A 56471-nucleotide genomic window follows, 5' to 3' on the forward strand; every position below is an offset into this window, starting at 1 on the left:
CTACTACGCGGGCAGTGAGGCGCAGCAGGACAAAGTGCGCCACGCGGTTGAACAGGCCCGGGCGCAATTTCACTTCATCAATACCCAGTGACCACCGGTCTGTAGTGAGCGGGCTTGCCCCGCGCCAGGTGGCAAGGGTGTCAGCCCGGCCGGGGGGTTATTTGCGGTCCAGCCACACGGTCTGCGCGTTGCAGAATTCCCGCACGCCGAAGTGTGACAGTTCACGGCCAAAGCCGCTTTTCTTGATCCCGCCAAACGCCACCCGAGGGTCGGACACGCTGAAGGCGTTGACGAAAATCCCGCCGGTTTCCAGGCGGTTGGCTATATCCCGCGCCTTCGCCGCGTCGGTGGTGAAGATGCTCGCGGTCAGGCCGAACTCGCTGTCATTCGCCAGCGCTACCGCGTGGTCGGCGTCGCGGGCGGTGATGATCGAGGCTACCGGGCCGAACAGTTCCTGTTTGAACGAGGTCATCTGGTCGGTGACGCCTGCCAGTACGGTCGGCTCATAGTAGTTGCCGGCACCGGCGGTTTTATGGCCGCCCAGTAGCAGGGTCGCGCCTTCTTCAAGAGTCGCCTGGACCTGGCCGTGCAGCTCGTCGCGCAGGTCGAAGCGGGCCATCGGGCCGATGTACGTGGCGGCGGATGTCGGGTCGCCCATCACCAGGGCACGGCTGGCCGCGAGGAATTTGGCGGTAAAGGCTTCGGCCACGCCGGCTTCGATGATCAGACGCTTGGCAGCGGCGCAGACTTGCCCGCTGTTCTGGAAGCGGCCAATCACGGCGGCTTGCACCGCGGCGTCAAGGTCGGCGTCGTTGAGCACGATGAACGGGTCGGAGCCGCCCAGTTCCAGCACACACTTTTTCAGCGCGGCACCGGCCTGGGAGCCGATGGCCATACCGGCGCGCACGCTGCCGGTGAGGGTGACGGCGGCGATGCGCGGGTCGGCGATGGCTTTGGATACGCCGTCGGTCGTCACGTTGATCACTTCGAACAGGCCTTCAGCAAAGCCGGCTTTTTTGAATGCCTGCTGCATCAGGTAGGCGCTGCCCATCACGTTCGGCGCGTGCTTGAGCACGTAGGTGTTGCCGGCGAGCATTGTCGGCACGGCGCCGCGCAGCACTTGCCAGACCGGGAAGTTCCACGGCATCACCGCGAGGATCGGGCCCAGTGGGCGGTATTCGATATGGGCGCTGCCGTTGTCCACCAGGGTCGGCTCCGGGGCGAGCATGGCCGGGCCCTGGGCGGCGTACCAGTCACTGAGCTGGGCGCATTTTTCGATTTCGGCGCGGGCCTGGGCGATGGGCTTGCCCATTTCCAGGGTGATCATCTGCGCCATCTCTTCAGCTTGTTCCCGCAGGGCGGCGGCCAGGGCAAGCAGCAGCTCGGCGCGCTGGCTGAGCGGCTGGCGGCGCCAGGTGCGGAAGGCAGCGGTGGCACGGTCGAGGGCGGCGTTCAGCTGCGACTCGCTTTCATACGGGTAGCTGCCGACCGTTTCGCCGTTGGCCGGGTTGATCGAGAGGGCGTGGGTAGTCGCGTTCATGGCACCGTCCTGCGCAAGGGATAAGTTGAGTTCAGGTTACGGGGCTGGTTCTTTTCTGGAAACTGAATAATATTGAGCAATACATTCACGATTGGAGAATGACTTGGATCTGGTGCAGCTGGAAATCTTCAAGGCCGTTGCCGAGCAAGGCAGCATCAGCGCCGCCGCGCAGTTGATTCATCGGGTGCCGTCGAACCTGACCACCCGCATCAAGCAATTGGAGCAGGACCTGGGCGTGGAACTGTTCATCCGCGAGAAAAGCCGCCTGCGCTTGTCACCGGCCGGCTGGAATTTCCTCGGTTATGCGCGGCGCATTCTCGATCTGGTGCAGGAGGCCCGCGCCACGGTGGCGGGGGAGGAGCCCCAGGGGGCGTTTGCCCTGGGCTCGCTGGAGAGTACGGCGGCGGTGCGCATCCCAGCGTTGCTCGCGGCGTATAACCAGAAACACACCAAGGTCGAGCTGGACCTGAGCACCGGACCGTCGGGCACCATGATTGAAGGCGTGCTATCGGGGCGCCTGGCGGCGGCGTTTGTCGATGGGCCGGTGTTGCACGCGACCCTCGAAGGCGTGGCGGTGTTTGAGGAGGAAATGGTGGTGATCGCGCCGCTGCATCACGCGCCCATCACCCGGGGCCAGGATGTGAATGGCGAGAATATCTACACGTTCCGCTCGAACTGCTCGTACCGGCATCATTTCGAACGTTGGTTTTCCCAGGACGGTGCGGTGCCGGGGAAGATTTTCGAGATCGAGTCGTATCACGGCATGTTGGCTTGCGTCAGCGCCGGTGCGGGCTTGGCGCTGATGCCGCGCAGCATGTTGGAAAGCATGCCGGGGTTTGCGGCGGTGAGCGTGTGGCCGTTGACGGACAAATTCCGGGTGCTGCACACCTGGCTGATCTGGCGGCGGGGCACGGTGTCGCAGAGCCTCAACAGCTTTGTGAAGCTGCTGCAAGAGCGCGTTCTAGAGCCAACATAGATCAGGTGTGGGAGCTGGCTTGCCTGCGATGCAGGCGACGCGATCGTCCTGCATGACCGAGTAGAGGCCATCGCAGGCAAGCCAGCTGCCACAGTTTGATCGGTGTCAGCCGCCAAATTGCAGGGTGCCCATGGCGAGCTTGGCCATCAGTGCCGTGGCACCCAATTGCACCAGCCACAACGCCAAGCCACCGAGGAACACCCCTAGCGCTACCTGCAACACCAGGCTCTTCTGGCGCTTGGGTTGCGGCGCGCGGGGCACATAGTCATCCAGCTCGTCGCGGTCGGCACGCAGGTCCAGGTCGTCGTTTCTCATAAGGTTCTCACAGCAAAGGGGCGGGCAAGGTTCAGTCTAGGGGCTGGATACGAAAAAGGGGAAGCCAGCGGCTTCCCCTTCTGGGCAACGGCTCCAGGCTTACAGGACCTGGACGATTGCCTTTGTGACTGCGTCGATGTTCGACTGGTTCAACGCCGCCACGCAGATGCGGCCGGTGTCGAGGGCGTAGATGCCGAACTCGGTGCGCAGGCGGGTGACTTGCTCAACGGTCAGGCCGGAGTAGGAGAACATCCCACGCTGGCGGCCGACGAAGCTGAAGTCATGGCCCGGTGCAGCCTTGGCCAGTTCCGACACCATCTGCTCACGCATCCCACGAATGCGCAGGCGCATTTCAGCCAGTTCGGCTTCCCACTGCGCGCGCAGCTCAGGACTGTTCAGCACGGCAGCTACAATCGCGGCGCCGTGGGTTGGCGGGTTGGAGTAGTTGGTGCGGATCACACGCTTGACCTGGGACAGGATGCGCGCGCTTTCTTCCTTGGATTCGCCGACGATGGACAGCGCGCCCACACGTTCGCCGTACAGGGAGAACGACTTGGAGAACGAGCTGGACACAAAGAAGGTCAGACCGGACTCGGCGAACAGGCGCACGGCCGCGGCGTCTTCGTGGATGCCATCGCCAAAGCCCTGGTAGGCCATGTCGAGGAACGGTACGAGGCGCTTGGCCTTGACCACGTCCAGCACGTTCTGCCAGTCGGCCGGGGTCAGGTCGACGCCGGTCGGGTTGTGGCAGCAGGCGTGCAGCACCACGATGGACTGCGGCGGCAGGGCGTTGAGGTCTTCGAGCAGGCCGGCACGGTTCACGTCATGGGTGGCGGCGTCGTAGTAGCGGTAGTTCTGCACCGGGAAACCGGCGGTTTCGAACAGGGCGCGGTGGTTTTCCCAGCTTGGGTCGCTGATGGCGACGACGGCGCCTGGCAGCAGTTGCTTGAGGAAGTCAGCACCGATTTTCAGCGCGCCGGTGCCGCCAACCGCTTGCACGGTGGTGACGCGGCCAGCGTTCAGCAGTGGCGACTCAGCACCAAACAGCAGGGTCTGCACGGCCTTGTCGTAGGCCGCGATGCCGTCGATTGGCAAGTAGCCACGGGCAGCGTGTTGCGCCACGCGAATGGCTTCCGCTTCGGCAACGGCACGCAAGAGTGGAATCTTCCCCTCCTCGTTGCAGTAAACGCCTACGCCAAGGTTGACCTTGGTGGTTCGAGTGTCGGCGTTGAATGCTTCGTTGAGGCCCAGGATAGGATCGCGTGGTGCCATTTCGACAGCGGAGAACAGGCTCATTTTTGCGGCAGCTCTATGGGGGAAGGGAGGGACGTGTCGCGCTCCAGCCGAATGCACTAGAGCGGTGCACAAACGGGGAGCTAGTATAGAGGCCATCACGGCTGAGAGCGACAACCGAAACGGCTTTTCGGCCAAGTTTTTCGGTTTATTTGCCGACCGTTAGTCTTATTGCAACGCAGATCGACAGCGGCATGCAGGACGATTGCCTTGAAACCCGTCACATTCGCCACCACTTCTACGGCTATCATGGTTTTTTCCTGCTGCCCGCTCTGAATATTCGCGGGTGGTGGTCTTTTTCGTTCCCGACGGGTTTACAGTCTGGGGTGACTTCAAGAGGTACGTTATGTCGGATTTCCAACTCGTCACCCGCTTCGAGCCCGCCGGCGATCAACCCGAGGCGATTCGCCAGATGGTCGAAGGCATCGAGGCCGGCCTGGCGCACCAGACGCTGCTCGGGGTGACCGGTTCGGGCAAGACCTTCAGCATCGCCAACGTGATCGCGCAGATCAATCGCCCGACCCTGGTGCTGGCACCGAACAAGACCCTGGCCGCGCAGCTCTACGGCGAGTTCAAGGCGTTCTTCCCGAACAACGCGGTGGAGTACTTCGTTTCCTACTACGACTACTACCAGCCTGAAGCCTACGTGCCGTCGTCGGACACCTTCATCGAGAAAGATGCGTCTATCAACGACCACATCGAACAGATGCGCTTGTCGGCGACCAAGGCGCTGCTGGAGCGCAAGGACGCGATCATCGTCACCACGGTGTCGTGCATCTACGGCCTGGGCAGCCCGGAAAGCTACCTGAAGATGGTGCTGCACATCGACCGGGGCGACAAACTCGACCAGCGTGAAGTGTTGCGCCGACTGACGAGCTTGCAGTACACCCGCAACGACATGGATTTCGCCCGCGCCACCTTCCGTGTGCGCGGCGATGTGATCGACGTGTACCCGGCCGAGTCCGACCTGGAAGCGATCCGCATCGAACTGTTCGACGATGAAGTCGAAAGCCTGTCGGCCTTCGACCCGTTGACCGGCGAAGTGATCCGCAAGTTGCCACGCTTCACCTTCTATCCGAAAAGCCACTACGTTACGCCGCGTGAAACCTTGCTGGACGCCGTTGAGCACATCAAGGTGGAGCTGGCCGAGCGTCTCGACTACCTGCGCGCCAACAACAAGCTGGTGGAAGCCCAGCGCCTGGAGCAACGCACGCGCTTCGACCTGGAGATGATCCTGGAGTTGGGCTACTGCAACGGCATCGAAAACTACTCGCGTTACCTCTCGGGCCGCGATTCTGGCGCGCCGCCGCCGACGCTGTATGACTACCTGCCGGACGATGCGCTGCTGGTGATCGACGAATCCCACGTCAGCGTGCCGCAGGTCGGCGCGATGTATAAGGGCGACCGTTCGCGTAAAGAAACGCTGGTGGAATACGGTTTCCGCCTGCCTTCGGCGCTGGACAACCGGCCGATGCGGTTTGACGAGTGGGAAGCCATCAGCCCGCAGACGATTTTTGTATCGGCGACGCCGGGCAACTACGAGGCTGAGCATGCCGGCCGCGTGATCGAGCAGTTGGTGCGTCCGACCGGCCTGGTCGACCCGGAAATCGAAATCCGCCCGGCGCTGACCCAGGTTGATGACTTGCTCTCGGAAATCCACAAACGCGTCGCGCTGGAAGAGCGGGTGCTGGTCACCACGCTGACCAAGCGCATGTCCGAAGACTTGACCGACTACCTTGCCGACCACGGCGTACGCGTGCGTTACCTGCACTCGGACATCGACACCGTGGAGCGCGTAGAGATCATCCGCGACCTGCGCCTGGGCACCTTTGACGTGCTGGTGGGGATCAACCTGCTGCGTGAAGGTTTGGACATGCCGGAAGTGTCGCTGGTGGCCATCCTCGACGCGGACAAGGAGGGCTTCCTGCGCTCCGAGCGTTCGCTGATCCAGACCATCGGGCGTGCCGCGCGTAACCTCAATGGCCGCGCGATTCTCTATGCCGACCGCATCACCGGCTCCATGGAGCGCGCGATTGGTGAGACCGAGCGCCGTCGCGACAAGCAGATTGCCTTTAACCTAGCCAATGGCATTACGCCCAAGGGCGTGTTCAAGGACGTTGCCGACATTATGGAAGGCGCTGTCGTACCGGGTTCGCGCAGCAAGAAGCGCAAAGGCATGGCCAAGGCGGCCGAGGAAAGCGCCAAGTACGAGAACGAACTGCGCTCGCCGAGCGAGATCACCAAGCGTATTCGCCAGTTGGAAGAGAAAATGTACCAGTTGGCGCGGGATCTGGAGTTTGAAGCGGCGGCGCAGACGCGCGATGAGATTGGCAAGTTGCGCGAGCGGTTGTTGGCGGTTTGATTTTGCGCTGACGGTACTGGCCTCTTCGCGAGCAAGCCCGCTCCCACACTTGACCGTGTTCTAACGTTGAAATGCGGTCAAGTGTGGGAGCGGGCTTGCTCGCGAAAGCGGCACCACGGTCTCAATGACTCTCCCCAGCCTTCAACCCCGCCGGCAACGCCTTGGTCAACAACACCGCGACCATACTGACCCCCAGCGCCAACCCGACAAAGTGAAACGCATCGTTGTAGGCCATGATCTGCGCCTGCTGGTGCGCGATCTCGCTGAGCTTGCCCAGCGCCGCGGTGTCGCTGCCGAACTGCTGCGCCAGTGTTGCCAGGCGCTCCGCCACCTGCGGGTTGGTCGGCACGATCGCCTCGCGCAAATAATCGAAATAGGTCTTGGTGCGCGCATCCAGCAGCGTCGCCAGCAATGCAATGCCGATGGCGCCGCCCAGGTTGCGCAGGATGTTGAACAGGCTCGACGCCGAGCCTGCGTCCTGGGGCAGGATGTAGGCGGTGGCGATCAGCGAGATGGTTACCATGATCAGCGGCTGCCCCAGGGCGCGGATGATCTGGATCTGGTTGAACTGGCTGCCGGCGAAGTCCGGGTTGAGCACCCCCGAGGAAAAACTCGCCAGTCCGAACAGGCCGAATCCTACAGTGCATAGCCATTTGGGCGACACGTACTTCATCAGCTTGGGCACCAGCGGAATCAGAAACAGCTGGGGCACGCCCATCCACATGATCACTTCGCCGATCTGTAAGGCGTTGTAGTTCTGGATCTGCGCCAGGTACAGCGGCAGCAGGTAGATCGAGCCGTACAGGCCGACGCCCATGCCGATGCTGGCAATGCTCGACAGGCCAAAGTTGCGGTTGGCGAGGATGCCCAGGTTGATCAGTGGGTTGGGTTTGGACAGTTGCACGATGACAAAGGTGATCAGGCTGAGCAGGGCGATGCTGCCGAGGCTGACGATCAGGTTCGACTCAAGCCAGTCCTTGCGGTGGCCTTCCTCCAGAAACACCTGCAAGCAGCCGAGGCCCACCGCCAGGGTGGCGATGCCCAGGTAGTCGGTGCTCTTCAGCAGGTCCCAGTTCGAGGCCTTTTTTTCCAGGCCATAGAGCAGCCCGGCGATCATCAGCAGGCCCGGTGGCACGTTGATGTAGAAGATGTATTCCCACCCCCAGTTTTCCGTGAGCCAGCCGCCGATGGTCGGGCCAATGGAGGGCGCGAAGGTGGCTGTCATGGCGAACATGGCCATGCCTTTGGCGCGGTGGTGTTCGGGTAGCTTGATCAGGGTAAGGGTGAACGCCAGCGGGATCAGCGCACCGCCGGTAAAGCCTTGCAGGGCGCGGAACACGATCATGCTTTCCAGGCTCCAGGCCATGGAGCACATCAACGAGGCGATCAGGAACCCCACCGACACCCAGACCGCCAGCCGCCGCGCCGAGAGCAACTGCACCAGCCAGGCGGTGAGGGGGATCATGATGATTTCGGCTACAAGGTAGGACGTGGAAATCCACGAGCCTTCTTCCAGGGTGGCTGACAGCGCGCCCTGGATGTCCTTGAGCGACGAGTTGGTGATCTGGATGTCGAGCACCGCCATGAACGCGCCGAGCATCACGCTCATCACCGCGATCCAGTCGCGCCGGGTCGGTTCGCCGAGCGGGCGCAGCAGTTGATCACCGGCCATCGGGCTGGTCTTTGATGTTCACTTTGACGGTCACGGACATCCCGGGACGGATCTTGCCGTGCAGCGGGTTATCCGTGGCGAAGGTCAGTTTTACCGGGATGCGCTGTACGACTTTGGTGAAGTTGCCCGTGGCATTGTCCGGCGGCAACAGGCTGAACTGCGCGCCGGAGGCGGCGAACAGGCTGTCGACCCGTGCCTCGATGGGCGTGTCGGGGTAGGCGTCGAAGGTCAGCTTGGCCTTTTGCCCGGGCTGCATGTGGCCGATCTGGGTTTCCTTGAAGTTGGCCTGGATCCAGATGTCTTGGTCGGGGACGATCGACAGCAGGTAGGCGCCGGCCTGTACGTACTGGCCGTTGCGTGCGGCGCGCTGGCCCACCAGGCCGCTGATCGGCGCGTGGATCTCGCTGCGGGTGAGGTTGAGTTCGGCCTGGGCCAGGTCAGTCCTGGCGTTGGCGATCAGCGCGTCGAGGCGCTTGATCTCGGCGTTGAGGGCGTTGACCTGCTGGCGCTGGCCCTGCAGGTCGGCCTGGGCCATGGTCACCTGGGAGCGGGCGATGTGGTTGTCGGCGGAGAGGGTGGTCACGCGTTCTTCCGAGACGTAGCCGGGCTTGCGCAGGGTTTGTGCGCGGGACAGGTCGATCTGCGAGCGGCCGAGGCTGGCCTGGCTTGACGCGACTTTGGCCGCGCCGGCGGCGATCAGGCTGGCTTGCTGGGTGAGTTTGCTTTGTGCCTGGGTGCGTTCGGCCTCGCGCATGGCCAGGGCGGCGTTGGCGCGGTCGACGGCGAGGTGGAAGTCGTCGGCTTCGAGCTGTACCAGGAGCTGGCCTTTTTGTACGTGTTCGTTATCGCCGACCTTGACCTCGACGATGCGGGCGCCGAGCTGGCTGGACACGCGGGTGATCTCACCCTGCACATAGGCGTTGTCGGTGCTTTCATAGAAGCGGCCCTTGAAGAACCACTGGGCGAAGAAGCCCAGGCCGATCAGGACTACGAGGCACACGAAGATAAACAGTCGGCGTTTCAGTGGGGCTGGCATGGGCGAGGTGTCTGTAACAAGAGGTAATGGAATATAGCCAGCCAAGCATCTGTCCAATAGCCATGACTGGCCTCCAGACCGAAGCTTGGCCTAAATGCCCTTCTGCTGGAGCCCAAGTGCCGAGGGCTGTTACCATTCGCGCCTTGTTTCAATTCCAGTTTTATCGCCAATTCGAGACCCGCCATGACCACCGTCCGCACGCGCATCGCGCCATCGCCTACTGGGGATCCCCACGTCGGCACTGCCTACATCGCCTTGTTCAACTACTGCTTTGCCAAGCAGCACGGTGGTGAATTCATCCTGCGGATCGAAGACACCGACCAACTGCGCTCGACCCGTGAGTCGGAGCAGCAGATTTTCGATGCCCTGCGCTGGTTGGGCATTACCTGGGCCGAGGGCCCGGACGTCGGTGGTCCCCACGGCCCGTATCGCCAGAGCGAGCGCAGCGATATCTACAAGCAGTACACCCAGCAACTGGTCGACATGGGCCACGCGTTCCCATGCTTCTGCACCGCCGAAGAGCTGGACCAGATGCGTGCCGAGCAACAGGCGCGTGGTGAAACCCCGCGTTACGACGGCCGCGCGCTGCTGCTGTCGAAAGAAGAAGTGGCCCAGCGCCTGGCGGCCGGCGAGCCCCATGTGATCCGCATGAAGGTGCCGAGCGAAGGCGTGTGCGTGGTGCCGGACATGCTGCGCGGTGACGTCGAGATCCCGTGGGATCGCATGGACATGCAAGTGCTGATGAAGACCGACGGCCTGCCGACGTACTTCCTGGCCAACGTGGTCGACGACCACCTGATGGGCATCACCCACGTGCTGCGCGGTGAAGAATGGCTGCCGTCGGCGCCTAAGCTGATCCTGCTCTACGAGTACTTCGGCTGGGAACAACCGCAACTGTGCTACATGCCGCTGTTGCGTAACCCGGACAAGAGCAAGCTGTCCAAGCGCAAGAACCCGACCTCGGTGACGTTCTACGAGCGCATGGGCTTCATGCCGGAAGCGATGCTCAACTACCTGGGCCGCATGGGCTGGTCGATGCCGGACGAGCGCGAGAAGTTCTCGCTGCAGGAAATGGTCGACAATTTTGACCTGTCCCGCGTGTCCTTGGGGGGGCCGATCTTCGACATCGAGAAACTGTCGTGGCTCAACGGCCAATGGTTGCGTGACCTGCCGGTGGAAGAGTTCGCCAGCCGCGTGCAGCAGTGGGCGTTGAACCCCGAGTACATGATGAAGATCGCACCGCTGGTGCAGGGCAGGGTGGAGACGTTCAGCCAGGTCGCACCGTTGGCGAGCTTCTTCTTTGCCGGTGGCGTGAACCCGGATGCCAAGTTGTTCGAATCCAAGAAGCTCTCGGGCGATCAGGTGCGCCAGTTGATGCAGTTGATCCTGTGGAAGCTGGAAAGCCTGCGCCAATGGGAGAAGGACGCGATCACCGCGACGATCCAGGCGGTGGTGGAATCCCTCGAATTGAAATTGCGCGATGCCATGCCGCTGATGTTTGCCGCGATCACCGGGCAGGCCAGTTCGGTATCGGTGCTGGATGCGATGGAAATTCTCGGCCCGGACCTCACGCGTTTCCGTCTGCGCCAAGCCCTTGATTTGCTTGGTGGTGTGTCGAAGAAAGAAAACAAAGAGTGGGAAAAGCTGTTGGGCGCTATCGCTTAATCAGCCTGCTGCAACGGCGAAACCCAGGTTTTCCGGGGTTTCGCCGGTAAGTGATTGTTATCCCGGCAAAAAACTTTGGAAATTGTTGAAAATAAATTTGACACACTTCCAAACCGCCATTAAGATTCGCCCCGTCCTCACCGATGAGGGGCTATAGCTCAGCTGGGAGAGCGCTTGCATGGCATGCAAGAGGTCAACGGTTCGATCCCGTTTAGCTCCACCAATTTACAGGTTCAAGGTCTGGCCACACCGTACTTGAATCGATCAGTTCTCAGCGCTGATCATGCTGTACAGAAGGTTTTGTCCCCTTCGTCTAGTGGCCTAGGACACCGCCCTTTCACGGCGGTAACAGGGGTTCGAGTCCCCTAGGGGACGCCAGTTTCAACAAGCAGTTCGCAAGATCTGCTGCGTCGCGAGACGAAAAATCCGGGGCTATAGCTCAGCTGGGAGAGCGCTTGCATGGCATGCAAGAGGTCAACGGTTCGATCCCGTTTAGCTCCACCAATTTACAGTTCCAAGGTTCCGGCCACACCGTCCTTGGATCGATCAGTCTCAGCCTGATCAGTTGTACAGAAGGTTTGTGTCCCCTTCGTCTAGTGGCCTAGGACACCGCCCTTTCACGGCGGTAACAGGGGTTCGAGTCCCCTAGGGGACGCCACGATTACCCGCTCTGCGGGATTTTTAAGGGTCATTCAATTATTGAATGGCCCTTTTGTTTGTCTGGCGTTTGGCCAATTCTCTTACTCCCTTCCTACTTCCTCTTCAGACCAATGGTCATGTCGGTCGCTTGCCAAATATTATTATGGTAATAATATTCAACCCATGAGACCGGAGGCTTTGATGAGCGATAAAAAAGCACAAACCCGCGAACGCATTTTGCAGGCGGCCAGCGCGGCGTTGATCCAGCGTGGCCCGGCCGAGCCGAGTGTCGGTGAAGTGATGGGGGCGGCGGGGCTCACCGTCGGTGGTTTTTACGCGCACTTCGAAAGCAAGGACGCGCTGATGCTGGAGGCATTCACTCAATTGCTGGCCAAGCGTCGTGCGGCCATTGACGATATGGATGCGCTGTTGACCGGTGAAGAGCGCCGAGGCCTTGTGGCGGCGTTTTACCTGTCGCGCAAACACCGCGATTCCACCGTTCAGGCCTGTCCGATCCCGGCGACCGTCGGCGAAATGAGCCGCCTGCCGGATGAATTCCGCCAGGCGCTGAACGAGCACTGTGAGCTGATGGCTGCCCAATTGGCCGCCAGCCCCGAAGACACCGACAAGGCCCTGGCCGACATGGCGTTGATGATCGGTGGCCTGGCCCTGGCGCGGGCCCTCGGCCCTGGTGAATTGTCTGACCGTGTATTGCGTGCCGCCAAGTCGGCCGTGCGCTAGAAGAGGGTTCTAAGGATGGGCACGCTGACCTGGATTCGTCGCTTCAACGGCACCCTGGGGCATCTGGCGCCGCAAACCGTGGCCAACCAGATGCGACGTGCGTTCATGACGCCGCGCGAGCTGCCGCCACGCGACTGGGAGTTGCCGTTGCTGGCGCAATCAGAGCGCCTCACCCTGCGTTTCGGCCTGTCGGCGTTGCGCTGGGGCCAAGGGCCCGCCGTGCTGTTGATGCATGGCTGGGAAGGGCGCCCCACGCAGTTCGCCAGCCTGATCAGCGCATTGGTGAATGACGGTTATTCCGTGATTGCCCTCGACGGCCCCGCCCACGGGCGTTCGCCCGGGCGTGAAGCCCATGTGCTGCTGTTCGCCCGCGCGATGTTGGAGGCGGCGGCCGAGTTGCCGCCGCTGCACGCCGTGATTGGTCACTCCATGGGCGGCGCCAGCGCGATGCTGGCGGTGCAACTGGGGCTGCGTACCGAAGCGCTGGTAAGCATTGCCGCGCCGTCGCGATTCCTTGATGTGCTTCGAGGGTTCACCCAGATGGTCGGTCTGCCGGCGCGGGCCCGTTCGGCGTTTATTCAGGAGGTCGAACACACCTTCGGCATGCCGTTGAAGCATCTGGATGTGGCCCACTACCAAATGAACATCCCCGGCCTGATCGTGCATGCCGAAGACGACACCTTCGTCCCCGTCAAAGCCTCCCAGGCGATCCACGAAGCCTGGTTCGACAGCCGCCTGTTGCGTCTGGAGCAGGGCGGCCATCAGAAAGTCCTGGCCGACCCCCGGGTGACCGATGCGGTGCTGGCGCTGTTGGCCGGCCGCCGTCTACAGGCGCGGCAAACCGCCTGATACACTGCCCGGCCGAGATCAATCGACTGGAGCAAGGCATGGGCTGGGATCTGGCAACGCCGTTTATCATCGACCTGCAGGTCGGCGCCGAAGACATCGACGGCCTGGGCCACGCCAACAATGCCGTTTACGTGTCCTGGCTGGAACGCTGCGCCTGGCGCCATTCCCAGCGCCTGGGCCTGGACCTCACCGAATACCGCAGGCTGGATCGCGCCATGGCGGTGGTGCGCCACGAGATCGATTACCTCGCCGCCGGCTACGAAGGCGACGAACTGCAACTGGCCACCTGGATCGTCGACTGGGACCAGCGCCTGAAAATGACCCGCCGCTTCCAATTGGTCCGCCCCCGCGACGGCGCGACCCTGCTGAGGGCGCACACCACCTTTGTCTGCATCGAGCTGTCCAGCGGCAAGCCCAAGCGTATGCCCGCCGAGTTTCTTGACGGTTATGGCCCCGCCCTGACAGGGGGTTAACGGTTGCCGCAGGAAACCCAGTAAACTGCGCCACGATTTTTGTTGAGTGTTTTCCATGCAAATTGCTTTGGCGCCCATGGAGGGGTTGGTCGACAACATCCTGCGGGACGTGTTGACCCGCGTGGGTGGGATCGATTGGTGCGTGACCGAATTCATCCGCGTCAACGACCGCCTGCTCACCCCGGCGTATTTCCACAAACTTGCTCCCGAACTGCTGCACGGTGCCCACACCGCGGCGGGCGTGCCGCTGCGCGTGCAGTTGCTTGGTTCCGACCCGGTGTGCCTGGCGGAAAACGCCGCGCTCGCTGCCGAGTTGGGCTCCGAGGTGATCGACCTGAACTTCGGTTGCCCGGCCAAGACGGTCAACAAGTCCCGTGGCGGCGCGGTGTTGCTCAAGGAGCCGGAGCTGCTCAACCAGATCGTCGAGCACGTACGCCGCGCCGTTCCCGCGCACATCCCGGTTACCGCGAAGATGCGCCTGGGTTTCGACAGCCCGGATGGCGCCCTGGTCTGCGCCACGGCCCTGGCCGAAGGCGGCGCCGCGCATATCGTGGTGCATGCGCGGACCAAGACCGACGGCTACAAGCCGCCGGCGCACTGGGAGTGGATTCCGCGCGTGCAGGATGTGGTCAAGGTGCCGGTGTTTGCCAACGGCGACATCTGGAGCGTTGAAGACTGGAAGCGTTGCCGCGAAGTCAGCGGCGCCGAAGACATCATGCTCGGCCGTGGCCTGGTGGCGCGGCCCGACCTGGCGCGGCAGATTGCAGCAGCGCGGGCCGGTGAAGAAGTCGTGGAGATGACCTGGGCGCAGATGCAGCCCATGCTCCAGGAGTTCTGGACCCAATCGGTGGCGCAGCTGACCGAGCGCCAGGCGCCGGGCCGTTTGAAACAATGGCTGGCAATGTTGACGCGCAACTACCCTGAAGCGGTTGAACTGTTCACCGCGATGCGCCGAGAGACCGATCTAGAGCAGGTCAGCCGGCTGTTGGGCATGCCCCATCCGGCGGCGGCATAACGCGAAGAGATCTGCAGCAAGGGCGCCATCGGCGCCCTTTTCTTATTGTGAAACGTGATCACCGGAACCGGGCAAGGCAAAATCCCACGAACTTCTGGGCATATCTCATAGGAATCTTCGCCCATGAACGCTTCGAACTTGAAATCCCCTACCTTTGCCTTCACTGCCCCGTCTACGCTCTCTGCATCAAAGGCCATAAAGTCTGTCGTGAACGCCTTCGACGTCGGCGAGCGGCGCTTTGGTGAGCACTTTGACGTAAGCACCCATGCTGCCGTCATCAAAATGATGATGGCGACGCTTGGCCCCACGCCTGCCGATATGTTCAATCAAGTGACGCCTACCGCAAACGGCTACGACGTGATGATGAAGGATGAGTTCAACGCTCGCATCACGCACGAAGAGCTGCAGCTAGTCGCGCAGGTGTCCAAATTCAGTGGCAATGATGCGCAAGCCCTCAGCGCCGCCAACTTTGCGTTGACGGTGTTTGTAAAGCGCAGGCAGCAGATCGGTGGCTACGCCAATTTTCACGCGGCGCTGACAAAGTCACTCCAGGGCGAAACCACTCTGCGGTGCTTGCAGGGTATGGGGGTGTATGGGCTTTCCCAGTATGTGCCGCCGAGCAGGATGGTTGGCGAAGGCGTAGTGGCGGTGATGGAGACCCATAATTTTGGCAGTGCGCTGGTAGTGGACGGGCTTGGGCACGCTAACGGCAAACCGCGTCAGGTAGGCAGTCGCTATGGTTACAGGCTGTTCGCCGACAAGCCTCGGGGAGGCGCACCCACACCGAAGGTGTTTGCGGGCCGAAGACCCCTGGATATTTGGGGGGGGTTCTACCAAGGGACACCGGGGAACTGCGTGACGGTGTCGGCAATCAAGGCGGCTATGATGAGGTTCGGGCAGTGCCCCGCGGATATTTTTCGGGAGGTCACTGCCACTGCCGAAGGTTATGCAGTCGTTATGCGCGATGGTTTCAGGCTGACGCTGACCCATGAGCAATTGCGCAAGGCGAGAGCCGCTTCCGGCTTTCGCGGCGACGACTGTGCAATGCTGGAGGATGCCTATTTCCTGTTCGCCGTGAGCGCCAGGCGCGCGCAGTTGGAAAACAACGACTTTCGTGGCGGGCAGAGTTTCGACGTTGCCATCGATACCCTCAATGACGGTGAATACCCCGGGCAGGCGCTGCGTCGGTTGGGGTTGTACGCCTATATCCGCGAAAGCGATGTGAACGAGTTGATTGCCGGCGCTATCGGCACCCTGTCTGACGGTGGTCACTCGATGACGGTGATTGGCGGCGTGCTCGATTATTATGGGGGCCGGCACACTCTGCAGACGTCGCAATGGAAGGGGACTTATTTGCGGGCGCTGAAGTTGGTGTGACAGCTATTCCAGCAAGCGCCTGAACGCCTCAATCGGCAACGGCCGACTGTGCAGATACCCCTGAAACACATGGCACCCCAACCGTTGCAGGAACGCCAACTGCTCCAGGGTTTCCACGCCCTCGGCAATCACTTCCAGGTTCAGGCTGCGAGCCATGGCCACGATGGCGCGGATGATTTCCGCGTCGTTCGGGTCGTGAGTCGCATCGCGCACAAACGACTGGTCGATCTTCAGTGCGTCCACCGGCAGGCGCTTGAGGTAGGTCAGCGATGAATAGCCGGTGCCGAAATCATCCATCGCGAAGCTCACGCCGAGCTTTTTCAGGCGGCGCATCTTGGCCACGGTGTCGTCCAGGTTCTGGATCACGATGCCTTCGGTAATCTCCAGTTTCAGCAGGCTGTAGGGCAGGTCGTGCTGATCGAGGCTGTGCACCACGCGTTCAACGAAGTCGTTCTGGCGAAACTGCCGGGGGCTGATATTCACGCACAGGCTGAAGCGCAACGGGTCCACCAGGCCGTCAGAGATCAATTGCTGAAATGCACCGCAGGCTTCATCGAGAATCCAGGTGCCGACTTCCAGGATCAGCCCGCTGTCCTCCAGCACCTTGATGAACTCGGCAGGGGACTGCGCGCCCAGTTGCGGGTGCTGCCAGCGCACCAGGGCTTCGGCGCCGATGATGTGGTTGCCGCGTGCATCGACCTGGGGTTGGTAGTGCACGCTGAATTCGCCGCGTGACAGGGCCAGGCGCAGGTCGGTTTCCATGCGCAGGCGTTCGCTGGCGGTTCTTTGCATGCTGTTGTGGAACATCTGCGTGGTGTTGCGCCCCGAATCCTTGGCGCGGTACAGGGCGATGTCGGCGCGCTTGAGCAGGTCGGCCGGCGTCGAGCCATGGTCGGGGATCAACGCTACGCCAATGCTCGGGGTGACCTGCAGGCGGTGGCCGTCGAGGAACATCGGCTCCGAGAGCAATTCACGCAGGGTGTCGGCCAATTCCTGCACCTGGGTACTGACCTGCGAACGCGTGCCGTCGAGGCCGCTGAGCAGTACCACAAACTCATCGCCGCCCAGGCGGGCCACGGTGTCTTCCATGCGCACGCTGGCTTCCAGGCGGGCGGTGACGATTTTCAGCACAGTGTCGCCGACCGGGTGGCCAAGGGAATCGTTGATGTGCTTGAAGTGGTCCAGGTCCAGGAACAGCAGCGCGCCTCGCAGGTTGTGGCGCTTGAGCAGGGCGATCTGCTGGCTCAGGCGGTCCATCAGTAGGGCGCGGTTGGGCAGGTTGGTCAGCGGGTCATGGTAGGCCAGGTGGCGGATCTGCGCCTGGGCATTCTTCAACAGGCTCACATCGCGGGCGGTCAGCAGCAGGCACGGCGTTTCATTCAGGGTGATCGGCTCGACCGAAACTTCCACCGCCAACACATCGCCGCGCTTGTTGTGCCAAAGCATCTCCAGGTGGTGGATGCGCCCCTTGATCTGCAATTCAGCCAGCAGCGCCGAGCGTTGGTTTTCATCAGCCCAGATGCCGATTTGATACAGCGTGAGCCCGATGGCTTCTTCCGCGCGGTAACCCGTGAGGCGGCAAAAACCATCGTTGACCTCGACATACCGACCGGTGTCGCGCTCGGTAATGGAAATGGCGTCGGGGCTGGAATGGAACGCCTTGGCGAACTTCTCTTCGCTGGCCTTGAGCGCGGCTTCCGAGCGTTGCTGCTGGGTGATGTCGCGCAAGGTGGTGACGATGCACGGTTGGTCGCCGACCTTGATCAGCCGGCTGGCGATCACGCAGGTCAGGCTTCGCCCATCCTTGTGGCGAGCGATGATGGCCACATTGTTCAATGACTGTTCGCGAATCACCCGCTCGATGCGTTGCAGGCGCTTGCTGGAGTCGTCCCACAGGCCGATCTGCTCGGCACTTTTGTCGAGCACTTCGGCCGCGCTCCAGCCAAAGGTCTGGGTAAACGCGGGGTTGATTTCGATAAATACGCCGCTGTCCAGGCCGGTGACGCAGATCGGATCGGGGCTGGCCTGGAACAGGCTGGCGAATTTCTCTTCGGAGGCGCTCAGGCGTTGCTCGCGTTCGACCTGGTCGGTGATGTCCAGCAGGGTGCCGGCCATGCGCAATGGCGCGCCCTTTTCGTCGCGGTAGAGGCGCGCGCGGCTTTCAAGGTAGCGCGAACTGCCGTCCTCCATGGGCACGCGGTAGGTCAGTTGGTAGTTGCCGGCCGGGCCTTCGCGCAGGGTGCGATAGGCATTGCGCATGTTGTCGCGTTCTTCATCGGGCATGCCTTCGAAAAACGCGTCGAAGGACTCGTGGAACGGCTCGGGTGGCAGGCCGTGCAGTTGCGCGGCGCGAGCCGAGCCGTAGAGCATGCCGGTGGGAATGTGCCAGTCCCAGGTGCCCAGTTGCGCGGAATTGAGCGCCAGGTCGAGGCGTTCCTGGCTGTCCTTGAGCGCCTGATCGGCGTTTTTGCGTTCGGTGGTGTCAAGAAAGGTGCTGATCAGATAAGCCTCACCCTCCAGTTCGACCTTTTGCGCGCTGAGGGTGCCATCGTGGATCTGGCCGTTGCTGGCGCAAAACTGCACCTCCATGGTGATCGGCTCGCCCTTGCGCTGAGTAGCCTTGACCAGCTGCGCGCGCTGCTCGGGGTGGCGCCACAGGCCCAGGTCCAGGGTGGTGCGGCCGATGGCATCGGCGACCGGCCAGCCGAAATGGATCTCGAAATACTGGTTGGCTTCACTGATCAGGCCGTCGGCCTGGCGGGTCAGCAGCACCATGTTCGGGCATAGGTGAAACAGCGTGGCGAAGCGCTTTTCGGAGTGGCCGAGGGCGGTTTCCCGTTCACGCTGCTGGGTGATCTCACGGATCACCCCGATCATCCGACGCCGCCCGGTCTTGTCCGGCGCCAGGCTGCCGTTGATTTCCAGCCAGTGATAGCTGCCGTCGGGCCACTGGATACGGTGGCGCATCGCCTGCTCGAACGGTTCGCCGGCCAGCACCGCATGAAAGGCCCGCACGACCTTGGCGCGGTCGGCCGGGGCGAGCAGGTCGAGGTAATCCAGGTCTTTGGGCAGTGGCGCGCGCGGGTCGAAGCCGAACAGCGCCTGGGTCCCCCGTGACCAACTGATCCTGCCGGTGTCGATTTCCCAGCACCATGCCCCCAGCCGGGCACCGTTGAGGGCTGCCAGCAATTGCGGGGCGCTGTCCCAGCTCTGTTCCGCCTCTTGGGGGTCCAGAGCGTAAATGCGGGGCAGGGGTGGCACGGAATCGACGGGATTGCGCATTATCAAAGGGCCTTGGCTCAATGGGCGTAAGGCGCGGTTTCACGTAAACCTGAGGCCGCACGGCTTCATGCCGGTATTCCTGGCAGATCGACCTGTGCATCCAATAGGCTCATGAAAGCCCGCGCTGCGTTCGACAACGTCCTTTCGGTGTGCACGATATAGCCTAGCTGGCGACTGAGTTGTATGCCCGGTAAAGCGATGCTCGCCACCTGATCATCCAGCATGGTGCGCGGCAAGACGCTCCAGGCCAGGCCGATGGACACCATCATCTTGATAGTTTCCAGGTAGTTAGTACTCATCGCGATGTTTGGCGTCAGGCCCTGGGCTTCGAACAAGCGCCTGACGATATGGTGTGTAAAGGTGTTGCCGCCGGGAAAAACCGCCGGATGACCGGCAATATCGGTCAGGCTGACGTGGCCGTTGCTGGTCAGGCTGTGCTCCGGCGCCACGACAAAATCCAGCGGGTCATCCCAGACCGGGGTCGCACGCACCAGGTGATGGGGGTCGGGCGCGAGGGTGATCACCGCCACCTCGGCGCGGCCGTGGAGGATTTCCTCGTAGGCCACTTCCGAATCGAGGAACTGAATATCCAGCGCCACGTTCGGGTATTTGCGGGTAAAGGTGCGCAACACGGGCGGCAGGCGGTGCAGGCCGATGTGGTGACTGGTGGCCAGGGTCAGGCGCCCGCTGACTTCACCGGTCAGGTTGGTGAGGGCGCGACGGGTGTCGTCCAGCACGTTGAGAATCTGATAAGCCCGTGGCAATAGGGCCCGCCCGGCCTCGGTCAAGCCGACTTCGCGGCCCAGGCGGTCGAACAGGCGCACCTTCAATTGTTGCTCCAGGCCGGCAATGCGTTTGCTGATGGCCGGCTGGGTCAGGTGCAGGCGCTCACCGGCGCCGGAGAAGCTTCCGGTCTCGGCGATGGCAATAAAGGCATTGAGGTTGGCCAGGTCCATGGTTGTATTCCAGTTGGTAATCCAAAGCATAAAAAATATGAATTTGAGTTATTTAATGTAGCGCCATACCATCAGCCTCACAAGCCAAAGGGTTATTGAAATGCCCAGGGCATAGAAAGACCGATGATGAGGACCGACTGATGGCCGGCAAAACGCTTTACGACAAACTTTGGGATTCCCATGAAGTGAAACGGCGCGACGATGGCTCGTCGCTGATCTATATCGACCGTCACATCATCCATGAAGTGACCTCGCCACAAGCGTTCGAAGGCCTGCGGCTGGCAGGGCGCAAGCCTTGGCGCGTCGACTCCATCATCGCCACCCCGGACCACAACGTACCGACCACCCCGGAACGCAAGGGCGGCATCGACGCGATCGTCGACACCGTGTCGCGTCTGCAGGTGCAAACCCTCGATGACTACTGCGACGAATATGGCATCACCGAATTCAAGATGAATGACGTGCGTCAAGGGATCGTCCACGTGATCGGCCCGGAGCAGGGTGCAACCTTGCCGGGTATGACTGTGGTATGCGGCGACTCCCACACCTCCACCCACGGTGCCTTCGGTGCCTTGGCCCACGGCATCGGCACGTCCGAAGTGGAGCATGTGTTCGCGACCCAGTGCCTGGTCGCCAAAAAGATGAAGAACATGCTGGTGCGCGTCGAAGGCCAATTGCCGTTCGGCGTGACCGCCAAGGACATCGTCCTCGCCGTGATCGGCAAGATCGGCACCGCCGGCGGTAACGGGCATGCCATCGAGTTCGCCGGCAGCGCGATTCGCGACTTGTCCATCGAAGGCCGCATGACTATTTGCAACATGTCCATCGAAGCCGGTGCCCGTGTGGGCATGGTGGCGGCGGACGAAAAGACCGTTGAATACGTCAAGGGCCGCCCATTCGCACCGACCGGCGCAGACTGGGACGCTGCCGTCGAAGCCTGGAAAGACCTGGTCTCCGACGCCGACGCGGTGTTCGACACCGTGGTCGAACTCGATGCAGCACAGATCAAGCCGCAAGTCAGCTGGGGCACCTCGCCGGAAATGGTCCTGGCCGTCGACCAGAACGTGCCGGACCCGGCCAAGGAAGCCGATCTGGTCAAGCGCGGTTCCATCGCGCGTGCCCTGAAGTACATGGGCTTGCAGGCCAACCAGGCGATCACCGACATCCAGTTGGACCGCGTGTTCATCGGCTCCTGCACCAACTCGCGGATCGAAGACCTGCGCGCTGCGGCGGTGATTGCCAAGGGCCGCAAAGTCGCCTCGACCATCAAGCAAGCCATCGTGGTGCCGGGTTCGGGCCTGGTAAAGGCACAAGCCGAAGCCGAAGGCCTGGACAAGATCTTCCTCGAAGCCGGTTTTGAGTGGCGCGAGCCGGGCTGCTCGATGTGCCTGGCGATGAACCCGGACCGCCTGGAGTCGGGCGAGCATTGCGCGTCCACCTCCAACCGTAACTTCGAAGGGCGCCAGGGCGCCGGTGGGCGTACCCACCTGGTCAGCCCGGCCATGGCTGCTGCGGCGGCCGTCAACGGTCGTTTCATCGACGTTCGCGAATTGATCTGAGGAATACCCGATGCGTGCTTTTACCCAACACACCGGCCTTGTCGCCCCTTTGGATCGCGCCAACGTCGACACCGACCAGATCATCCCCAAACAGTTCTTGAAGTCGATCAAGCGCACCGGTTTCGGCCCGAACCTGTTCGACGAGTGGCGCTACCTGGATGTGGGGTACGCCTACCAGGACAACTCCAAGCGCCCGCTGAACAAGGACTTCGTACTCAACGCCGAACGTTACCAGGGGGCCAGCGTGTTGCTCGCCCGCGAGAACTTCGGTTGCGGCTCCAGCCGTGAACACGCGCCGTGGGCCCTGGAAGAATATGGCTTTCGCAGCATCATTGCGCCGAGCTATGCCGACATCTTCTTCAACAACAGCTTCAAGAACGGCTTGCTGCCGATCATCTTGAGCGACGCAGAAGTCGACGAGTTGTTCAAGCAGGTGGAAGCCGAAGAGGGCTACCAGCTGACCGTCGACCTGGCCGCGCAAACCGTGACCCGTCCGGATGGCAAGGTGTATCACTTTGAGGTCGATGCGTTCCGCAAGCACTGCCTGATCAACGGCCTGGACGATATTGGCCTGACCTTGCAGGACGGCGATGCAATTGCCGCCTTTGAAGCCAAGCACCGGGCCAGCCAGCCTTGGTTGTTTCGCGATGCCTGATTTGATGTAAGCAGGACTGGCCCTTTCGCGAGCAAGCCCGCTCCCACATTCGACCGAGTTCCTTCAGTTGAAATGCGGCCAAATGTGGGAGCGGGCTTGCTCGCGAAGACGGCAGCACAAACACCATAAGTCCCAAGGAAACCCTCATGACCAGCACCGCCCACACCCAAGTCGTGCAAAAACAATTCGGCGAACAAGCCTCGGCCTACCTGAGCAGTGCCGTGCACGCCCAGGGCACCGAATTCGCGCTGCTCCAGGCCGAACTGGCCGGGCAGGGCGCCGCACGACTGCTGGATCTGGGCTGCGGTGCCGGTCATGTGAGCTTTCACGTCGCCCCTCTGGTTAAAGAGGTGGTGGCCTACGACCTTTCCCAGCAGATGCTCGATGTCGTCGCGGGCGCTGCAAACGATCGGGGCCTGGACAATATCCGCACCGTCCATGGCGCCGCCGAGCGCCTGCCGTTCGCCGATGGCGAGTTCGACTTCGTGTTCAGCCGCTACTCGGCGCACCACTGGAGCGACGTCGGCCTGGCCCTGCGCGAAGTGCGCCGGGTGCTCAAGCCGGGCGGGGTAGTGGCGTTTGTCGATGTCTTGTCACCGGGCAGCCCGCTGTTGGACACTTACCTGCAAACCGTCGAAGTGCTGCGCGACACCAGCCACGTACGCGATTACTCCGCCGCCGAATGGATGCAGCAGCTCAGCGAGTCCGGCCTGCATGTGCGTAACAGCAGCCGCCAGCGCCTGCGCCTGGAATACACCTCGTGGGTCGAGCGCATGCGCACGCCCGAGGTGCTGCGCGCTGCCATCCTTGAGCTGCAACGGGCGATGGGCCAGGAAGTGCGCGATTACTTCGAGATTCAAGCCGACGGCACCTTCAGCACCGACGTGCTGGTGGTGTTTGCCGAGCGCTGAGCAATTTTTCCCGACCTGCCCGCGGGCGGGTCGCTTGATGAAATGAGGAACCCATGAGCAAGCAGATTCTGATTCTCCCTGGCGACGGTATTGGTCCGGAAATCATGGCCGAAGCGGTCAAGGTGCTGGAGCTCGCCAACAGCAAGTACAGCCTGGGCTTTGAACTGAGCCACGACGTGATCGGCGGCGCCGCCATCGACAAGCATGGCGTGCCACTGGCCGACGAAACCCTGGACCGCGCCCGCGCGGCCGACGCCGTGCTGCTCGGCGCCGTGGGTGGCCCGAAGTGGGACAAGATCGAACGTGACATCCGCCCTGAGCGCGGCTTGCTGAAAATCCGTGCGCAACTGGGCCTGTTCGGCAACCTGCGCCCGGCGATCCTCTACCCGCAGCTGGCTGATGCGTCGAGCCTCAAGCCGGAAGTGGTCGCGGGCCTGGACATCCTCATCGTGCGTGAGCTGACCGGCGGTATCTACTTCGGCTCGCCACGTGGCGTGCGCGAGCTGGAAAACGGCGAACGCCAGGCCTACGACACCCTGCCGTACAGCGAGAGCGAAATCCGCCGTATCGCCCGTGTCGGTTTCGACATGGCCCGTGTGCGTGGCAAGAAAGTCTGCTCGGTCGACAAGGCCAACGTGCTGGCCTCCAGCCAACTGTGGCGCGAAATCGTCGAAGAAGTGGCCAAGGACTACCCGGATGTCGAGCTGAGCCACATGTACGTCGATAACGCCGCCATGCAGTTGGTGCGTGCGCCCAAGCAGTTCGACGTGATCGTTACCGACAACCTGTTCGGCGACATCCTGTCCGACCAGGCGTCGATGCTCACCGGCTCCATCGGCATGCTGCCGTCGGCGTCCCTGGACACCAACAACAAGGGCATGTACGAGCCTTGCCACGGCTCGGCGCCGGACATCGCGGGCCAGGGCATTGCCAACCCGCTGGCGACTATCTTGTCGGTGTCGATGATGCTGCGTTACAGCTTCAACCTGAGCGAAGCGGCGGATGCCATCGAGAAGGCCGTGAGCCTGGTGCTGGATCAGGGTTTGCGCACCGGCGACATCTGGTCGCAGGGTTGCACCAAGGTTGGGACGCAAGAAATGGGCGACGCAGTAGTCGCCGCGCTGCGGAATCTGTAATCTCTCGGGCCCGCTTGCAGTTGTTGCTGCAAGGCGGCCCACTTTTTAACAAGGTGTAGTTGCGATGAAACGTGTAGGTCTGATCGGTTGGCGCGGTATGGTCGGTTCCGTGCTCATGCAGCGGATGCTGGAAGAGCAGGATTTCGATCTTATTGAGCCGGTGTTTTTCACCACTTCGAACGTTGGTGGCCAAGGCCCGTCCGTGGGCAAGGATATTGCCCCGCTCAAGGACGCCTACAGCATTGAAGAGCTGAAGACCCTCGACGTGATTGTGACCTGTCAGGGTGGCGACTACACCAGTGAAGTCTTCCCCAAGCTGCGTGAAGCCGGCTGGCAGGGTTACTGGATCGATGCTGCATCGAGCCTGCGTATGCAGGACGACGCCGTGATCATCCTGGACCCGGTGAACCGCAAGGTCATCGACCAGCAGCTGGATGCGGGCACCAAGAACTACGTCGGCGGCAACTGCACCGTCAGCCTGATGCTGATGGGCCTGGGTGGCTTGTTCGAAGCCGGCCTGGTCGAGTGGATGAGCGCCATGACCTATCAGGCGGCCTCCGGTGCCGGTGCGCAGAATATGCGTGAGCTGATCAAGCAGATGGGCGCGACCCACGCGGCTGTCGCCGATCAACTGGCCGACCCGGCCAGCGCGATCCTCGACATCGACCGTCGTGTGGCTGAAGCCATGCGCAGCGATGCGTACCCGACCGAGAACTTCGGCGTGCCGTTGGCCGGTAGCTTGATCCCGTGGATCGACAAGGAACTGCCGAACGGCCAGAGCCGCGAAGAGTGGAAGGCCCAGGCCGAGACCAACAAGATCCTCGGTCGCTTCAAGAGCCCGATCCCGGTGGATGGCATCTGCGTGCGTATCGGCGCGATGCGCTGCCACAGCCAGGCGCTGACCATCAAGCTGAACAAAGACGTGCCGATCGCTGATATCGAAGCGTTGATCAGCTCGCACAACCCATGGGTCAAGCTGGTGCCGAACAACCGCGACATCAGCATGCAGGAGCTGAGTCCGACGAAGGTCACCGGTACCCTGAATGTACCCGTGGGCCGTCTGCGCAAGCTGAACATGGGCAGCCAGTTCCTGGGCGCGTTCACGGTTGGCGACCAACTGTTGTGGGGCGCGGCTGAACCGCTGCGTCGCATGCTGCGGATCTTGCTGGAGCGTTGATCGCTTGAGGCAATCAGGAAACCCGCGTTCTGGTGACAGGCGCGGGTTTTTTGTTGTGCTTTCGGGCCTCTTCGCGAGCAAGCCCGCTCCCACATTTGATTGCATTTCAATTGGAGAAACTCGGTCGAATGTGGGAGCGGGCTTGCTCGCGAAGAGGCCATCAGCGACACCCCAAGACCCGGTCCAATTGCCTCACCCCCAACCACCCGGTAAAGTGCCGCTCCCCCCGCAATGCCCGAGGCAGCCCCCATGACCCAGACCTTTGAAATCGCCGTGATCGGCGCCACCGGCACCGTGGGTGAAACCCTGGTGCAGATCCTCGAAGAACTGGATTTCCCGGTGGGTACCCTGTATCTGCTGGCTGGCAGCAACTCGGCGGGGGCATCGGTGCCGTTTCGCGGCAAGAACGTGCGGGTCAAGGAAGTCGACGAATTTGACTTCAGCAAGGCGCAGCTGGCGTTCTTTGCAGCCGGGCCGGCCGTCACCCTGAGTTTCGCCCCGCGCGCCACGGCGGCCGGGTGTGCGGTGATCGACCTGTCGGGTGCCTTGCCTGCCGAACAGGCGCCGCCGGTGGTACCGGAGGCGAATGCGCAGGTTCTCAAGGGCCTGAAAAAACCCTTCCAGCTCGCCAGCCCGAGCCCGTCCGCAACCAACCTGGCGGTGGTCCTGGCGCCATTGCGTGGCTTGCTGGACATCCAACGCGTGAGCGTCACCGCCAGCCTGGCCGTGTCTGCCCAGGGGCGCGAAGCCGTCAGCGAGCTGGCGCGGCAAACCGCTGAACTGCTGAACGTGCGCCCGCTGGAGCCGAAGTTCTTTGATCGGCAAATGGCCTTCAACCTGTTGGCACAAGTCGGTACGCCAGATGCCCAAGGTCATACAGCCCTTGAGAAGCGTCTCGTACACGAACTGCGCGCGGTGCTGGAAACTCCTTTACTAAAGATTTCCGCAACTTGCGTTCAAGCCCCGGTGTTTTTTGGCGATAGCCTGACAGTGTCATTGCAGCTGGGTGCCGCGGTCGACCTTGCCGCCGTCAACCGCGCACTCGACGCAGCGCCGGGTGTAGAGCTGGTGGAGGAGGGTGATTACCCAACCGCTGTTGGCGATGCAGTCGGGCAAGACGTGGTGTATGTCGGACGGGTTCGCGCAGGTGTGGATGATCCGTCGGAACTAAATCTGTGGCTGACGTCAGATAACGTACGCAAAGGCGCGGCACTGAACGCCGTACAGCTGGCACAGTTGTTGATAAAAGACCTTGCGTAAAAGATACTTGGCGGCAATTTGTAGATTGATTCTAACCAGGCGCTATGCTTGGCCCCAAGCTGGAAAAGTTGCGCGTCGGTGACCTATCGGCTCGCCATGCCTAATGGCAGCGGTTACCAACCTTCTCGCAGGCCGGGGAGTGTTCAAACAAAGGATGAGGCTATGGTTCAAGTTCGCAAACTGGTGTTAGCAATAGCGGCCGCCTCGGCGCTGTCCTCCGGTATGGCGCAGGCGCTGCAACTTGGGGAGATGACCCTCAAGTCGAAGTTGAACCAGCCCTTGTCGGTGGAAATCGAATTGCTTGATGTCGGCGGCCTCACGGCGTCCGAGATCACGCCGAGCCTGGCTTCCTCCCAGGCGTTTGTGGATGCGGGCGTGGATCGCCAGGCGTTCCTCAATGACCTGACGTTTACTCCCGTGATCAACCCCAGTGGCCGCAGCGTGGTGCGCGTCACCTCCAGCAAGCCTCTGCCGGAATCCTACGTACGTTTCCTGTTGCAGGTGCAGTGGCCCAATGGTCGCCTGATGCGCGACTACAGCGTGCTGCTTGATCCCGCCAAATTTGAACAACCGGCAGCTGCCGTCCCAGCGCCGCGCTTGTCGGCGCCGGCGAGTGCCGCGCCCGCTGCACCTGCCGCCCCTGTTGTAAGCAAGCCGAACCAGCACACCACGACTTCTCGCGACACCTTGTGGGAAATTGCCGCGAAGAACCGCAACGGCGGCTCGGTCCAACAGACCATGCTGGCGATCCAGGCACTCAACCCTGGCGCCTTTATCGATGGCAACATCAACCGCTTGAAGACCGGCCAGGTCCTGCGCCTGCCGGATACCGTACAAAGCACCGCACTGCCACAGCCACAGGCGATTGCCGAAGTCACCGCGCAAAACGCTGCCTGGCGCCAGGGCCGTCGCTCGGCGACCAATCAAGTCGCGGGCAAGCAGCAACTGGATGCCACCAAGCGCACCCAGGCGGGCAATGCGCCGTCGAGCACCACGACCAAGGACAACCTGAGCCTGGTCTCGGCTGAGTCCGCCAAGAAGGGCGCAAAAGGCAAGGCCGCTGACGGCCGCGCCCTGAGCGACAAGCTGGCGATGACCCAGGAAGAGCTGGACACCACCCGTCGCGACAACGCCGAGCTGAAAAGCCGTGCGGCGGACCTGCAAAGCCAGTTGGACAAGCTGCAAAAGCTGATTCAACTGAAAAACGACCAGTTGGCGCGTTTGCAGGCTGAAAAAGGTGATCCCGCAGCGGCAGCTGCAACGGCACCCATCTCTGCACAATTGGCTGGCGAGCCGGCCGCGGCGACGCCTGCTGCTCCGGTAGCGGCGCCTGTTCCTGCGCCTGTCCCGGCGGCGCCTGCGCCTGAGCCGATCAAGCCTGAAGCGGCACCTGCCAGCGCGGATGACAAATTCAACGACCTGCTGACCAATCCGGTGGTGCTGGGTGTGATCGGTGGCACGGCGGGCCTGGTGGTGTTGTTGCTCCTGCTGCTGTGGGCGCGCCATCGCAATGCCCGTCGCGAAGAGGAAAAGCACCTGCGCATGGCCCGTGCCCTGGCCGAAGAACCGGTATTCACCTCCGATATTGACCAGGATCTGCCACCGGACAGCTTCGAGGGTCTGGAAGTCCCGCCGCCGAACGTCAAGCTGTCAGCCGCTCCGGCGCCTGTGTCTGCCCCTGTGGTCGAGCAGACAGTCGTGCCAACCGTCGCCTCGGTGCTCTCGCCGCTGGCAGTGGCCGTTGCCCCGGTCAACGCCAACGATGCGCTGGCCCAGGCCCAATCCCTTGTCGACCGCGGCCATCTGAACCAGGCCGCCGATGTATTGGAGCAAGCGATCAAGCACGAACCCAAGCGCAGCGATTTGCGCTTGAAGCTGATGGAGGTCTATGGCCTGCAAAACGACAAGGACGGCTTTGTCACCCAGGAGCGCCAGCTGGTAGCCAACGGTGAGAACCATGCCCAGGTCGAGCAGCTCAAGTCACGCTTCCCGGCCATGGCCGTGCTCGCGGCGGGTGTCAGCGCCGCAGTGGCCGCCGCCGCTCTGGACGCTCAATACGTCAAGGACCTGCTGGAAGACAAGCCGGCGGCACCGGCACCGGCGCCAGAACCTGAGGCCTTCGAGACTGATTTCGACCTGAGCCTGGATGAATTGGAAGCCGCTTCGCCTGCCAGTCTGGACGATGAGTTGAGTTTTGAGTCGGTGCTGCAACAGCAGACCGAAGCCAAGGCCAGCCCGGACGACCTGTCCGACTTTGATTTGGACCTGCAACTCGATGAGCCGGCTTCGGCGCAGGCCGATGACGACTTCCTGTCTGGCCTCGAAGAGCAGATGCAGGATGTGCCTGCCGTCGAGCCGCCGACCCTGACGCCCGCTGCGCTGGACGATTTTGACCTGCCGGAAGACTTCGACCTGTCCCTGGCCGACGAGCCTGAAGCGGCTGCCAAGCCTGATGCCTTTGCGTCCGAGCTGGATGACGTCAACGCTGAGCTGGATCGTCTGTCCCAGAGCCTGGAGCATCCGCCTATCGAGCCATCCTTCACCGCTGAAGATGCGGCGCTGGGTGGTGATGAGCCGGAGTTCGACTTCCTGTCTGGAACCGATGAAGTAGCGACCAAGCTGGACTTGGCCCAGGCGTACATCGACATGGGTGATGCTGATGGCGCGCGGGACATCCTGTCCGAAGTGCTGACCGAAGGTGACGAGTCTCAGCGCGGCGAGGCCAAGGAAATGCTCGGCCGCATTTGAAGGGCAACGAAAATCCACTGTGGGAGCGGGCTTGCCCGCGAAGGCGTAGTGTCAGTCAATGATGTCGTGACTGAGTGACTGCCTTCGCGAGCAAGCCCGCTCCCACATTTGGGCGGTCATCTTTATAATGGCCGCCTTTGCGTAACTCATCAGGCTCTCAGTTCTTGGCAAATATAGATAACGCGGCCGCCGAAATGGCGGCCGCAGGCTTTTACCGCATCGCCCTGGGCGTGGAATACAAAGGCTCGCGCTATCGCGGCTGGCAGCGCCAGGCGTCGGGTGTGCCGACGGTGCAGGAAACCCTGGAAAAGGCCCTGTCTAAAGTCGCTGACTCGCCGGTGTCGCTGATGTGCGCCGGGCGTACCGATGCTGGCGTGCATGCCTGCGGCCAGGTAGTTCACTTCGACACCCAGGCCGAGCGCACGATGAAGGCGTGGGTGATGGGCGCCAATATCAATTTGCCCCATGACGTCAGTGTCAGTTGGGCCAAGGTCATGCCTGCGCACTTTCATGCGCGCTTCAAGGCCATTGCCCGGCGCTATCGTTATGTGATCTACAACGACCAGATCCGCCCGGCTCATCTCAACGAAGAAATCACCTGGAACCACCGCCCGCTGGACGCCGAGCGCATGGCCGAGGCCGCGCAGCACCTGGTCGGTGTACATGATTTCAGCGCGTTCCGGGCGGGCCAGTGCCAGGCCAAGTCGCCGATCAAAGAAGTCCACCACCTGCGGGTCACGCGCCACGGCAAGATGATCGTGCTGGATATTCGTGCCGGTGCGTTCCTGCACCATATGGTGCGCAACATTGCTGGCGTGCTGATGACCATCGGCACGGGCGAGCGCCCTGTGGAATGGGCCAGGGAAGTGCTGGAAAGCCGCATCCGCCGTACCGGCGGGGTGACGGCGCATCCGTTCGGGTTGTACCTGGTGGATGTGGAGTACCGCGACGAGTTCGAATTGCCGGAACGTTTTATCGGGCCACACTTCCTCACAGGTTTCAGCGAACTTGGCGGCTGACGCCCGGAAAAGCATTTGTTACCATCCGGGACTTTCTCGGCCCAACCCCTGAGGTTTCCACGACATGCCAGCCGTTCGCAGCAAGATTTGCGGGATTACCCGCATAGAAGACGCGCTGGCGGCAGTCGAAGCGGGCGCGGACGCCATCGGTTTCGTGTTTTATGCCAAGAGCCCGCGGGCGGTTAATGTATTGCAGGCGCGGGCGATCATCGCCGCGTTACCGCCGTTCGTGACTACGGTGGGCTTGTTCGTCAACGCCAGCCGCTGCGAACTCAATGAGACCCTGGATGCCGTTGCGTTGGACATGCTGCAATTCCACGGCGACGAAAGCCCCGACGAGTGTGAGAGCTACCAGCGTCCGTATATCAAGGCGCTGCGGGTCAAGGCCCGAGACGATGTCGCCGCGGCCTGCGCCATCTACACGGGCGCTCGCGGGATTCTGCTGGACACCTATGTCGAAGGCGTGCCGGGCGGTACGGGTGAAGCGTTTGATTGGTCACTGATTCCCGAAGGCTTGAGCAAGCCGATCATCCTGGCGGGCGGGCTCAATCCCGCGAACGTCGCGGCCGCTATCGAACAGGTGCGCCCGTACGCCGTGGATGTCAGTGGTGGAGTGGAGCAGGGCAAGGGCATCAAGGATCACGACAAGATCCGCGCATTCATGCAGGCTGTGCGCGGGATGTGACGGCTGGCAGTCTGCCGCCGTCCATAATTACCACTGTGTAAAACAGCCCGGCGCCGCCTGTAGGTGGCCCGGAAATGAAGTGGCAACCTTGCGCTGGCAGGTTGTCTGGAAGGCTGAGGATGCATGCGGGAAATGGCTGGTCGAACGTCTGACCCCGTCCAGCATGTGTCATCGCCACATATGAATTTAGCTCAAGGGCATACGCGGGGCTGTGTTCAAGCCACCGGTACTGGAGAAAGAAAGCATGAGCAACTGGTTAGTAGACAAACTGATCCCTTCGATCATGCGTTCCGAGGTGAAGAAAAGCTCGGTTCCTGAAGGTCTGTGGCACAAGTGCCCATCCTGCGACGCGGTGCTGTACCGCCCGGAGCTGGAAAAGACCCTGGACGTTTGCCCCAAGTGCAATCACCACATGCGCATCGGTGCCCGCGCCCGCATCGACATCTTCCTGGATGCCGACGGCCGTGCCGAGCTGGGTGCTGACCTCGAGCCGGTTGACCGTCTCAAGTTCCGCGACGGCAAGAAGTACAAGGATCGCCTGACCGGCGCGCAGAAGCAGACCGGTGAGAAAGATGCGCTGATCTCCGTCAGCGGCAAGCTGCTGGGCATGCCGGTGGTAGTTTCGGCGTTCGAGTTTTCCTTCATGGGCGGCTCCATGGGCGCCATCGTCGGTGAGCGCTTTGTTCGCGCCGCCAACTACGCCCTGGAAAACCGCTGCCCGATGATCTGCTTCGCTGCCTCCGGTGGTGCGCGTATGCAGGAAGCCCTGATCTCCCTGATGCAAATGGCCAAGACCTCCGCGGTACTGGCGCGTCTGCGTGAAGAAGGCATCCCGTTCATCTCCGTACTGACCGACCCGGTCTACGGCGGCGTTTCCGCCAGCCTGGCGATGCTGGGCGACGTGATCGTCGGCGAGCCAAAGGCCCTGATCGGCTTTGCCGGCCCGCGTGTGATCGAGCAGACCGTGCGTGAAAAACTGCCGGAAGGCTTCCAGCGCAGCGAGTTCCTGCTGGAGCACGGTGCGATCGACCTGATCATCCCGCGTGGTGAGCTGCGTCCGCGCCTGGGTAGCCTGCTTGCGCAAATGATGGGCCTGCCGACGCCTGTATACGTCGCGCCAAAGGTAGAGCCAATCGTCGTACCGCCGGTGCCTGCAAACCTATGACCCAACGTACCCTGGGCGAATGGCTCGCCTACCTTGAGCAGTTGCATCCGTCCGCCATCGACATGGGCCTGGAGCGCTCGCAACAGGTAGCGGCCCGCCTCGGGTTGGGACGGCCGGCACCGCGTGTGATCACGGTGACCGGCACCAACGGCAAAGGCTCCACCTGTGCCTTTGTCGCGGCGCTGCTGCAGGCCCAAGGGCTGAAAGTGGGCGTCTACAATTCTCCGCACCTGCTGCGTTATAACGAGCGGGTGCAACTCAATGGCGTCCAAGCCACTGATGAGCAACTCTGCGAAGCCTTCGCCGCGCTTGATGCCGGGCGTGGCGAGACATCCCTGACCTACTTCGAAATGGGCACCCTGGCGGCGTTCTGGCTGTTCGAGCGTGCGCAGCTGGATGTGGTGGTACTGGAAGTCGGCCTGGGTGGGCGTCTGGATACGGTCAACGTGGTGGATGCCGATCTCGCGCTGGTGACCAGTATTGGCGTGGATCATGCCGATTACCTGGGGGATACCCGTGAGTCGGTGGCCTATGAAAAGGCTGGGATCTTTCGCCAGGGCAAGCCAGCCCTGTGTGGTGACCTGGACCCGCCGCATACCTTGCTGGACAAGGTGCGCGAGCTGGATTGCCCGTTCTTCCTGCGTGGGCGTGAATTCAATCTCGAGATCGGCGAGCAGCACTGGCAATGGCGCGGGCGGGATGCGCGTGGCCAGGTTGTAGAGCTGCGCGATTTGCCGCTGTTGAATCTGCCGATGGAAAACGCCGCGCTCGCTCTGCAAGCCTACCTGTTGCTGGATCTGCCGTGGGATGTCGAGCAGATCGCTGCGACATTGCTGGCGACCCGCGTGGTGGGGCGCCTGGATCGGCGTGTATTCGAATGGGAAGGCAAGCGCCTGAACCTGTTGCTCGACGTGGGGCATAACCCTCACGCCGCTGAATACCTGGCGCGCCGCCTGTCGCGCACGCCGCCGGTCGGTCGTCGTCTTGCGGTATTCGGGCTACTGGCCGATAAGGATCTGGATGGCGTGGTTGCGCCATTGTTGGGCGATGTCCAGGCCTGGGCGGTCGCACCGTTGGATTCGCCGCGTAGTCGTCCGGCTGTTGAGCTGGAACAGGCCTTGCAGAACCTTGGCGCGCCGGTGGCGTCGTATGCAAGCGTCGCCGCTGCCCTTGAAGCGCAGTGCGCGGTTGCCACGCCTGACGACGAAATTCTGTTGTTCGGATCATTTTATTGTGTTGCCGAGGCGCTTGAGTGGTTGGCCCGGCGCTCCACGGAGGAAGCTGCACATGGCATTACTGGATAGCGCATACAAGCAGCGAATGGTTGGAGCCCTGGTTCTGGTGGCATTGGCGGTGATTTTCCTGCCGATGCTGTTTTCCCGTCAGGACGAGCAGCGCCAGGTTGTGGTTGAGGCGCCGGCTGCGCCCCAGGCGCCGGTGGTGCCTCAAGTGCAGGTGGAGCCGGTGGTGGTGCCTGAGCCGCAGGCCTTGCCTGAGGAAGAGCCGGTGCCGACCGATGAGGAAGTGGCCGCGCAAGCCGCACCGTCGACGCCGGTGCAGCCAAGTGTGCCGGTGGTCAAGCCTGCGCCGGCGCCCGTCGTGGCGGCCAAGCCTGCTGCGCCGGCACCTGCGCCCAAGCCTGTAGCGCCGCAGCCGGCCGCGCCGGGCAAGCCGGATGTGGGCCAGAGCCGTATTGATCCGAATGGCCTGCCGATCAGTTGGTCGATCCAGCTCGCCAGCCTGGCCAATCGCGAAAGCGCCGAAGCCTTGCAGAAAAAACTGCGCGCTCAAGGCTATAACGCCTACATCCGCAGTGCCGATGGCAAGAACCGGGTGTTTATCGGGCCGTTGATCGAGCGTGCCGAAGCGGATCGCCTGCGCGATTTGTTGGGGCGCCAGCAGAACCTCAATGGTTTTGTGGTGCGGTTCCAGCCTGAGCGCGGTTGAATAGCTGCCGCCTCCGGTTGGCAATGCGGTTCAAATGTGGGAGCGGGCTTGCTCGCGAAAGCGGTGTTTCAGTCGCCAGATGTTCTGGCTGACCCACCGTATTCGCGAGCAAGCCCGCTCCCGCACTCGTTTTAAAGTGGGGTTGAAATGGGATTCCTTCGCCACAAACTACTGATTTGCAAGGCGCCGACAATCACAGCTTACCGATAGCCCAGCGCTCTGCTAAAATGCGCCGCCTTATCCGTCTGTAGGCTGCACTGTGCCATTTACCTGGGTTGATTGGGCGATCGTCGCAATCGTCGCCATCTCCGCTTTGATCAGTCTAAGCCGCGGCTTCGTAAAAGAAGCACTGTCGTTGCTGACCTGGATTATCGCAGGAGTCGTAGCCTGGATGTTCGGTGGTTCACTGTCGGTCTACCTGGCCGGATACATCGAGACACCTTCGGCTCGCGTCATTGCGGGCTGCGCCATCATGTTCATCGCCACGCTGCTGGTGGGGGCAATGGTCAATTATCTTATTGGCGAGTTGATACGTGTCACCGGCCTCTCCGGGACCGATCGATTCCTCGGCATGGCCTTCGGCGCCGCGCGTGGCGCGTTGCTGGTGGTTGTGGCAGTCGGGCTGTTGAGCCTGGGGCCGGTACAGCAGGATTCGTGGTGGCAGGAGTCGGTACTCGTGCCAAAATTTCTATTGGTTGCGGATTGGTCCAAGAACCTCATTCTGGGGTGGAGCAGTCAGTGGCTGGCCAGCGGAATCAGCGTACCCGCTGATCTTCCGTTCAAGGAACACCTCTTGCCGGCCAAAACGCCTCAGTAAGCTGTGTTCAGTCAAGATTCATTAAGTAGGGGTTGCGTCGCATGTGTGGCATCGTCGGTATCGTCGGTAAGTCGAACGTCAATCAGGCGCTGTATGACGCGCTAACCGTCCTCCAGCACCGCGGCCAGGACGCTGCCGGTATTGTGACCAGCCACGACGGCCGGTTATTCCTGCGCAAGGACAATGGCCTGGTTCGTGACGTGTTCCATCAGCGTCACATGCAGCGCCTGGTCGGGCACATGGGTATTGGCCATGTGCGTTACCCGACTGCCGGTAGCTCGACTTCGGCCGAAGCTCAACCGTTTTACGTCAACTCGCCTTACGGCATCACCCTGGCGCATAACGGTAACCTGACCAACGTTGAACAGCTGGCCAAGGAGATTTACGAATCTGACCTGCGCCACGTCAACACCAGCTCCGACTCGGAAGTGCTGCTCAACGTGTTCGCTCACGAGCTGGCCCAGCGCGGCAAGCTGCAGCCGACCGAAGAAGACGTGTTCGCCGCCGTCACCGACGTGCACAACCGTTGCGTGGGTGGCTACGCCGTCGTGGCGATGGTGACCGGTTACGGCATCGTCGGTTTCCGTGATCCGCACGGCATCCGTCCGATCGTGTTCGGCCAGCGTCACACCGACGAAGGCGTCGAGTACATGATCGCTTCCGAAAGCGTCTCCCTGGACGTGCTGGGCTTCACCCTGATCCGCGACCTTGCGCCGGGCGAAGCGGTGTACATCACCGAAGACGGCAAGCTGCACACCCGTCAGTGCGCCGTGGCACCGAAACTGACCCCTTGTATCTTCGAACACGTCTACCTGGCGCGTCCGGATTCGATCATCGACGGCGTTTCGGTCTATAAGGCGCGCCTGCGCATGGGCGAGAAACTGGCCGAGAAGATCCTGCGCGAGCGGCCTGAGCACGATATCGACGTGGTGATCCCTATTCCGGACACCAGCCGTACCGCTGCGCTGGAGCTGGCGAACCACCTGGGCGTCAAGTTCCGCGAAGGCTTCGTGAAGAACCGCTACATCGGTCGTACCTTCATCATGCCGGGCCAGGCAGCACGCAAGAAATCGGTGCGCCAGAAGCTCAATGCCATTGAGCTGGAGTTCCGCGGCAAGAACGTGATGCTGGTGGACGACTCCATCGTGCGCGGCACCACCTGCAAGCAGATCATCCAGATGGCTCGCGAAGCCGGTGCGAAGAACGTGTACTTCTGTTCGGCAGCCCCAGCCGTGCGTTATCCGAACGTTTACGGCATCGACATGCCGAGCGCCCACGAGCTGATCGCCCATAACCGCACGACCCAGGACGTAGCCGACCTGATCGGCGCCGATTGGCTGATCTATCAGGATCTGCCAGACCTGATCGAAGCGGTCGGTGGCGGCAAGATCAAGATCGAGCAGTTCGACTGCGCCGTGTTCGACGGCAAGTACGTAACCGGTGACGTCGATGAGGCCTACCTGAATAAGATCGAGCAGGCGCGTAACGACTCGTCGAAGATCAAGACCCAGGCGGTCAGCGCGATCATCGATCTGTACAACAACTGAGTAGACACCGGCCCTGAGGGGCCGGTTTTGTATCTTAAATAAAGAATTGAGTAAGGAGTCGCAGCATGAGTCAGGAATGGGATGCCGGTCGGTTGGACAGCGACCTCGATGGCGTAGCTTTCGATACCCTGGCTGTGCGCGCCGGTCAGCACCGCACGCCGGAAGGCGAGCACGGCGACCCGATGTTCTTCACGTCCAGCTATGTGTTCCGCACCGCTGGCGATGCAGCTGCGCGTTTTGCCGGTGAAGTGCCGGGCAACGTCTATTCGCGTTACACCAACCCGACCGTGCGGGCGTTCGAAGAGCGTATTGCGGCCCTGGAAGGTGCTGAGCAGGCGGTGGCGACGGCGACTGGCATGGCGGCGATCCTGGCGGTGGTGATGAGCCTGTGCAGCGCCGGCGACCATGTGCTGGTGTCACGCAGTGTGTTCGGTTCGACCATCAGCCTGTTCGAAAAGTACTTCAAGCGCTTCGGTATCGAAGTGGACTACGTGCCGTTGGCGGATCTGTCCGGCTGGGATGCGGCGATCAAGGCCAACACCAAGTTGCTGTTTGTCGAGTCGCCCTCCAACCCGCTGGCCGAGTTGGTGGACATTGCCGCGCTGTCCGAAGTGGCTCACGCCAAGGGCGCGATGCTGGTGGTCGACAACTGCTTCTGCACGCCTGCATTGCAACAGCCGCTGAAGCTGGGCGCGGATATTGTCGTGCACTCGGCCACCAAGTTCATCGACGGCCAAGGCCGTTGCATGGGGGGTGTGGTTGCCGGTCGCGGTGAGCAGATGAAGGAAATCGTCGGCTTCCTGCGTACCGCCGGGCCGACCCTGAGCCCGTTCAATGCCTGGATCTTCCTCAAAGGCCTGGAAACCCTGAGCCTGCGCATGAAGGCCCATTGCGCCAACGCCCAGGCCCTGGCCGAGTGGCTGGAGCAGCAGGACGGTATCGAGAAGGTGCATTACGCCGGTCTCAAGAGTCATCCGCAACACGAATTGGCCCAGCGCCAGCAGCGTGGTTTCGGGGCGGTGGTGAGTTTCGAAGTGAAGGGTGGCAAGGACGGCGCCTGGCGCTTTATCGATGCCACACGCCTGATCTCCATCACCGCCAACCTGGGGGACAGCAAGACCACCATCACGCACCCGAGCACCACCTCCCACGGGCGCCTGGCGCCGCAAGAGCGTGAGGCGGCCGGTATCCGTGACAGCCTGATCCGCATCGCGGTGGGCCTGGAAGATGTGGCTGACTTGCAGGCTGACCTGGCTCGCGGGCTGGCGGCCTTGTGATCGAGTGGTCCTTGGAGGCGGCGGCAGCCAGTAACGGGCGCGTCGCGCTGGTGACTGGCGCGGCGCGGGGTATTGGTCTCGGGATTGCCGCGTGGCTGATCAGCGAAGGCTGGCAGGTGGTTCTGACTGACCTGGACCGTGAGCGCGGTTCCAAAGTATCCAAAGTGCTGGGCGAGAATGCCTGGTTTATCAGTATGGACGTGGCCGACGAGAAGCAGGTTGCGCAGGGCGTTGCCGAGGTGCTTGGGCAGTTTGGGCGTCTGGATGCGTTGGTGTGCAATGCGGCGGTGGCCGATCCGCGCAATATCACATTGGAAAGCCTTGATCTGGCGTATTGGAATCGTGTGCTGGCGGTCAACCTGAGTGGGCCGATGTTGCTTGCCAAGCACTGTGCGCCGTACCTGCGTGCCCATGGCGGTGCCATCGTCAACCTGGCGTCGACCCGGGCCCGTCAATCGGAGCCGGACACCGAAGCCTATGCGGCGAGCAAGGGCGGTTTGTTGGCCCTGACACACGCCTTGGCGATGAGCCTTGGGCCGGAAGTGCGGGTCAATGCGGTCAGCCCGGGTTGGATCGATGCGCGTGATCCTGCCGCACGGCGCGCCGAGCCTTTGACGGACGCTGACCACGCCCAGCATCCAGCGGGCAGGGTTGGCACGGTGGAGGACGTCGCGGCGATGGTGGCGTGGCTGTTGTCGCGTCAGGCCGGGTTTGTCACCGGCCAAGAGTTTGTCGTGGACGGTGGCATGAGCAAGAAGATGATTTACAGCGAGTAGGGCAGGTGGCCGTCTTGAAGTAATTTTGTCTTTTTCAGAAAAACTTCAAGCAGGCTATTGACTTAGGTCCGTTACCTGCGTAAATTTCGCGGCCTCAACGAAGCAAAGGGTGATTAGCTCAGCTGGGAGAGCATCTGCCTTACAAGCAGAGGGTCGGCGGTTCGATCCCGTCATCACCCACCACTTCTTGAGAGTTTTGCCCTAGGGCAAGACGCAACGTAAAGGTTGCACCGACGCGCAGCGGTAGTTCAGTCGGTTAGAATACCGGCCTGTCACGCCGGGGGTCGCGGGTTCGAGTCCCGTCCGCTGCGCCATATTTTCCAGGCTTGATTTTTCGGGCTTGAGATTGAACAACCAAGGTTGATCAATCAGATGTTTAAAGACGGTTGAATGTTTGCGTTCAACTGGTCAAGCGATACGCAGCGGTAGTTCAGTCGGTTAGAATACCGGCCTGTCACGCCGGGGGTCGCGGGTTCGAGTCCCGTCCGCTGCGCCATATCTGCATCAAGGCCCACTGAACGCCTTGAAGCACAAAGAAAGCCTCTGGCTACTTTGATCCGATAGCAAAGACCCTGGTCGAAAGACCGGGGTTTTTTGTGTCTGCGATTTTATTTTATGTGGGAGCGGGCTTGCTCGCGAAAGCGGCGGATCAGTCAATAAATCTGGTGACTGACACACTGCATTCGCGAGCAAGCCCGCTCCCACACAAGCCCGTTCCCACAGTTGGATTCGGTCAGAATCCCAGCTTATCCCGCAGCCCGTAATACCAGGCTCCCAGTGCTGCGAATGGTGTGCGTAACAGCTGTCCACCCGGGAATGGGTAGTGCGGCAGGTCGGCAAACGCGTCAAAGCGCTCTGCCTGGCCTCTCAGTGCCTCCGCCAATACCTTGCCCGCCAGGTGCGTGTACGTCACACCATGACCACTACAGCCCTGGGAGTAATAGATGTTGTCGCCCAGGCGACCTACTTGCGGTAAGCGCGACAGGGTTAGTAGGAAATTGCCGGTCCAGGCGTAGTCGATCTTTACATCCTTGAGCTGCGGGAACGCCTTGAGCATCTTCGGACGGATGATCGCTTCGATATTTGCCGGGTCGCGCGCGCCATACACCACGCCGCCGCCGAATATCAGGCGCTTGTCGCTGGTGAGGCGGTAGTAGTCGAGCAGGTAGTTGCAGTCTTCGACGCAGTAATCCTGTGGCAGCAACGTTTTTGCCAGTTCGTCCCCCAGTGGGGCTGTGGTGATGACTTGGGTGCCGCACGGCATCGACTTGGCCGCCAGTTCGGGCACCAGATTGCCCAGGTAGGCGTTGCCCGCGACAATGATGAACTTGGCCCTGACCTTGCCCTCGGCGGTGTGTACCACCGGATTGGCGCCGCGCTCAATGCGCAGTGCAGCGGATTGCTCATAGATCGTACCGCCCAGTGACTCCACGGCCGCAGCTTCACCCAATGCCAGGTTGAGCGGGTGGATGTGCCCGCCGCTCATGTCGAGCAGGCCGCCAACATAGTTGTCACAGGCCACCACCTCGCGGATGCGGCGCTCGTCCAGCAGTTCCAGCTGGGTGTGGCCATAGCGCTCCCACAGGCGCTTCTGCGACTCCAGGTGGCCCATGTGCTTGCTGTTGAGCGCGGCGAACACGCCGCCGTCTTTCAGGTCGCACTGGATCTGGTATTTGGCGACCCGCTCGCGAATGATCTTGCCGCCCTCAAACGCCATCTGCCCGAGCAACTGCGCCTGCTTGGGGCCGACACTGCGTTCGATCACGTCGATGTCGCGGCTATAGCTGTTGACGATCTGCCCGCCGTTGCGCCCAGACGCGCCAAACCCGACCTTGGCGGCTTCCAGCACCGTCACGCGAAAGCCGTTCTCCAGGAGAAACAACGCGCTGGACAGGCCGGTGTAACCGGCGCCAATCACGCATACATCGGTTTCGACGTCACCTTGCAGCACCGGGCGCGGCGGAACCGCGTTTGCGGACGCGGCGTAATACGACTGGGGGTAGGGGGTGTTCGCCATCCTGGAACCTCTGTTTTATATTTTTTACGAGTGCGCCGATCCTACCTGAGTTGAAAATTGCCTGCCAGCCACCCGAAAACCACGGGTCTACCCGGCGCAAATAAAAAATTCGCATATTCATAGGGTTAGCTGCAAAAAAGATGTTGACACCCCTCCGGAATTCCGTAGAATGCCGCCTCACAGCAGGCACGTAGCTCAGTTGGTTAGAGCACCACCTTGACATGGTGGGGGTCGTTGGTTCGAGTCCAATCGCGCCTACCAAACAAAATCCGCTCTGCTGGGCGGTCTAGAAGGGCTCACCGAAAGGTGGGCCCTTTTTTGTTGTCTTGATTTTTTGCGCGGCGTTACGCCTTGGCACGTCTCGCAAGATCCACCGCCGCAGTGATAGCCGCCCGAGCTTGCGGGCTGTTTTTCCGGCACGTCGAACCTAACGCTGCTTAGGCTTGCGCGAGGATGTCACCGACATCTGACGCCCCTGGTTCGGCCAGGGATTGGATGCCCATTTGCTCCAATCGGGCAGCCACAGTGGGACCTACGCCCTTGAGCGCAAGCAATAGGCATCTTTCTTCCGGTGAAAACGGCATCCGCAAAATCTTTTTTTCGGGTGTCGGGTATTTGGGCTTACTGATCAGTCAGCAAAAAAGCTGAGCCACCGATAGCAGGCAGATGATCTGTACAACCATCTGGCAGCGGATCTCACCATTCGTTGTCGCCATACCCATTTGTCCGGCGTACATAGTGAATTACCTCTTCGTCAGCAAAGCGAAGCAGCGAAATACGCTGTCGCTCCAATGAGTATAGGTCCTGCGCCGGATTCGTCACTGTTGTCGCGATCACGGGGGGCGGCCCTGGATCGGTCTTGAATTGCCGACAAAATTTATTGGTGTGCAGCAACAATTTTTCTTGTTGGACACCTCCCCATCCCAGACAGCAAAGTTGCCGCCACTGACGCTCGACCTTCCGGGTCAACAATAAAAAACCGAGCCGACTGCCCGCCACATTCTTGCTGCGAACCCTTTGTTCGCATCCTGCTGTAATGGCGCCGCAGCGCGCACATAAGGACTTCATCGTCATGCAAACTGTTGTGAACCTATGGCCGTTGATCGGCGTACTTGTCATCGTGGTTGGCTTTGTCTTGCGCTTCAATCCGCTGTTGGTGGTCACCGCTGCCGCCATCGCGACCGGGCTTGCTGCCCATTTTCCCTTGGAGAAAATCCTCGCCAGCATGGGTGAAGGTTTCCTTCAGACCCGCGCCCTGCAACTGATTCTTTTATTACCCCTGGCCGTGATTGGGCTGCTGGAACGCCACGGTTTGCGCCTGCATGCGCAGAACTGGATCGCACGGTTCGAACGTGCGACCGTCGGGCGACTGTTGATCATCTATTTGTTTGTGCGCGAATCCACTGCAGCCATGGGGCTGACCAGCCTGGGCGGGCATCCACAGATGGTGCGGCCGCTGCTGGCGCCGATGGCGGAAGGTGCGGCGGAAAAACGCTACGGCAAACTGCCAGACAAGGTGCGCCACAAGGTGTTGGCCATGTGCGCGGCGACCGACAACGTTGGGCTGTTTTTCGGTGAAGACATCTTTGTCGCTTTTGGTGCCATCGCGCTGATGCACACCTTCCTGCTCGGCTCCGGAATCGATGTGGAGCCGCTGCATATTGCCGTGTGGGGCATCCCTACGGCGATCTGTGCCTTCATCATTCACGCGATCCGCCTGCACCGATTCGACCGCCGGCTCACCCGTGAGCTGACGCCGGTCGCTAGCGCCGTGGAGGCCGCGCAATGATTATCTCCATTCAATACCTGTACTGGCTGGCCGGTGTGCTGTTGCTGATCACGGCGGGCATGATCGTGTTGGATCGCACCCATCCCAAGCGTTGGTCCAGCGCGTTGTTCTGGCTGCTGTTCGCCATTCCGTTCCTGGTCGGCGAGCGCTTGCCGTCGGTGGTTATCGGCGTCGGTGTGGTGGTGATGGCGTTGATCGCAGGCTTGGGCGGTGTCGGGCGAGGAGCCCATGCCGAACTGCATGACAAGGCTTCCCGTGCCAGCGCCGGTCGCCTGGGGCACAAGCTGTTTATCCCGGCACTGGCCATTCCGTTGACCACGGTAATTGGCTCGGTATTGCTCAAGCACACCGAGATCGGCGGTGTACCGTTGCTGGACCCGAAAAACACCACCTTCGTGTCTCTCGGCATCGGCTGCCTGATCGCCCTTGGCCTGGCGTGCTGGCTGACCCGTGATACCCCGGTGCAAGCCTTGCGTGAATCCCGACGCCTGACCGAAGCCCTGGGCTGGGCCATGGTGCTGCCGCAGATGCTGGCGATGCTTGGGCTGTTGTTCAATGAAGCGGGGGTCGGCACTGCTGTGGCTCACGTCACCACCACCTACATCAACCTGGATTTCAAGTTGGTGGCGGTGATGGTCTATGTGCTTGGCATGGCGTTGTTCACGGTGATCATGGGGAACGGCTTCGCCGCGTTTCCGGTGATGACCGGTGGTGTCGGCGTGCCGGTACTGGTTGGTATCTACGGCGGCAACCCTGCGGTGATGGCGGCCATCGGCATGTTCTCCGGTTACTGCGGCACACTGATGACGCCCATGGCGGCCAACTTCAATATTGTGCCCGCCGCGCTGTTGGAGCTGCCGGACAAGAACGCGGTGATCAAGGCGCAGTTGCCGACTGCGTTGATGATGCTGGTGGTCAATATCGTCCTGCTTTATCTGTTGATGTGAGGCGAAGATGCGAACGCTACTGCTGACGGGGTTTGAGCCCTTTGATCAAGCCCCGGTGAACCCGTCCTGGGAGGCTGCGCGCCAGCTGGACGGGATGCTGCTGGACGACGGTGTGCAGATTGTTGCGCGCCGCTTGCCTTGCGCATTTGCCACGGCGGGTGACTGCCTGGCCCAATTGATTGCCGAGCTGCAACCTGTGATGGTCATTGCGACTGGGCTGGGGCCTGGGCGCAGTGATATTTCCATCGAGCGGGTGGCGATCAACGTCAACGATGCGCGCATCCCCGATAACCTGGGCGCGCAGCCTATCGACACTGCTGTCGTGGTGGGCGGTCCGGCGGCGTACTTCAGTACGTTGCCGATCAAAGCGATGGTCAAGGCTGTGCGCGAGGCGGGGATTGCGGCGTCGGTTTCGCAGACGGCGGGGACGTTTGTGTGCAACCAGGTGTTTTATCTGTTGCAGCATGCACTGGTGGGGACAGGGATACGTAGCGGGTTTGTTCATGTGCCCAACCTGCCTGGTTCGGGCGAGCCAACGATGGCGCTGTCGACCCTGGTCGAGGGGTTGCGGGTCGCCGTGCTGGCTGCTTGGAAAACCTCGGTGGATGTCGTTGAGGTCGGCGGTCGGGTGAGTTGATGAGGTCTTGCTGATTCTGCGTGAGAAACCCTAGGCTCGACTACAGTTCAGGAACATTCCTGTTCTGGACGATTCGCCATGATCAAGTATTCCAAGTTCATGTCTGTGGTGTTGTCACTGGCCTTGTCTGCGGGTAGCGCTATTGCCTTGGCTGATCCGGGCAATGGCAAGGGCGGCGGTAATAACAAGGGGCATGACCAGGGCGGGCAGGGGCATGATAAATCCAAGGGCAAAGGTGCTCCGGATGCTCGCGGCCCCAGCATCGACCGCGGCGGTGTACTCAATGTGCTGGTGGGGCATCGGGACTACTGGAGTCCAGGCCCTGCATTGCCCCCCGGCATCCAGAAAAACCTGGCGCGCGGCAAGCCCTTGCCACCAGGGATCGCAAAAAAACTCGATGGTCGTTTAGCCGGCCAGCTCCCCCATTACGATGGCTATGAGTGGCGGCAAGCGGGCACTGATCTGATATTGGTAGCAATTGCTACGGGCGTCATCTATGAAATCCTCAATGGCGCGTTTGACGGACGCTGATGGCTGGCCGATTGGGCGTCCAGGCACCGACAGCGTTTACAAGCACCCAGGTGATCCGTAGATTGCAGCGGGCTGATTGTTTGTTACCGCCCATGAGGAAATTACGCAGTGTCCATCCCCGTTGCCCAGCATTACCGCGCCTTTCTGTTCGATATGGATGGCACCCTGCTCAACTCCATCGCTGCCGCCGAGCGGGTGTGGAGCACTTGGGCGCAGCGTCATGGCCTGGACGTGGCGGCGTTCCTGGCCACCATTCATGGCGCCCGCGCCATTGACACCATCACGCGTCAGGCGCTGCCCGGGGTCGATCCTGAGGTTGAGGCGCAGTGGATTACCGAAGCCGAAATCAACGATGTCGAAGGCGTTGTCGCGATTCCTGGGGCCGTTGCATTCCTGAGTGATTTACCGGGCGATCAATGGGCGCTGGTGACGTCTGCCCCGCGGGCACTGGCGTTGCGTCGCCTGCAGGCTGCGGGTATTACGCCGCCCGCCGTGTTGGTGACGGCCGAAGATGTGGCCAGCGGCAAGCCGGACCCAGCCTGTTATGTGCTCGGTGCGCAGCGGCTTGGGGTGTCGGTTGAGGACTGCCTGGTATTCGAGGATGCGGCCGTAGGTATTCGAGCCGGGGAAGCGGCGGGTGCGGATGTGATGGTCGTGACGTCGACGCATCTCGAGCCGATGGTGACCAAGCACCCTTCGATAGATGGATATGAACAATTGCAGGCCAGGCGCAACGCTGAAGGTTTGCTCTACGTGCACGGCAGGGTTTTGTAGCCGCCGACGCTCAGGTAGGCGTGGTTCATCAGCTCGCCGTTTTCCGGTGCGCGCGATGAGCTGCGCGCCTGCACAGCTTTCGCTGGACGATCACCTGGATCGGCTTGAGGCAAAACACGAACAGGTAAGTGCACAGGAATAGCCCGAGGTCCAGCCATGAGCTCACTTCGTTACCGAAAGTGCGTTCCGCTTCCAATTTGAGGGCATATTCCATCCCGAGGAAGGCAAGCGCAATCAGCAAGGTGATTGTCCAGGCGCGGGTGGAAATGTGTTGCGTAGAGGTAAGCCTCATCGACGTGCTCCTGAGTGCACTCTGATGGCCGGGGGAAACTCAGGAGGTTCGGCTATGAATCGGCGGACAAGTTCCAAACTTCGATACAGTTTCATCTTTCGCAGGCAATAAACCGGCAGGGCATTCGCGACTCGCGAAAAGTGCGAGCAGGCCCAAGGGGTTTTCGCCAGCCGTTACAGTAAACGAAAGGGCTGGCTACTGAGGGCGCGTCAAGGCGTCTGGTTTTTGTCCGGAGCAGTCAGGCCGGCCTGGATGCGCTGGTAAATCTCTTCGCGATGCACGGCAACATCCTTCGGAGCGTTGATGCCGATTCGTACTTGCTGGCCGCTAACGCCCAGGATGGTGATCGTGATGTCATCACCGATGTTTATGCTTTCACCGACTTTGCGGGTGAGTATAAGCATGGACTTCTCCTTGATTACTTTTAAGGACACATGTTTCAGACAGGGCAGGTGTCGGATGTGTGTAGCTTACTGCTAAGCGCTTCCCTGTGACTGCCTCTTTTAGGACGCATAGAGGCGACATTAATTCCCATGGCGGCATCATACAGGTCTGCGATACATGATTCGCATTGTTTAAGCCAACGTTTATGACGGCCAGAATAGACAGTGAATGATAAAGTTGCCTCTTTATCCTTAAAGGAGCAGGGCAGTGCGTAAAGTAGCGATGGCAATTGCGGTGTTGGCGTTGGCCGGTTGCGGTGAAGGCAAAAGCGTCGATGCCCCCAAGGCCAAGCCTGCCGTGACTGAAAGCCAGCCACAGACCGGTACGATTGCCGCCCAGGAATGGGATGTGCGCGTAGGCCCGCCCGACCACAAGTTGCAGGCCATTACAGACCTGACCGCGTGGTTGCTGGAACATGGTTTCAATTTTTATATCGTGAAGGTCGACGGCAAGGACGAAGTACTGCTGGGGCCATTTGCAACCAAGGCCGAAGCCGAGGCCAAGCAAGCGCTGCTCAACGAGAAGATGGCCCGCGCCAAGAAAACCGACACCGAGTCGCAGGTCATCGAGCACAAGGCGGCGCAGTAACAGACGGCTTGGGCGGCAATCCCGCCCACGTTCAACCGCAGGCTTTCAGGTTTACCGGGCCGACGAATTCATTGCCGCGTCCCATCACGCACGCTACGGTCTGGTTGCGTTGACGCTCCCAGGGTTGCACTGGGTAGGTCTTGTTCCAGGCTTCATACAGTTGGCGATCCTGTTTCGACAGGCGCAAACCGTATTGTTTGCTCATATAGAAGTAAGTCCGCGCAATCATCCCGCGAACCGACGGACGTGGCATGACCTTCTTGGCCTTGAAGTCCACTTGGGTCAGGCATGAGCCGTACTGCCCGCGTTGTACTGGCAGCCAGCCAAAACTGAAATTGTTGCGGTCGCCATTCACCTCGCCAATGCTTGGCACCAGGTTGTGCAGGTCGGCTTCGGCGCGCTTGAACACGTCATCATGACGCGTACAGTTCTTGCGCCCGCCGTTCTGCCAGCACTGGCGCTGATGCCCGATCTGCCAGGCCGGAACGATGTGCTCCCATTCGATACGTGCGGCACGGCTGGCGCTCTTGCGGGGGATGTAACCGCAGGCTTTCAGGTCCACACGGTTGCCGGTGTATTTGCAGCCGCAATAGAACTCGGTGGATTGCGGGGCGTAGAGTTTCCAGGCGACTTTCTTGGCTTCGCTGAACGTTCGCGGTGCTTGCGCCTGGGCGCTAATGGCAAAAAACAGGCAACACACAGCAATAAAACGGGCACTCATTGAATCAATCTTCCTTCGGCACAACCCAGAAAATCTGCACACCACCATCATCCCGGTAGGCGAGGGTGACGTTATCGTTCTCTGCGATTTCCTCGAGCAGGCGCTGCCACTCGTCTTCCGGCTCATCCGGTAGGCGGAAGATCAAGGCTGCCTTCGCTTTCTGGGCATTGGTCGAATTGATGATCTTTTGCACACGCGTCGCCAGGCGTGTGTAGGCATCAGGTGGAGTTGACGCTGCGGAAGAAGACTTTGCCACGGAAGATTCCTTGATAAGCTGTACGTGCATACAGTATTTAACTGTGCGCAATTTCGCAACTGCTTAAAACTCAGGAAGCCTGATTGACGTCGATAAAGGTGGTTTGGCGCAGGGGGCATTGCGGGGGGAGGCAGGGGCGGTAAACCACCCCTGCCGGTCAATCACCAGGAATCAATATTCCCAGAACATCCGTTGCAGCTCTTTGCTGTCCTGGGTCTTGGTCAGGGCGACCATCGCGAGGATGCGGGCTTTTTGCGGGTTCAGGTCATGGGCGACTACCCAGTCGTATTTGTCGTCAGGTTGTTCGGCATTGCGCAGAACGAAACCGCCGGCATTCACGTGGGAAGAACGAATGATCTGTACGCCTTGTTTACGCAGTTCCTGCAGGGCAGGGACAACCTTGGATGACACCGAGCCATTGCCGGTGCCGGCGTGGATGATGGCTTTGGCGCCAGCCTGGGCCAGCGCCTTGTAGGCGGTGTCGCTCACGTTGCCGTAGCCATAGGCGATTTCAACGTCGGGCAGGCTCTTGATGTTCTTGATGTCAAATTCCGAATCCATGGTGTGGCGCTTGGCTGGCAGGCGGAACCAGTAGGATTTGCCTTCAACCACCATGCCCAGCGGGCCCCATGGGCTCTTGAAGGCTTCGGTCTTGATATTGATCATCTTGCTCACGTCGCGACCCGACTGGATCTCGTCGTTCATGGTCACCAGTACGCCTTTGCCGCGTGCTTCTTTGCTGCCGGCAACGGCCACGGCGTTGTACAGGTTGAGCATGCCGTCCGCCGACATGGCGGTACCTGGGCGCATCGAGCCGACCACAATGATCGGCTTGTCGGTTTTTTCCACAAGGTTCAGAAAGTAGGCGGTCTCTTCGAGGGTGTCGGTACCGTGGGTGATCACGATACCGTCCACATCCTTGCTATCGGCCAATTCGGCAACACGGCGGCCCAGTTGCAGCAGGTTGTCGTTGTTGATGCTCTCGGACGCAATCTGCATCACTTGTTCGCCACGCACATTGGCGACTTGGCTAAGCTCAGGAACACCGGCGATCAGTTGTTCGATACCGACCTTGGCTGCCTGGTACGTGGCACTGTTGGCCGCGCTGGCGCCAGCGCCGGCGATGGTGCCGCCGGTGGCGAGGATCACCACGTTGGACAGTTTGGTCTTGGTTTCAGCTTCCTTTGCCTGGGCGGCAACGGGGAACAGCAGCAGTAGGGCCAACGCGCCCGGAACAATGTTCTTCAATGCAGATTTCATTATTTTTCTCTCTGGTTTGTGATGAGTGCTGGTGCAGGTTCATCTAGAGCGCTCGGGCGGTTCTGAACGCCGCGAGGTTCAGGGGAACAGCAGGATCTGTACCAGCCTGGACAAGTTTGTGTTCATAAAATAAAGCGTTGATTTTTAAGGGTTTGGTTTGAATTTTTAAGCGACTCGGACGATCTGCTGTCCGGCTTTCCGAACAGCTGGACGTTATCGCGTTCGGTTGTCCGAAAAAATGATCGGATCTTCCTTGGGCGTGTATGACTTCAGCCCAAAGGCCTGTCGTTTTAGAGAACGACCGAGCGCTGGCGATGTTTAAGGACGTGGCGTGAAGGTGGGGGGGTCAGAGGGCCAGGATGAAAGGCTGCGGGATACCGTTGACAAATCTCGACAAGGTTCTCATAGTTTCAATAACGCAAACGTTTGCGAGATGTTTCCATGCAGGCGTTGCTCACAATAATCATAAGATCGGAGTGAACCCATGAAGCTGCCATTCGCTGGACGTCTTCTTGCTGTCGCTGTGCTGGCTGCCGCATCCGCCGCCTTACCTCTTTCCTCTGCATTTGCCGATGACGCCGCCGCCAAACCCAAGGTCGGCCTGGTCATGAAATCACTCGCCAACGAATTCTTTGTCACCATGCAAGACGGTGCCAAGACATATCAGAAAGAACACGCCGCCGATTTCGACATGATCACCAACGGGATCAAGAACGAAACCGATACCAGCGCGCAGATCGATATCGTCAACCAGATGATCCTCGCCAAGGTGAATGCGATCGTGATCGCCCCTGCCGACTCCAAGGCACTGGTCACTGTGCTGAAGAAAGCCTCGGATGCCGGTATCAAGGTCGTCAATATCGATAACCGCCTTGATCCGGACGTGCTCAAAAGCAAGCACCTCGACATCCCGTTTGTAGGCCCCGACAACCGCAAAGGCTCCAAGCTGGTGGGGGACTACCTGGCCAAGCATCTGGCAGCGGGTGACAAGGTCGGCATCATTGAAGGTGTGCCGACCACCACCAACGCCCAGCAGCGCACCGCGGGCTTCAAGGATGCGATGGACGCGGCCGGCATGAAGATCGTTTCTACCCAATCCGGTAACTGGGAAATCGATCAGGGCAACAAGATCGCCGCCGCGATGCTCAGCGAAACGCCAGACCTCAAGGCCTTGTTGGCCGGTAACGACAACATGGCCCTGGGCGCGGTCTCCGCTGTTCGCGCAGCCGGCAAGGCTGGCAAAGTACTGGTCGTAGGCTACGACAACATCGAAGCCATCAAGCCGATGCTGCAAGACGGCCGCGTCCTGGCGACCGCCGACCAGGCTGCTGCCCAGCAAGCCGTGTTTGGCATCCAGAACGCACTCAAGCTGGTCAAGGGTGAAAAGGTCGATGCCAAAGACGGCGTGATCGAAACCCCGGTCGAACTCGTCATCAAGCAGTAATCCTGGCAGCACCCAACAGCGCCCGTTCGTCCTGGACGGGCGCCTGGAGATTTTCCTATGTCATCTTCCGCCCCGAACGCTGTCCTCTCGGTCAGCGGTATCGGTAAGACCTATGCCCAGCCGGTTCTGTCCGACATCACCCTGACGCTCAATCGCGGAGAAGTACTGGCGCTGACCGGAGAAAACGGCGCAGGCAAAAGCACCTTGTCGAAGATTATCGGCGGGTTGGTCACGCCGACCACCGGGCATATGCAATTCAATGGTCAGGACTACCGTCCGGGCAGTCGTACCCAGGCTGAAGGGCTGGGGGTGCGCATGGTCATGCAGGAACTCAACCTGCTGCCGACGCTGACCGTCGCCGAAAACCTGTTTCTGGATAACCTGCCCAGCCACTGTGGCTGGATCAGCCGCAAGCAACTGCGCAAGGCCGCGATTGAGGCCATGGCCCAGGTCGGCCTGGACGCGATCGACCCGGACACCCTGGTCGGCAGCCTGGGTATCGGCCATCAACAAATGGTCGAGATCGCGCGCAACCTCATCGGCGACTGCCACGTGCTGATCCTCGATGAACCGACGGCCATGCTGACCGCCCGTGAAGTCGAGATGCTGTTCGAGCAAATCACCCGCCTGCAGGCTCGGGGCGTGGCGATCATTTATATTTCGCATCGGTTGGAAGAGCTCGCCCGTGTCGCCCAGCGCATTGCGGTGCTGCGTGACGGCAAGCTGGTGTGCGTCGAGCCAATGGCCAACTACAACAGCGAGCAATTGGTGACCTTGATGGTCGGTCGCGAGCTGGGCGAGCACATCGACCTGGGCCCGCGCACCATCGGCGATCCGGCCCTGACGGTAAAAGGCCTGACTCGCTCGGACAAGGTTCGCGACGTGTCCTTTGAAGTGCGCGCAGGCGAGATCTACGGCATCTCCGGCCTGATCGGCGCCGGTCGTACCGAGCTGTTGCGCCTGATCTTCGGTGCCGACCTGGCCGACAGCGGCACCGTGGCGCTCGGCTCGCCAGCCCGGGTAGTGAGCATTCGTTCGCCGGTGGACGCAGTGGACCATGGCATTGCGCTGATCACCGAGGACCGCAAGGGTGAAGGCCTGCTGCTGACCCAGTCCATCAGCGCCAACATAGCCTTGGGCAACATGCCGGAAATTTCCGGCGGTGGGGTGGTCAACAGCCGCAACGAAACGGCCTTGGCCAAGCGCCAGATCGATGCCATGCGCATCCGCAGTTCCAGTCCGGCGCAGTTGGTCTCTGAACTGTCCGGCGGTAACCAGCAGAAGGTGGTGATTGGCCGCTGGCTGGAGCGCGACTGCTCGGTGATGCTGTTCGATGAGCCGACCCGTGGCATCGACGTAGGTGCCAAATTCGACATTTATGCCTTGCTTGGTGAACTGACGCGCCAAGGCAAAGCGCTGGTGGTGGTGTCCAGCGACCTGCGCGAACTCATGCTGATCTGCGATCGCATCGGGGTGTTGTCCGCCGGGCGCTTGATCGAGACCTTCGAGCGCGACAGCTGGACCCAGGACGAATTGCTTGCCGCCGCCTTTGCCGGCTATCAGAAACGTGACGCGCTGCTGAACGACGCAGCGCTTAGGGATACCCCATGAAAACCACAATTTCCCCGGGCAAAACCGGCGGCAACTTCTACGGCCTGGGTACTTACCTGGGGCTGGCTGGCGCGTTGCTGGCAATGATTGCGCTGTTCTCGGTACTCAGCGATCACTTCCTGTCCTACGACACCTTCAGTACCCTGGCCAACCAGATCCCGGACCTCATGGTGCTGGCAGTCGGCATGACTTTCATCCTGATCATCGGCGGCATCGATTTGTCGGTGGGCTCGGTGTTGGCATTGGCGGCGTCGGCGGTCAGCGTGGCGATCCTTGGCTGGGGCTGGAGCGTCTTCCCCGCCGCCATACTCGGTATGGGCTGCGCCGCACTGGCGGGCACCATCACCGGTTCTATCACCGTGGCCTGGCGTATTCCGTCGTTTATCGTGTCCCTTGGCGTGCTGGAAATGGCCCGTGGCGTGGCGTACCAAATGACCGGTTCGCGTACCGCCTACATCGGCGACTCGTTTGCCTGGCTGTCCAACCCAGTGGCCTTTGGCATTTCACCGTCGTTCATCATTGCGCTGCTGGTGATCATCGTCGCCCAACTGGTGTTGACCCGTACGGTGTTTGGTCGCTACCTGATCGGTATCGGCACCAACGAAGAAGCGGTGCGCCTGGCCGGGATCAATCCCAAGCCCTACAAAATCCTGGTGTTCAGCCTCATGGGCCTGTTGGCCGGTGTGGCGGCGCTGTTCCAGATATCGCGTCTGGAAGCGGCGGACCCGAATGCTGGTTCTGGCCTTGAACTGCAAGTGATTGCGGCGGTGGTTATCGGTGGCACCAGCCTGATGGGCGGTCGCGGTTCGGTAATCAGTACCTTTTTTGGTGTGTTGATTATTTCGGTACTGGCCGCCGGTTTGGCGCAGATCGGTGCTACGGAGCCGACCAAGCGCATCATCACCGGTGCCGTGATCGTGATTGCGGTGGTCCTGGATACCTACCGCAGCCAGCGCGCCAGTCGGCGGGGCTGACCCATGGCAACGATCAAGGATGTGGCCGCGCTTGCAGGTATTTCCTACACCACGGTGTCCCATGTGGTGAACAAGACGCGCCCGGTCAGTGAGCCGGTGCGCATCAAGGTGGAAGCGGCGATCAAGCAACTCGACTACGTGCCTAGCGCCGTTGCGCGTTCGCTCAAGGCCAAGACCACTGCCACCATCGGCCTGCTGGTGCCCAACAGTCTCAACCCGTATTTCGCGGAGTTGGCCAGGGGCATCGAGGATTACTGCGAGCGTAACGGCTATTGCGTGATCCTGTGCAATTCCGACGACAACGCGGAAAAACAGCGTAACTATTTACGGGTGTTGCTGGAAAAGCGCATCGACGGCCTGATCGTGACGTCGGTGGGCGGCGACGACAGCGGCCTGGCCGCTGGCTTGAGCGCAGTACGCACGCCTATGGTGATTGTCGACCGGGCGCTGGACGGCATTGATGTCGATCTGGTGCGCATCGATCACGAACAGGGCGCTTACCTGGCGACTCGGCACCTGCTTGAGTTGGGTCATCGGGACATCGCCTGCATCGGCGGCCCTGCGCACACCCGCGTCGCGCAGATGCGCCTGGCAGGCTACCACCGCGCGTTGCGTGAGGCAGGCGTGGACGTGGCGCCCGACCGTACCCAGGAAAGTGATTTCACCAGCACCGGTGGTTATGCCGCTGCCGTGCAATTGCTGGCGCAAAACCCGCCCAGCGCGATTTTCGCCAGCAACGATATGATCGGTTTCGGCGTGTTGCGTGCAGCTGCCGAGCGTAATATCCGTGTGCCGGGCGAGCTGTCGGTGATCGGTTTCGATGACATTCAAATGGGCCGCTACGTGTACCCGGCGCTGACCACGGTCGGGCAGTCGATCGTGCAACTGGGCGAGACGGCGGCCGAGCTTTTATTGCGACGAATTGCAACACCCCAACTGCCGATCGATCAACGCATCGTGACGCCGAGCATTGTGTTGCGCGAGTCCACGGCGCCCGTCGCCGGTGTGTTTGCCCAATACCGCTGAACCGAATTGATGAGTACTGATGTATGTCCGCAAACGTAGTGGTAATAGGCAGCTTGAACATGGACTTGGTCACCCGGGCCAGCCGGCTGCCCCGTGCCGGTGAAACCTTGATCGGCCAGACATTCTCCACAGTGCCCGGCGGCAAGGGCGCCAACCAGGCAGTGGCGTCGGCGCGGCTGGGCGCGCAGGTGGCGATGGTTGGTTGTGTTGGCAGCGATGCCTACGGCAGCGAGTTGCGTGATGCGTTGCTGGTCGAAGGCATCGATTGCCAGGCCGTCAGTACCGTGGAAGGCTCCAGCGGCGTGGCGTTGATCGTGGTGGATGACAGCAGCCAGAACGCCATCGTGATCGTCGCCGGCAGCAACGGCGCGCTGACACCCGACTCATTGCAGGCGTTTGACGCTGTGCTGCAGGCTGCCGACGTGATCGTCTGCCAGCTGGAGGTGCCGATGGACACGATCGGGCGTGCCCTGCAGCGTGGCCGTGAGCTGGGCAAGACCGTGATCCTCAACCCGGCGCCGGCCAGCGGCCCGCTGCCTGCCGAATGGTACGCCTCGATCGATTACCTGATCCCGAATGAAAGCGAAGCCACGGCGTTGAGCGGCGTGACGGTCGACTCCCTCGACAGTGCCAAGCTGGCCGCTACGCATTTGATCAAGGCGGGTGCCGGTAAAGTCATCATCACTCTGGGTGCCCAAGGTGCGTTGTTCGCCGACGGCCAGGGGTTTGAGCATTTGCTCGCGCCTAAGGTCAGGGCGGTGGATACCACGGCGGCCGGCGATACCTTTGTCGGTGGTTTTGCCGCCGCGCTGGCCAACGGCAAAAGCGAAGCCCAAGCCATCCGTTTCGGCCAGGTTGCCGCCGCGCTGTCGGTGACCCGTGCCGGTGCGCAACCCTCCATTCCCACGCTGCGCGACGTACAAGGTTTTGTACCCTCATGAAAAAGACGCCACTGCTTAATATCGCCTTGTCGCGCGTGATCGCCTCCCTGGGCCATGGCGACATTCTGGTCATCGGTGATGCGGGGTTGCCCGTGCCGCCGGGTGTCGAGTTGATCGACCTCGCGTTGACCCAGGGCATTCCTGATTTCATCAGCACGTTGCGTGTGGTGCTCAGTGAAATGCAGGTGGAAAGTCATGTGTTGGCGCAAGAAATCCTGCTCAAGCAACCGCCGGCGCTGGCGGATCTCAATACGCTCAATGGGCAGGCGGCGCTCGGTGAGCGGCGTCTGCTCAGCCATGAAGCGTTCAAGCAGCTCAGCCGTCAGGCGCGTGCCGTGGTGCGTACCGGCGAGTGCCAGCCGTATTGCAATATCGCGCTGGTGTCCGGCGTAACGTTCTAGCGTGTCCCAACAACAAGGAGTGTTTTATGCAACGTGGTCTTCCAACCCTGAGAAATCTGTTTCGGAGTGTTCTGCTCTTGTCCGCACTCACTGCAGCAAGCGCCCAAGCGGCGGAAAAGATCGACCTGATCATTGATACCGATCCCGGCGCCGACGATGTGGTGGCCTTGCTGTTCGCATTGGCTTCCCCGGAGGAATTGCAGATCCGTGCGCTGACCACCGTCGCCGGCAACGTGCGCCTGGACAAGACCTCACGCAATGCGCGCCTGGCCCGCGAGTGGGCAGGGCGCGAGGACGTTCCGGTCTATGCCGGTGCGCCGAAGCCGCTGCTGCGCACGCCGATCTATGCCGAGAACATCCATGGCAAGGAAGGTATCTCCGGGGTCACCGTGCACGAGCCGAAAAAAGGCCTGGCTGAAGGCAACGCCGTTGATTACCTGATCAAGACCCTGAGTACCGCCAAGCCCCACAGCATCACCATCGCCATGCTCGGCCCGCAGACCAACCTGGCACTGGCACTGACCCAGGCCCCGGAAATCACCCAGGGCATCAAGGAAGTGGTGGTGATGGGCGGCGCGCACTTCAACGGCGGCAATATCACGCCGGTGGCCGAATTCAACCTGTTTGCCGACCCGGCAGCAGCGGAGATTGTGCTCAAAAGTGGCGTGAAGTTGACCTACCTGCCGCTGGACGTGACCCACAAGGTGCTTACCAGTGAAGCGCGCCTGAAGAAGATTGCCGACCTGAACAGCAATGCCAGCAAGGTCGTCAGCAATATTCTCAACGAGTACGTCAAAGGTGACATGGAGCATTACGGCATCCCGGGTGGCCCGGTGCATGACGCCACGGTCATTGCCTATCTGCTCAAGCCTTCGTTGTTCAGTGGTCGTCAGGCCAACATGGTGGTGGACAGCCGCGAAGGCCCGACTTTCGGCCAGACCATCGTCG

Annotated in this window: 52 protein-coding genes, 8 tRNA genes and 1 pseudogene (2 of these 61 cut by a window edge); 46 read left to right on the forward strand and 15 right to left on the reverse strand. The window is 61.2% G+C overall.

What is annotated here, in order from left to right:
• A protein-coding gene (locus tag LIY36_RS05960; protein WP_226455100.1) for a hypothetical protein crosses the window boundary here: on the forward strand, positions 1 to 91 show its 3' portion. Its footprint begins 353 nt before the window's first position; only the last 91 of its 444 coding nucleotides appear in the window; its start codon lies off the left edge, out of view; its stop codon occupies positions 89 to 91.
• Positions 92 to 157: 66 nt separating this feature from the next.
• Here the strand turns inward: LIY36_RS05960 and LIY36_RS05965 are convergent, their stop codons facing one another.
• Complete coding sequence (locus LIY36_RS05965) at positions 158 to 1540, reverse strand: aldehyde dehydrogenase family protein (RefSeq protein ID WP_226455101.1); 1383 nt, start codon at positions 1538 to 1540, stop codon at positions 158 to 160.
• A 103-nt stretch (positions 1541 to 1643) separates the two neighbouring features.
• On the opposite strand from LIY36_RS05965, the gene ptrR reads away from it, so the two are divergent.
• Positions 1644 to 2516 carry a putrescine utilization regulator PtrR gene (gene ptrR, locus LIY36_RS05970; RefSeq protein WP_226455102.1) on the forward strand — a complete coding sequence of 291 codons (873 nt, stop codon included), beginning with the start codon at positions 1644 to 1646 and terminating at the stop codon, positions 2514 to 2516.
• Between the two features lie 105 nt (positions 2517 to 2621).
• On the opposite strand, the gene LIY36_RS05975 is transcribed toward ptrR, so the two are convergent.
• Positions 2622 to 2831: a hypothetical protein gene (locus tag LIY36_RS05975; RefSeq protein ID WP_105524885.1), complete on the reverse strand. Its 210-nt coding sequence runs from the start codon at positions 2829 to 2831 to the stop codon at positions 2622 to 2624.
• A 99-nt stretch (positions 2832 to 2930) separates the two neighbouring features.
• Positions 2931 to 4127, reverse strand: a complete 1197-nt coding sequence (locus tag LIY36_RS05980) for an amino acid aminotransferase (RefSeq protein ID WP_192296852.1) — start codon at positions 4125 to 4127, stop codon at positions 2931 to 2933.
• Between the two features lie 343 nt (positions 4128 to 4470).
• Between LIY36_RS05980 and uvrB the strand changes: the two genes are divergently transcribed.
• Positions 4471 to 6486, forward strand: coding sequence for an excinuclease ABC subunit UvrB (uvrB, locus tag LIY36_RS05985; protein WP_192296851.1), 2016 nt, complete (start codon positions 4471 to 4473; stop codon positions 6484 to 6486).
• Positions 6487 to 6607: 121 nt separating this feature from the next.
• Here uvrB and LIY36_RS05990 read toward each other — a convergent pair whose 3' ends face one another.
• The gene (locus LIY36_RS05990) at positions 6608 to 8098 is read right to left on the reverse strand and encodes an MDR family MFS transporter (RefSeq protein ID WP_192297232.1); all 1491 of its coding nucleotides are present in this window, start codon (positions 8096 to 8098) and stop codon (positions 6608 to 6610) included.
• A 49-nt stretch (positions 8099 to 8147) separates the two neighbouring features.
• Positions 8148 to 9194 (reverse strand): HlyD family secretion protein, encoded by a 1047-nt coding sequence (locus LIY36_RS05995; protein WP_226455103.1) that lies wholly within the window; start codon positions 9192 to 9194, stop codon positions 8148 to 8150.
• 183 nt (positions 9195 to 9377) lie between these two features.
• On the opposite strand from LIY36_RS05995, the gene gltX reads away from it, so the two are divergent.
• The 10 genes from gltX (at position 9378) to LIY36_RS06045 (ending at position 15953) form a co-directional block, all read left to right on the forward strand.
• Positions 9378 to 10859, forward strand: coding sequence for a glutamate--tRNA ligase (gltX, locus tag LIY36_RS06000; RefSeq protein ID WP_053128828.1), 1482 nt, complete (start codon positions 9378 to 9380; stop codon positions 10857 to 10859).
• A gap of 147 nt (positions 10860 to 11006) precedes the next feature.
• Positions 11007 to 11082: transfer RNA gene (locus tag LIY36_RS06005), tRNA-Ala, on the forward strand.
• Between the two features lie 79 nt (positions 11083 to 11161).
• Positions 11162 to 11237 (forward strand) — tRNA-Glu (locus LIY36_RS06010).
• Between the two features lie 50 nt (positions 11238 to 11287).
• Positions 11288 to 11363: transfer RNA gene (locus LIY36_RS06015), tRNA-Ala, on the forward strand.
• Between the two features lie 78 nt (positions 11364 to 11441).
• Positions 11442 to 11517, forward strand: a tRNA-Glu gene (locus LIY36_RS06020).
• Positions 11518 to 11699: 182 nt separating this feature from the next.
• Positions 11700 to 12239, forward strand: a complete 540-nt coding sequence (locus LIY36_RS06025; protein ID WP_192296849.1) for a TetR/AcrR family transcriptional regulator — start codon at positions 11700 to 11702, stop codon at positions 12237 to 12239.
• 15 nt (positions 12240 to 12254) lie between these two features.
• Positions 12255 to 13088 carry an alpha/beta fold hydrolase gene (locus LIY36_RS06030; protein ID WP_226455104.1) on the forward strand — a complete coding sequence of 278 codons (834 nt, stop codon included), beginning with the start codon at positions 12255 to 12257 and terminating at the stop codon, positions 13086 to 13088.
• A gap of 38 nt (positions 13089 to 13126) precedes the next feature.
• Positions 13127 to 13561, forward strand: coding sequence for an acyl-CoA thioesterase (locus LIY36_RS06035; RefSeq protein ID WP_226455105.1), 435 nt, complete (start codon positions 13127 to 13129; stop codon positions 13559 to 13561).
• A 55-nt stretch (positions 13562 to 13616) separates the two neighbouring features.
• Positions 13617 to 14576, forward strand: coding sequence for a tRNA dihydrouridine synthase (locus LIY36_RS06040; RefSeq protein WP_226455106.1), 960 nt, complete (start codon positions 13617 to 13619; stop codon positions 14574 to 14576).
• Positions 14577 to 14699: 123 nt separating this feature from the next.
• The gene (locus LIY36_RS06045; protein ID WP_226455107.1) at positions 14700 to 15953 is read left to right on the forward strand and encodes a hypothetical protein; all 1254 of its coding nucleotides are present in this window, start codon (positions 14700 to 14702) and stop codon (positions 15951 to 15953) included.
• Between the two features lie 3 nt (positions 15954 to 15956).
• Here LIY36_RS06045 and LIY36_RS06050 read toward each other — a convergent pair whose 3' ends face one another.
• Positions 15957 to 19235 (reverse strand): sensor domain-containing protein, encoded by a 3279-nt coding sequence (locus LIY36_RS06050; protein ID WP_226455108.1) that lies wholly within the window; start codon positions 19233 to 19235, stop codon positions 15957 to 15959.
• Positions 19236 to 19300: 65 nt separating this feature from the next.
• Positions 19301 to 20191 carry a LysR family transcriptional regulator gene (locus LIY36_RS06055; RefSeq protein WP_226455109.1) on the reverse strand — a complete coding sequence of 297 codons (891 nt, stop codon included), beginning with the start codon at positions 20189 to 20191 and terminating at the stop codon, positions 19301 to 19303.
• Between the two features lie 140 nt (positions 20192 to 20331).
• On the opposite strand from LIY36_RS06055, the gene leuC reads away from it, so the two are divergent.
• The 19 genes from leuC to LIY36_RS06150 all read left to right on the forward strand — a co-directional run bounded on the left by leuC (position 20332) and on the right by LIY36_RS06150 (position 39366).
• The gene (gene leuC / locus LIY36_RS06060) at positions 20332 to 21750 is read left to right on the forward strand and encodes a 3-isopropylmalate dehydratase large subunit (protein WP_226455110.1); all 1419 of its coding nucleotides are present in this window, start codon (positions 20332 to 20334) and stop codon (positions 21748 to 21750) included.
• Between the two features lie 10 nt (positions 21751 to 21760).
• A complete protein-coding gene (leuD, locus tag LIY36_RS06065) occupies positions 21761 to 22405 on the forward strand; it encodes a 3-isopropylmalate dehydratase small subunit (RefSeq protein ID WP_015884976.1) in 645 nt (214 codons plus the stop codon).
• Between the two features lie 146 nt (positions 22406 to 22551).
• Positions 22552 to 23316 (forward strand): class I SAM-dependent methyltransferase, encoded by a 765-nt coding sequence (locus tag LIY36_RS06070; RefSeq protein WP_226455111.1) that lies wholly within the window; start codon positions 22552 to 22554, stop codon positions 23314 to 23316.
• Positions 23317 to 23369: 53 nt separating this feature from the next.
• On the forward strand, positions 23370 to 24452 hold the full coding sequence (gene leuB / locus LIY36_RS06075) for a 3-isopropylmalate dehydrogenase (protein WP_021491199.1): 1083 nt from the start codon (positions 23370 to 23372) through the stop codon (positions 24450 to 24452).
• Positions 24453 to 24516: 64 nt separating this feature from the next.
• Complete coding sequence (gene asd / locus LIY36_RS06080; protein WP_192296839.1) at positions 24517 to 25629, forward strand: aspartate-semialdehyde dehydrogenase; 1113 nt, start codon at positions 24517 to 24519, stop codon at positions 25627 to 25629.
• 249 nt (positions 25630 to 25878) lie between these two features.
• Positions 25879 to 26889 carry an aspartate-semialdehyde dehydrogenase gene (locus LIY36_RS06085; protein WP_192296838.1) on the forward strand — a complete coding sequence of 337 codons (1011 nt, stop codon included), beginning with the start codon at positions 25879 to 25881 and terminating at the stop codon, positions 26887 to 26889.
• Positions 26890 to 27051: 162 nt separating this feature from the next.
• The gene (locus LIY36_RS06090; protein ID WP_226455112.1) at positions 27052 to 29637 is read left to right on the forward strand and encodes a FimV/HubP family polar landmark protein; all 2586 of its coding nucleotides are present in this window, start codon (positions 27052 to 27054) and stop codon (positions 29635 to 29637) included.
• Between the two features lie 194 nt (positions 29638 to 29831).
• Entirely contained in the window at positions 29832 to 30656 is an 825-nt protein-coding gene (truA, locus tag LIY36_RS06095) for a tRNA pseudouridine(38-40) synthase TruA (protein ID WP_192297231.1), read from the forward strand.
• 64 nt (positions 30657 to 30720) lie between these two features.
• On the forward strand, positions 30721 to 31341 hold the full coding sequence (locus LIY36_RS06100; protein ID WP_226455113.1) for a phosphoribosylanthranilate isomerase: 621 nt from the start codon (positions 30721 to 30723) through the stop codon (positions 31339 to 31341).
• A gap of 244 nt (positions 31342 to 31585) precedes the next feature.
• The gene (accD, locus tag LIY36_RS06105) at positions 31586 to 32506 is read left to right on the forward strand and encodes an acetyl-CoA carboxylase, carboxyltransferase subunit beta (RefSeq protein ID WP_192296835.1); all 921 of its coding nucleotides are present in this window, start codon (positions 31586 to 31588) and stop codon (positions 32504 to 32506) included.
• Positions 32503 to 33810 carry a bifunctional tetrahydrofolate synthase/dihydrofolate synthase gene (folC, locus tag LIY36_RS06110; protein WP_226455114.1) on the forward strand — a complete coding sequence of 436 codons (1308 nt, stop codon included), beginning with the start codon at positions 32503 to 32505 and terminating at the stop codon, positions 33808 to 33810. Before accD ends, folC begins: the two co-directional genes overlap by 4 nt.
• Entirely contained in the window at positions 33794 to 34453 is a 660-nt protein-coding gene (locus tag LIY36_RS06115; RefSeq protein WP_226455115.1) for an SPOR domain-containing protein, read from the forward strand. The genes folC and LIY36_RS06115 overlap by 17 nt, the downstream gene beginning before the upstream one ends.
• Before the next feature lie 259 nt (positions 34454 to 34712).
• Positions 34713 to 35270 carry a CvpA family protein gene (locus LIY36_RS06120; protein WP_003192538.1) on the forward strand — a complete coding sequence of 186 codons (558 nt, stop codon included), beginning with the start codon at positions 34713 to 34715 and terminating at the stop codon, positions 35268 to 35270.
• Positions 35271 to 35311: 41 nt separating this feature from the next.
• Complete coding sequence (purF, locus tag LIY36_RS06125; RefSeq protein ID WP_017737850.1) at positions 35312 to 36817, forward strand: amidophosphoribosyltransferase; 1506 nt, start codon at positions 35312 to 35314, stop codon at positions 36815 to 36817.
• A 65-nt stretch (positions 36818 to 36882) separates the two neighbouring features.
• Complete coding sequence (locus LIY36_RS06130; RefSeq protein WP_017737849.1) at positions 36883 to 38094, forward strand: O-succinylhomoserine sulfhydrylase; 1212 nt, start codon at positions 36883 to 36885, stop codon at positions 38092 to 38094.
• Between the two features lie 11 nt (positions 38095 to 38105).
• A complete protein-coding gene (locus LIY36_RS06135) occupies positions 38106 to 38870 on the forward strand; it encodes an SDR family oxidoreductase (RefSeq protein ID WP_124410364.1) in 765 nt (254 codons plus the stop codon).
• Between the two features lie 107 nt (positions 38871 to 38977).
• Positions 38978 to 39053 (forward strand) — tRNA-Val (locus LIY36_RS06140).
• A 54-nt stretch (positions 39054 to 39107) separates the two neighbouring features.
• Positions 39108 to 39184, forward strand: a tRNA-Asp gene (locus LIY36_RS06145).
• A gap of 105 nt (positions 39185 to 39289) precedes the next feature.
• A tRNA-Asp gene (locus tag LIY36_RS06150) sits at positions 39290 to 39366 on the forward strand.
• A gap of 237 nt (positions 39367 to 39603) precedes the next feature.
• Here LIY36_RS06150 and LIY36_RS06155 read toward each other — a convergent pair.
• Complete coding sequence (locus tag LIY36_RS06155) at positions 39604 to 40887, reverse strand: NAD(P)/FAD-dependent oxidoreductase (protein WP_192296831.1); 1284 nt, start codon at positions 40885 to 40887, stop codon at positions 39604 to 39606.
• Positions 40888 to 41071: 184 nt separating this feature from the next.
• Here LIY36_RS06155 and LIY36_RS06160 point away from each other — a divergent pair.
• A tRNA-Val gene (locus tag LIY36_RS06160) sits at positions 41072 to 41148 on the forward strand.
• 83 nt (positions 41149 to 41231) lie between these two features.
• On the opposite strand, the pseudogene LIY36_RS06165 reads toward LIY36_RS06160, so the two are convergent.
• Positions 41232 to 41471: pseudogene (locus LIY36_RS06165) on the reverse strand (helix-hairpin-helix domain-containing protein).
• A gap of 112 nt (positions 41472 to 41583) precedes the next feature.
• Entirely contained in the window at positions 41584 to 41961 is a 378-nt protein-coding gene (locus LIY36_RS06170) for a hypothetical protein (protein WP_192297247.1), read from the reverse strand.
• Between LIY36_RS06170 and LIY36_RS06175 the strand changes: the two genes are divergently transcribed.
• The 5 genes from LIY36_RS06175 (at position 41960) to LIY36_RS06195 (ending at position 45565) form a co-directional block, all read left to right on the forward strand.
• The gene (locus tag LIY36_RS06175; protein WP_226455116.1) at positions 41960 to 42676 is read left to right on the forward strand and encodes a DUF969 domain-containing protein; all 717 of its coding nucleotides are present in this window, start codon (positions 41960 to 41962) and stop codon (positions 42674 to 42676) included. The genes LIY36_RS06170 and LIY36_RS06175 overlap by 2 nt on opposite strands.
• On the forward strand, positions 42673 to 43623 hold the full coding sequence (locus LIY36_RS06180) for a DUF979 domain-containing protein (RefSeq protein ID WP_192296829.1): 951 nt from the start codon (positions 42673 to 42675) through the stop codon (positions 43621 to 43623). The genes LIY36_RS06175 and LIY36_RS06180 overlap by 4 nt, the downstream gene beginning before the upstream one ends.
• A gap of 7 nt (positions 43624 to 43630) precedes the next feature.
• Positions 43631 to 44260 (forward strand): pyroglutamyl-peptidase I, encoded by a 630-nt coding sequence (gene pcp, locus LIY36_RS06185; RefSeq protein ID WP_226455117.1) that lies wholly within the window; start codon positions 43631 to 43633, stop codon positions 44258 to 44260.
• 78 nt (positions 44261 to 44338) lie between these two features.
• Positions 44339 to 44791 (forward strand): anti-virulence regulator CigR family protein, encoded by a 453-nt coding sequence (locus LIY36_RS06190; protein WP_226455118.1) that lies wholly within the window; start codon positions 44339 to 44341, stop codon positions 44789 to 44791.
• 108 nt (positions 44792 to 44899) lie between these two features.
• Positions 44900 to 45565 carry an HAD-IA family hydrolase gene (locus tag LIY36_RS06195; protein WP_226455119.1) on the forward strand — a complete coding sequence of 222 codons (666 nt, stop codon included), beginning with the start codon at positions 44900 to 44902 and terminating at the stop codon, positions 45563 to 45565.
• A gap of 28 nt (positions 45566 to 45593) precedes the next feature.
• Here LIY36_RS06195 and LIY36_RS06200 read toward each other — a convergent pair whose 3' ends face one another.
• The gene (locus tag LIY36_RS06200) at positions 45594 to 45857 is read right to left on the reverse strand and encodes a hypothetical protein (protein WP_192296825.1); all 264 of its coding nucleotides are present in this window, start codon (positions 45855 to 45857) and stop codon (positions 45594 to 45596) included.
• A 209-nt stretch (positions 45858 to 46066) separates the two neighbouring features.
• On the reverse strand, positions 46067 to 46261 hold the full coding sequence (gene csrA / locus LIY36_RS06205) for a carbon storage regulator CsrA (RefSeq protein WP_003192511.1): 195 nt from the start codon (positions 46259 to 46261) through the stop codon (positions 46067 to 46069).
• 262 nt (positions 46262 to 46523) lie between these two features.
• Between csrA and LIY36_RS06210 the strand changes: the two genes are divergently transcribed.
• Complete coding sequence (locus LIY36_RS06210) at positions 46524 to 46889, forward strand: SPOR domain-containing protein (protein ID WP_226455223.1); 366 nt, start codon at positions 46524 to 46526, stop codon at positions 46887 to 46889.
• A 31-nt stretch (positions 46890 to 46920) separates the two neighbouring features.
• Here LIY36_RS06210 and LIY36_RS06215 read toward each other — a convergent pair whose 3' ends face one another.
• The 3 genes from LIY36_RS06215 to LIY36_RS06225 all read right to left on the reverse strand — a co-directional run bounded on the left by LIY36_RS06215 (position 46921) and on the right by LIY36_RS06225 (position 49126).
• Positions 46921 to 47610 (reverse strand): endonuclease, encoded by a 690-nt coding sequence (locus tag LIY36_RS06215; RefSeq protein ID WP_192296824.1) that lies wholly within the window; start codon positions 47608 to 47610, stop codon positions 46921 to 46923.
• 4 nt (positions 47611 to 47614) lie between these two features.
• Positions 47615 to 47866 carry a DUF1654 domain-containing protein gene (locus LIY36_RS06220; RefSeq protein WP_192296823.1) on the reverse strand — a complete coding sequence of 84 codons (252 nt, stop codon included), beginning with the start codon at positions 47864 to 47866 and terminating at the stop codon, positions 47615 to 47617.
• A 171-nt stretch (positions 47867 to 48037) separates the two neighbouring features.
• Positions 48038 to 49126 (reverse strand): asparaginase, encoded by a 1089-nt coding sequence (locus tag LIY36_RS06225; RefSeq protein ID WP_226455120.1) that lies wholly within the window; start codon positions 49124 to 49126, stop codon positions 48038 to 48040.
• 484 nt (positions 49127 to 49610) lie between these two features.
• On the opposite strand from LIY36_RS06225, the gene LIY36_RS06230 reads away from it, so the two are divergent.
• The 7 genes in view from LIY36_RS06230 to LIY36_RS06260 are tightly spaced (at most 57 nt apart) and all read left to right on the forward strand, a layout consistent with a single transcriptional unit that may run on beyond the window.
• The gene (locus LIY36_RS06230) at positions 49611 to 50570 is read left to right on the forward strand and encodes a sugar ABC transporter substrate-binding protein (RefSeq protein ID WP_226455121.1); all 960 of its coding nucleotides are present in this window, start codon (positions 49611 to 49613) and stop codon (positions 50568 to 50570) included.
• Between the two features lie 57 nt (positions 50571 to 50627).
• Positions 50628 to 52181: a sugar ABC transporter ATP-binding protein gene (locus LIY36_RS06235; protein WP_226455122.1), complete on the forward strand. Its 1554-nt coding sequence runs from the start codon at positions 50628 to 50630 to the stop codon at positions 52179 to 52181.
• Positions 52178 to 53155, forward strand: a complete 978-nt coding sequence (locus tag LIY36_RS06240; RefSeq protein WP_226455123.1) for an ABC transporter permease — start codon at positions 52178 to 52180, stop codon at positions 53153 to 53155. Before LIY36_RS06235 ends, LIY36_RS06240 begins: the two co-directional genes overlap by 4 nt.
• Positions 53156 to 53158: 3 nt before the next feature.
• A complete protein-coding gene (locus LIY36_RS06245) occupies positions 53159 to 54181 on the forward strand; it encodes a LacI family DNA-binding transcriptional regulator (RefSeq protein WP_192296818.1) in 1023 nt (340 codons plus the stop codon).
• Between the two features lie 23 nt (positions 54182 to 54204).
• The gene (rbsK, locus tag LIY36_RS06250) at positions 54205 to 55122 is read left to right on the forward strand and encodes a ribokinase (protein WP_226455124.1); all 918 of its coding nucleotides are present in this window, start codon (positions 54205 to 54207) and stop codon (positions 55120 to 55122) included.
• The gene (rbsD, locus tag LIY36_RS06255) at positions 55119 to 55523 is read left to right on the forward strand and encodes a D-ribose pyranase (RefSeq protein ID WP_192296816.1); all 405 of its coding nucleotides are present in this window, start codon (positions 55119 to 55121) and stop codon (positions 55521 to 55523) included. The genes rbsK and rbsD overlap by 4 nt, the downstream gene beginning before the upstream one ends.
• 26 nt (positions 55524 to 55549) lie before the next feature.
• A protein-coding gene (locus tag LIY36_RS06260; RefSeq protein ID WP_192296815.1) for a nucleoside hydrolase crosses the window boundary here: on the forward strand, positions 55550 to 56471 show its 5' portion. 107 nt of this gene lie beyond the right edge of the window; the window shows 922 of its 1029 coding nt (coding positions 1–922); its start codon is at positions 55550 to 55552; the stop codon falls past the right edge of the window.

Source organism: Pseudomonas sp. AF03-9 (assembly GCF_020515815.1).
Taxonomy (GTDB): domain Bacteria; phylum Pseudomonadota; class Gammaproteobacteria; order Pseudomonadales; family Pseudomonadaceae; genus Aquipseudomonas.

Coding starts and splice junctions, on each gene's coding strand:
- LIY36_RS05965 (WP_226455101.1), bottom strand. CDS start 1,540: ATGAACGCGACTACCCACGCCCTCTCGATCAACCCGGCCAACGGCGAA.
- LIY36_RS05975 (WP_105524885.1), bottom strand. CDS start 2,831: ATGAGAAACGACGACCTGGACCTGCGTGCCGACCGCGACGAGCTGGAT.
- LIY36_RS05980 (WP_192296852.1), bottom strand. CDS start 4,127: ATGAGCCTGTTCTCCGCTGTCGAAATGGCACCACGCGATCCTATCCTG.
- uvrB (WP_192296851.1), top strand. CDS start 4,471: ATGTCGGATTTCCAACTCGTCACCCGCTTCGAGCCCGCCGGCGATCAA.
- LIY36_RS05995 (WP_226455103.1), bottom strand. CDS start 9,194: ATGCCAGCCCCACTGAAACGCCGACTGTTTATCTTCGTGTGCCTCGTA.
- gltX (WP_053128828.1), top strand. CDS start 9,378: ATGACCACCGTCCGCACGCGCATCGCGCCATCGCCTACTGGGGATCCC.
- LIY36_RS06025 (WP_192296849.1), top strand. CDS start 11,700: ATGAGCGATAAAAAAGCACAAACCCGCGAACGCATTTTGCAGGCGGCC.
- LIY36_RS06030 (WP_226455104.1), top strand. CDS start 12,255: ATGGGCACGCTGACCTGGATTCGTCGCTTCAACGGCACCCTGGGGCAT.
- LIY36_RS06035 (WP_226455105.1), top strand. CDS start 13,127: ATGGGCTGGGATCTGGCAACGCCGTTTATCATCGACCTGCAGGTCGGC.
- LIY36_RS06040 (WP_226455106.1), top strand. CDS start 13,617: ATGCAAATTGCTTTGGCGCCCATGGAGGGGTTGGTCGACAACATCCTG.
- LIY36_RS06045 (WP_226455107.1), top strand. CDS start 14,700: ATGAACGCTTCGAACTTGAAATCCCCTACCTTTGCCTTCACTGCCCCG.
- LIY36_RS06050 (WP_226455108.1), bottom strand. CDS start 19,235: ATGCGCAATCCCGTCGATTCCGTGCCACCCCTGCCCCGCATTTACGCT.
- LIY36_RS06055 (WP_226455109.1), bottom strand. CDS start 20,191: ATGGACCTGGCCAACCTCAATGCCTTTATTGCCATCGCCGAGACCGGA.
- leuC (WP_226455110.1), top strand. CDS start 20,332: ATGGCCGGCAAAACGCTTTACGACAAACTTTGGGATTCCCATGAAGTG.
- leuD (WP_015884976.1), top strand. CDS start 21,761: ATGCGTGCTTTTACCCAACACACCGGCCTTGTCGCCCCTTTGGATCGC.
- LIY36_RS06070 (WP_226455111.1), top strand. CDS start 22,552: ATGACCAGCACCGCCCACACCCAAGTCGTGCAAAAACAATTCGGCGAA.
- leuB (WP_021491199.1), top strand. CDS start 23,370: ATGAGCAAGCAGATTCTGATTCTCCCTGGCGACGGTATTGGTCCGGAA.
- asd (WP_192296839.1), top strand. CDS start 24,517: ATGAAACGTGTAGGTCTGATCGGTTGGCGCGGTATGGTCGGTTCCGTG.
- LIY36_RS06085 (WP_192296838.1), top strand. CDS start 25,879: ATGACCCAGACCTTTGAAATCGCCGTGATCGGCGCCACCGGCACCGTG.
- LIY36_RS06090 (WP_226455112.1), top strand. CDS start 27,052: ATGGTTCAAGTTCGCAAACTGGTGTTAGCAATAGCGGCCGCCTCGGCG.
- truA (WP_192297231.1), top strand. CDS start 29,832: ATGGCGGCCGCAGGCTTTTACCGCATCGCCCTGGGCGTGGAATACAAA.
- LIY36_RS06100 (WP_226455113.1), top strand. CDS start 30,721: ATGCCAGCCGTTCGCAGCAAGATTTGCGGGATTACCCGCATAGAAGAC.
- accD (WP_192296835.1), top strand. CDS start 31,586: ATGAGCAACTGGTTAGTAGACAAACTGATCCCTTCGATCATGCGTTCC.
- folC (WP_226455114.1), top strand. CDS start 32,503: ATGACCCAACGTACCCTGGGCGAATGGCTCGCCTACCTTGAGCAGTTG.
- LIY36_RS06115 (WP_226455115.1), top strand. CDS start 33,794: ATGGCATTACTGGATAGCGCATACAAGCAGCGAATGGTTGGAGCCCTG.
- purF (WP_017737850.1), top strand. CDS start 35,312: ATGTGTGGCATCGTCGGTATCGTCGGTAAGTCGAACGTCAATCAGGCG.
- LIY36_RS06130 (WP_017737849.1), top strand. CDS start 36,883: ATGAGTCAGGAATGGGATGCCGGTCGGTTGGACAGCGACCTCGATGGC.
- LIY36_RS06155 (WP_192296831.1), bottom strand. CDS start 40,887: ATGGCGAACACCCCCTACCCCCAGTCGTATTACGCCGCGTCCGCAAAC.
- LIY36_RS06175 (WP_226455116.1), top strand. CDS start 41,960: ATGCAAACTGTTGTGAACCTATGGCCGTTGATCGGCGTACTTGTCATC.
- LIY36_RS06170 (WP_192297247.1), bottom strand. CDS start 41,961: ATGACGATGAAGTCCTTATGTGCGCGCTGCGGCGCCATTACAGCAGGA.
- LIY36_RS06180 (WP_192296829.1), top strand. CDS start 42,673: ATGATTATCTCCATTCAATACCTGTACTGGCTGGCCGGTGTGCTGTTG.
- pcp (WP_226455117.1), top strand. CDS start 43,631: ATGCGAACGCTACTGCTGACGGGGTTTGAGCCCTTTGATCAAGCCCCG.
- LIY36_RS06190 (WP_226455118.1), top strand. CDS start 44,339: ATGATCAAGTATTCCAAGTTCATGTCTGTGGTGTTGTCACTGGCCTTG.
- LIY36_RS06200 (WP_192296825.1), bottom strand. CDS start 45,857: ATGAGGCTTACCTCTACGCAACACATTTCCACCCGCGCCTGGACAATC.
- csrA (WP_003192511.1), bottom strand. CDS start 46,261: ATGCTTATACTCACCCGCAAAGTCGGTGAAAGCATAAACATCGGTGAT.
- LIY36_RS06210 (WP_226455223.1), top strand. CDS start 46,524: ATGGCAATTGCGGTGTTGGCGTTGGCCGGTTGCGGTGAAGGCAAAAGC.
- LIY36_RS06215 (WP_192296824.1), bottom strand. CDS start 47,610: ATGAGTGCCCGTTTTATTGCTGTGTGTTGCCTGTTTTTTGCCATTAGC.
- LIY36_RS06225 (WP_226455120.1), bottom strand. CDS start 49,126: ATGAAATCTGCATTGAAGAACATTGTTCCGGGCGCGTTGGCCCTACTG.
- LIY36_RS06230 (WP_226455121.1), top strand. CDS start 49,611: ATGAAGCTGCCATTCGCTGGACGTCTTCTTGCTGTCGCTGTGCTGGCT.
- LIY36_RS06235 (WP_226455122.1), top strand. CDS start 50,628: ATGTCATCTTCCGCCCCGAACGCTGTCCTCTCGGTCAGCGGTATCGGT.
- LIY36_RS06240 (WP_226455123.1), top strand. CDS start 52,178: ATGAAAACCACAATTTCCCCGGGCAAAACCGGCGGCAACTTCTACGGC.
- LIY36_RS06245 (WP_192296818.1), top strand. CDS start 53,159: ATGGCAACGATCAAGGATGTGGCCGCGCTTGCAGGTATTTCCTACACC.
- rbsK (WP_226455124.1), top strand. CDS start 54,205: ATGTCCGCAAACGTAGTGGTAATAGGCAGCTTGAACATGGACTTGGTC.
- rbsD (WP_192296816.1), top strand. CDS start 55,119: ATGAAAAAGACGCCACTGCTTAATATCGCCTTGTCGCGCGTGATCGCC.